The sequence below is a fragment of the Kitasatospora saccharophila genome (genome assembly GCF_039529925.1).
Taxonomy (GTDB): Bacteria; Actinomycetota; Actinomycetes; order Streptomycetales; family Streptomycetaceae; genus Kitasatospora; species Kitasatospora saccharophila.
The window spans coordinates 1-57,671 of the sequence record NZ_BAAANS010000013.1; the positions used below are offsets into that span (position 1 = coordinate 1).

The 57,671-nt window shown below is 74.1% G+C and carries 45 protein-coding genes and 1 pseudogene (1 of these 46 running past the window's edge); 17 read left to right on the forward strand and 29 right to left on the reverse strand.

All coding sequences use genetic code 11. The features are described 5' to 3' along the window. Positions 1–111 precede the first annotated feature (111 nt). From ABD345_RS11820 to ABD345_RS11830, 3 genes are all read right to left on the reverse strand, one after another. Positions 112–975, reverse strand: a complete 864-nt coding sequence (locus ABD345_RS11820; protein WP_344551954.1) for a class I SAM-dependent methyltransferase — start codon at positions 973–975, stop codon at positions 112–114. 83 nt (positions 976–1,058) lie between these two features. Then, positions 1,059–2,015 (reverse strand): YihY/virulence factor BrkB family protein, encoded by a 957-nt coding sequence (locus ABD345_RS11825; RefSeq protein ID WP_344551955.1) that lies wholly within the window; start codon positions 2,013–2,015, stop codon positions 1,059–1,061. Positions 2,016–2,138: 123 nt separating this feature from the next. Further along, positions 2,139–3,137 (reverse strand): glycosyltransferase family 2 protein, encoded by a 999-nt coding sequence (locus ABD345_RS11830; RefSeq protein ID WP_344551956.1) that lies wholly within the window; start codon positions 3,135–3,137, stop codon positions 2,139–2,141. 140 nt (positions 3,138–3,277) lie between these two features. On the opposite strand from ABD345_RS11830, the gene ABD345_RS11835 reads away from it, so the two are divergent. Beyond that, the gene (locus tag ABD345_RS11835) at positions 3,278–6,880 is read left to right on the forward strand and encodes a bifunctional glycosyltransferase/CDP-glycerol:glycerophosphate glycerophosphotransferase (protein WP_344551957.1); all 3,603 of its coding nucleotides are present in this window, start codon (positions 3,278–3,280) and stop codon (positions 6,878–6,880) included. Between the two features lie 99 nt (positions 6,881–6,979). Further along, positions 6,980–9,397 (forward strand): CDP-glycerol glycerophosphotransferase family protein, encoded by a 2,418-nt coding sequence (locus tag ABD345_RS11840; protein ID WP_344551958.1) that lies wholly within the window; start codon positions 6,980–6,982, stop codon positions 9,395–9,397. Between the two features lie 33 nt (positions 9,398–9,430). On the opposite strand, the pseudogene ABD345_RS11845 reads toward ABD345_RS11840, so the two are convergent. The 7 genes and pseudogenes from ABD345_RS11845 to ABD345_RS11875 form a co-directional block, all read right to left on the reverse strand. Then, positions 9,431–11,164 (reverse strand): annotated as a pseudogene (locus ABD345_RS11845) (stealth family protein); the annotation flags it as partial. A gap of 110 nt (positions 11,165–11,274) precedes the next feature. After that, positions 11,275–11,832, reverse strand: a complete 558-nt coding sequence (locus tag ABD345_RS11850; RefSeq protein ID WP_344551959.1) for a 2'-5' RNA ligase family protein — start codon at positions 11,830–11,832, stop codon at positions 11,275–11,277. Continuing rightward, positions 11,832–12,869, reverse strand: a complete 1,038-nt coding sequence (trpS, locus tag ABD345_RS11855) for a tryptophan--tRNA ligase (protein WP_344551960.1) — start codon at positions 12,867–12,869, stop codon at positions 11,832–11,834. Before trpS ends, ABD345_RS11850 begins: the two co-directional genes overlap by 1 nt. A 29-nt stretch (positions 12,870–12,898) precedes the next feature. Next, positions 12,899–14,212: a hemolysin family protein gene (locus ABD345_RS11860; protein WP_344551961.1), complete on the reverse strand. Its 1,314-nt coding sequence runs from the start codon at positions 14,210–14,212 to the stop codon at positions 12,899–12,901. Between the two features lie 84 nt (positions 14,213–14,296). Then, positions 14,297–15,289: a malate dehydrogenase gene (locus tag ABD345_RS11865; protein WP_344551962.1), complete on the reverse strand. Its 993-nt coding sequence runs from the start codon at positions 15,287–15,289 to the stop codon at positions 14,297–14,299. A gap of 168 nt (positions 15,290–15,457) precedes the next feature. Then, a complete protein-coding gene (locus ABD345_RS11870; protein ID WP_344551963.1) occupies positions 15,458–15,814 on the reverse strand; it encodes a DUF3017 domain-containing protein in 357 nt (118 codons plus the stop codon). A 62-nt stretch (positions 15,815–15,876) separates the two neighbouring features. Continuing rightward, positions 15,877–16,731, reverse strand: a complete 855-nt coding sequence (locus ABD345_RS11875) for a bifunctional methylenetetrahydrofolate dehydrogenase/methenyltetrahydrofolate cyclohydrolase (RefSeq protein ID WP_344551964.1) — start codon at positions 16,729–16,731, stop codon at positions 15,877–15,879. A gap of 346 nt (positions 16,732–17,077) precedes the next feature. Between ABD345_RS11875 and ABD345_RS11880 the strand changes: the two genes are divergently transcribed. Together ABD345_RS11880 and ABD345_RS11885 are read left to right on the forward strand one after the other, a co-directional pair. Beyond that, positions 17,078–17,509, forward strand: coding sequence for a DUF2752 domain-containing protein (locus tag ABD345_RS11880; RefSeq protein ID WP_344551965.1), 432 nt, complete (start codon positions 17,078–17,080; stop codon positions 17,507–17,509). Between the two features lie 133 nt (positions 17,510–17,642). Further along, positions 17,643–18,395 (forward strand): RDD family protein, encoded by a 753-nt coding sequence (locus ABD345_RS11885; RefSeq protein WP_344551966.1) that lies wholly within the window; start codon positions 17,643–17,645, stop codon positions 18,393–18,395. 89 nt (positions 18,396–18,484) lie between these two features. Here ABD345_RS11885 and purH read toward each other — a convergent pair whose 3' ends face one another. Together purH and purN are read right to left on the reverse strand one after the other, a co-directional pair. Continuing rightward, a complete protein-coding gene (gene purH / locus ABD345_RS11890) occupies positions 18,485–20,068 on the reverse strand; it encodes a bifunctional phosphoribosylaminoimidazolecarboxamide formyltransferase/IMP cyclohydrolase (RefSeq protein WP_344551967.1) in 1,584 nt (527 codons plus the stop codon). Beyond that, a complete protein-coding gene (gene purN, locus ABD345_RS11895; protein WP_344551968.1) occupies positions 20,065–20,724 on the reverse strand; it encodes a phosphoribosylglycinamide formyltransferase in 660 nt (219 codons plus the stop codon). The genes purH and purN overlap by 4 nt, the downstream gene beginning before the upstream one ends. 364 nt (positions 20,725–21,088) lie before the next feature. Between purN and ABD345_RS11900 the strand changes: the two genes are divergently transcribed. Then, on the forward strand, positions 21,089–21,712 hold the full coding sequence (locus tag ABD345_RS11900; RefSeq protein ID WP_344551969.1) for a DUF4153 domain-containing protein: 624 nt from the start codon (positions 21,089–21,091) through the stop codon (positions 21,710–21,712). A 52-nt stretch (positions 21,713–21,764) separates the two neighbouring features. On the opposite strand, the gene ABD345_RS11905 is transcribed toward ABD345_RS11900, so the two are convergent. Beyond that, positions 21,765–22,811, reverse strand: coding sequence for a Scr1 family TA system antitoxin-like transcriptional regulator (locus ABD345_RS11905; protein ID WP_344551970.1), 1,047 nt, complete (start codon positions 22,809–22,811; stop codon positions 21,765–21,767). 407 nt (positions 22,812–23,218) lie between these two features. On the opposite strand from ABD345_RS11905, the gene ABD345_RS11910 reads away from it, so the two are divergent. Both ABD345_RS11910 and ABD345_RS11915 read left to right on the forward strand, forming a co-directional pair. After that, positions 23,219–23,530 (forward strand): hypothetical protein, encoded by a 312-nt coding sequence (locus ABD345_RS11910; RefSeq protein ID WP_344551971.1) that lies wholly within the window; start codon positions 23,219–23,221, stop codon positions 23,528–23,530. Further along, the gene (locus ABD345_RS11915) at positions 23,527–23,919 is read left to right on the forward strand and encodes a hypothetical protein (RefSeq protein WP_344551972.1); all 393 of its coding nucleotides are present in this window, start codon (positions 23,527–23,529) and stop codon (positions 23,917–23,919) included. Before ABD345_RS11910 ends, ABD345_RS11915 begins: the two co-directional genes overlap by 4 nt. 159 nt (positions 23,920–24,078) lie before the next feature. Here ABD345_RS11915 and ABD345_RS11920 read toward each other — a convergent pair whose 3' ends face one another. Beyond that, a complete protein-coding gene (locus tag ABD345_RS11920) occupies positions 24,079–25,350 on the reverse strand; it encodes a cell division protein PerM (protein ID WP_344551973.1) in 1,272 nt (423 codons plus the stop codon). A gap of 117 nt (positions 25,351–25,467) precedes the next feature. Here ABD345_RS11920 and ABD345_RS11925 point away from each other — a divergent pair, with 117 nt between their 5' ends. Continuing rightward, positions 25,468–26,997, forward strand: a complete 1,530-nt coding sequence (locus tag ABD345_RS11925; protein WP_344551974.1) for a LuxR C-terminal-related transcriptional regulator — start codon at positions 25,468–25,470, stop codon at positions 26,995–26,997. 122 nt (positions 26,998–27,119) lie between these two features. Here the strand turns inward: ABD345_RS11925 and sucD are convergent, their stop codons facing one another. From sucD to ABD345_RS11955, 6 genes are all read right to left on the reverse strand, one after another. After that, positions 27,120–28,010 (reverse strand): succinate--CoA ligase subunit alpha, encoded by an 891-nt coding sequence (sucD, locus tag ABD345_RS11930; protein ID WP_344551975.1) that lies wholly within the window; start codon positions 28,008–28,010, stop codon positions 27,120–27,122. Positions 28,011–28,027: 17 nt separating this feature from the next. Then, complete coding sequence (sucC, locus tag ABD345_RS11935) at positions 28,028–29,200, reverse strand: ADP-forming succinate--CoA ligase subunit beta (RefSeq protein WP_176188436.1); 1,173 nt, start codon at positions 29,198–29,200, stop codon at positions 28,028–28,030. 344 nt (positions 29,201–29,544) lie between these two features. Then, a complete protein-coding gene (locus tag ABD345_RS11940) occupies positions 29,545–30,678 on the reverse strand; it encodes a VWA domain-containing protein (protein WP_344551976.1) in 1,134 nt (377 codons plus the stop codon). A gap of 163 nt (positions 30,679–30,841) precedes the next feature. Next, a complete protein-coding gene (locus ABD345_RS11945) occupies positions 30,842–33,265 on the reverse strand; it encodes a DUF5682 family protein (protein ID WP_344551977.1) in 2,424 nt (807 codons plus the stop codon). Next, positions 33,262–34,359, reverse strand: a complete 1,098-nt coding sequence (locus ABD345_RS11950; protein ID WP_344551978.1) for an ATP-binding protein — start codon at positions 34,357–34,359, stop codon at positions 33,262–33,264. The genes ABD345_RS11945 and ABD345_RS11950 overlap by 4 nt, the downstream gene beginning before the upstream one ends. Before the next feature lie 157 nt (positions 34,360–34,516). Beyond that, positions 34,517–34,930, reverse strand: a complete 414-nt coding sequence (locus ABD345_RS11955) for a hypothetical protein (protein WP_344551979.1) — start codon at positions 34,928–34,930, stop codon at positions 34,517–34,519. A gap of 103 nt (positions 34,931–35,033) precedes the next feature. Here ABD345_RS11955 and ABD345_RS11960 point away from each other — a divergent pair, with 103 nt between their 5' ends. The 4 genes from ABD345_RS11960 (at position 35,034) to ABD345_RS11975 (ending at position 38,801) form a co-directional block, all read left to right on the forward strand. Continuing rightward, positions 35,034–35,387 (forward strand): MerR family transcriptional regulator, encoded by a 354-nt coding sequence (locus tag ABD345_RS11960; RefSeq protein ID WP_344551980.1) that lies wholly within the window; start codon positions 35,034–35,036, stop codon positions 35,385–35,387. Positions 35,388–35,598: 211 nt separating this feature from the next. Continuing rightward, a complete protein-coding gene (locus ABD345_RS11965; RefSeq protein ID WP_344551981.1) occupies positions 35,599–36,912 on the forward strand; it encodes an SWIM zinc finger family protein in 1,314 nt (437 codons plus the stop codon). A 171-nt stretch (positions 36,913–37,083) separates the two neighbouring features. Continuing rightward, positions 37,084–37,227 carry a hypothetical protein gene (locus tag ABD345_RS11970; RefSeq protein ID WP_344551982.1) on the forward strand — a complete coding sequence of 48 codons (144 nt, stop codon included), beginning with the start codon at positions 37,084–37,086 and terminating at the stop codon, positions 37,225–37,227. After that, positions 37,224–38,801, forward strand: a complete 1,578-nt coding sequence (locus ABD345_RS11975) for a DUF5691 domain-containing protein (protein WP_344551983.1) — start codon at positions 37,224–37,226, stop codon at positions 38,799–38,801. The genes ABD345_RS11970 and ABD345_RS11975 overlap by 4 nt, the downstream gene beginning before the upstream one ends. A gap of 174 nt (positions 38,802–38,975) precedes the next feature. Here the strand turns inward: ABD345_RS11975 and icmB are convergent, their stop codons facing one another. The 3 genes from icmB to ABD345_RS11990 all read right to left on the reverse strand — a co-directional run bounded on the left by icmB (position 38,976) and on the right by ABD345_RS11990 (position 43,407). Then, positions 38,976–39,380, reverse strand: a complete 405-nt coding sequence (gene icmB / locus ABD345_RS11980; protein ID WP_344552062.1) for a coenzyme B12-dependent isobutyryl CoA mutase small subunit — start codon at positions 39,378–39,380, stop codon at positions 38,976–38,978. Positions 39,381–39,548: 168 nt separating this feature from the next. After that, on the reverse strand, positions 39,549–42,152 hold the full coding sequence (gene pcrA, locus ABD345_RS11985) for a DNA helicase PcrA (protein ID WP_344551984.1): 2,604 nt from the start codon (positions 42,150–42,152) through the stop codon (positions 39,549–39,551). Positions 42,153–42,198: 46 nt separating this feature from the next. Beyond that, the gene (locus ABD345_RS11990; RefSeq protein WP_344551985.1) at positions 42,199–43,407 is read right to left on the reverse strand and encodes a glycosyltransferase family 39 protein; all 1,209 of its coding nucleotides are present in this window, start codon (positions 43,405–43,407) and stop codon (positions 42,199–42,201) included. A 236-nt stretch (positions 43,408–43,643) separates the two neighbouring features. On the opposite strand from ABD345_RS11990, the gene ABD345_RS11995 reads away from it, so the two are divergent. The 3 genes from ABD345_RS11995 to ABD345_RS12005 all read left to right on the forward strand — a co-directional run bounded on the left by ABD345_RS11995 (position 43,644) and on the right by ABD345_RS12005 (position 47,909). Then, positions 43,644–44,864: a glycosyltransferase 87 family protein gene (locus ABD345_RS11995; RefSeq protein WP_344551986.1), complete on the forward strand. Its 1,221-nt coding sequence runs from the start codon at positions 43,644–43,646 to the stop codon at positions 44,862–44,864. A gap of 126 nt (positions 44,865–44,990) precedes the next feature. Further along, positions 44,991–46,655: a hypothetical protein gene (locus tag ABD345_RS12000; RefSeq protein WP_344551987.1), complete on the forward strand. Its 1,665-nt coding sequence runs from the start codon at positions 44,991–44,993 to the stop codon at positions 46,653–46,655. A 66-nt stretch (positions 46,656–46,721) separates the two neighbouring features. Then, complete coding sequence (locus ABD345_RS12005) at positions 46,722–47,909, forward strand: acyltransferase family protein (RefSeq protein ID WP_344551988.1); 1,188 nt, start codon at positions 46,722–46,724, stop codon at positions 47,907–47,909. 108 nt (positions 47,910–48,017) lie between these two features. Here the strand turns inward: ABD345_RS12005 and ABD345_RS12010 are convergent, their stop codons facing one another. From ABD345_RS12010 to ABD345_RS12020, 3 genes are all read right to left on the reverse strand, one after another. Beyond that, the gene (locus ABD345_RS12010; protein ID WP_344551989.1) at positions 48,018–49,529 is read right to left on the reverse strand and encodes a glycosyltransferase family 39 protein; all 1,512 of its coding nucleotides are present in this window, start codon (positions 49,527–49,529) and stop codon (positions 48,018–48,020) included. A gap of 162 nt (positions 49,530–49,691) precedes the next feature. Continuing rightward, the gene (locus ABD345_RS12015; RefSeq protein ID WP_344551990.1) at positions 49,692–50,372 is read right to left on the reverse strand and encodes a LuxR C-terminal-related transcriptional regulator; all 681 of its coding nucleotides are present in this window, start codon (positions 50,370–50,372) and stop codon (positions 49,692–49,694) included. After that, on the reverse strand, positions 50,365–51,753 hold the full coding sequence (locus tag ABD345_RS12020) for a PspC domain-containing protein (RefSeq protein WP_344551991.1): 1,389 nt from the start codon (positions 51,751–51,753) through the stop codon (positions 50,365–50,367). Before ABD345_RS12020 ends, ABD345_RS12015 begins: the two co-directional genes overlap by 8 nt. 134 nt (positions 51,754–51,887) lie before the next feature. On the opposite strand from ABD345_RS12020, the gene ABD345_RS12025 reads away from it, so the two are divergent. Then, positions 51,888–53,444 carry a PspC domain-containing protein gene (locus tag ABD345_RS12025; protein WP_344551992.1) on the forward strand — a complete coding sequence of 519 codons (1,557 nt, stop codon included), beginning with the start codon at positions 51,888–51,890 and terminating at the stop codon, positions 53,442–53,444. Further along, complete coding sequence (locus tag ABD345_RS12030; RefSeq protein ID WP_344551993.1) at positions 53,444–53,671, forward strand: hypothetical protein; 228 nt, start codon at positions 53,444–53,446, stop codon at positions 53,669–53,671. The genes ABD345_RS12025 and ABD345_RS12030 overlap by 1 nt, the downstream gene beginning before the upstream one ends. A 3-nt stretch (positions 53,672–53,674) precedes the next feature. On the opposite strand, the gene ABD345_RS12035 is transcribed toward ABD345_RS12030, so the two are convergent. The 3 genes from ABD345_RS12035 to ABD345_RS12045 form a co-directional block, all read right to left on the reverse strand. Further along, positions 53,675–54,679: a Rieske 2Fe-2S domain-containing protein gene (locus tag ABD345_RS12035; protein WP_344551994.1), complete on the reverse strand. Its 1,005-nt coding sequence runs from the start codon at positions 54,677–54,679 to the stop codon at positions 53,675–53,677. Between the two features lie 151 nt (positions 54,680–54,830). Further along, positions 54,831–56,417, reverse strand: coding sequence for a glutamine-hydrolyzing GMP synthase (gene guaA / locus ABD345_RS12040; protein WP_344551995.1), 1,587 nt, complete (start codon positions 56,415–56,417; stop codon positions 54,831–54,833). Positions 56,418–57,215: 798 nt separating this feature from the next. Next, positions 57,216–57,671, reverse strand: partial view of a hypothetical protein gene (locus tag ABD345_RS12045; RefSeq protein WP_344551996.1) — the end only. 1,119 nt of this gene lie beyond the right edge of the window; 456 of the gene's 1,575 nt are visible here — the last part of the coding sequence; its start codon lies off the right edge, out of view; its stop codon occupies positions 57,216–57,218.

The window sequence follows — 57,671 nt, forward strand, 5'->3', positions numbered from 1 at the left end:
GGTCGCTGGTGGGGGTGTGCGCGGTGGCCGTCGTGGCGGGCCTGCTGCCGCTGCGGGTGCTGCGCCGCCCGGCCGCCCGGTCGAGGGGCTGACCGGGCGGCGGGCGGTGCGTCAGGCGGCCGCGCGCACGGTGCGCAGGGCGCGGCGCACCGCCCGGGTGGCGAACGGCGGCAGGACGTCGAGGGCGATCCGGCGCGGCAGCGAGCGGGGCCGGGCGGCCGGGCGGCGGGGCGCCGGCGGCTCGTCCCAGGCCAGTCGGTGGCAGAGCTGCCCGGCGAGGTGCTCCTCGTCGAGCCGGAAGCCCTCGGCCCGCCAGTCCCGGTCGAGCAGGTCGGCCCGGACGGCGTCGGGGTCGCCCCAGGTGCCGTAGAACTTCTCGGGGGTGAGCAGCACCGGCCGCAGTCCGAGGACGAAGACGGCCTCCCAGACGGCGGCGGCCACGCCGGGGGTGTGCGGGGCCCGGTAGTCGTCGAGGGCGACCACGCCGTTCCCGGCGAGCGCCTCGCGGGCGACCAGGATGTCGCCGGTGACGTGCTCGTACAGGTGGGAGGCGTCGACGTGGACGAAGCGGCAGCTGCCGGGGGCGATCCGGCCGTCGGCGAGCACCGAGGTGGGGGCCTGGACGATCACCGGGAGTTCGGGGTGGAAGGCCCGGTAGTTGGTCTCGAAGGCGCGCCGGGTGAGCGTCCTGCGGTAGGACATGTCCATCTCGGCGGAGTTGTCGTCGTCGGGCGCGTCGAGGTCGAACAGGTCGCAGACGGTGAAGGTCTCGCCGGGCTGCAGGTGACCGCCGAGCAGGACCGCCGAGCGGCCCAGGTAGGCGCCCATCTCCAGCAGGTCGCCGGTGGTGCCGGCGGCGCTCTGCCGGGAGAGCAGTTGGGTGAAGGCTTCCCGGTCGGCGCGGAAGAACCAGCCGGGGACGTCCTCGGGGGTGGCCGGGACGGTGGGAGCGGCAGTGGTGTCGAGTGCGGACACACGGTCTCCAGGGAGTGGGCCGGGGCGCGGGGCGCGGCGGCGTACGGTCAGCGGGGGACTGACTGATGTGAGCGGGATCATAGTCATTCGTCCGGATCTGAGACAGTGTCAGGACCGGGTTTCCCCGTGCTGGATCCGAGCGCCTCGCCGAGCGCCGTTTCGGCCTGTCGGACGGCCCGCAGCCGGGCCTCCTCCGGGTCGGCGAGCGCGGTCCAGGCCGCGCAGTACATCAGCAGCCGGGCGACGAAGTCGATCCACAGCAGCAGGGCCACCGGCACGCCGAACGCCCCGTACAGGCTGCGGCCGGCCACCGAGCCCAGGTAGGAGGAGAGCAGCAGTTTCAGCACCTCGAAGCCGACCGCGCCGATCAGCGCGCCCTCCAGCAGGGCGCGGCGGTGCTGGCCGCGGATCCGCGGGAACGGGCCGAGCAGGTAGGCGAACAGCAGCAGGTCGGCGCAGACCGCGATCAGGAAGCCCAGCGCGGACAGCAGCCAGCGGGCGGCCCCGCCGTGCAGGCCGAGGCCGTCGGCGAGCCGGTGGGCGAGGGTGGTGGCGAGCGCGGAGGCGGCCAGCGAGAGCAGGCAGACCAGGCCGAGGCCGAGCAGCACCACGCAGTCGCGGGCCTTGACCAGGACCGGGTTGCCGCGCTCGTCGGGCAGCCGCCACACGGTGCGCACGGCGCCGCGCATGGTGTCCACCCAGCCCAGGCCGGAGACCAGCAGCAGGACGCCGGAGACCAGGCCGACGGTGCCGGCGTTGGCGACCATGGCGTTCAGGTCGAGCGAGTCGGAGAGGCCGGGCAGCTGCTCGGTGACCTTGTCCTGGAGCTGGCGCACCCGGGAGTCGGAGAGGGTGGCCAGGGCGATCGCCAGGGCCACGGTGAGCAGCGGGAACAGGGCCAGGAAGCCGAAGAAGGTGACCGCCCCGGCCAGCCGGTTGCCCTGGACCCCGTCGAACAGCAGGTACACCCGGTAGGGGCGGCTGCGCAGCAGGCGGGCGGCCGGCGGGCCGATCAGGGGCAGCTTGGTGAGGAAGTCCACCCTTGGCTGTATACCGCCGCCCGGGCCCCGGGGGCGGGAGCGAAACCCCGGGAGCGGCGGGAACCCCGGGAGCGGCCGGCGGCGGCCGGGTCCGGCGGAGCGGCCGGGTCCGGCCGAGCCGGCCTAGCGGCGGACGGCGCGGCGGGCCCGGGCGAGCATCCGCAGGCCCTGGAAGCCGAGGTAGTTGCCGCGGCCGAGCAGTTCGCCGCGCAGCCCCTCGCGGCCGGGGGCGGGCCGGTAGCCGGCCGGGCGGTGCCGGGCGCAGTGCTCGGCGGCCCGGCGGAAGAACTCGCGGCGGTCGCCGGCCGGGACCCGGCCGGGCTTGGAGACCACGGTGGCGAGGTGGCCGAGCATCATCCGGTAGACGGTGGGGCGCCAGCGGTCCAGGTCGGGGCGGGCGTCGAGGAAGGCGAAGACCCGGTCGTACTGGGCGAAGACGTCGAAGTGCTTGCGGGAGGCGGTGGCGAGGATGTTGCCGCCCTCGCGGCGCTGCCGGTAGTGGACGCCGACGGTGTCGAGCAGGGTGATCCGCTCGGCGGCGAGCAGCGCCGGGTAGGTGAACGGGGTGTCCTCGTAGTAGCCGGGCGGGAAGGACAGGCCGTTGTCCGCCAGGAAGCCGCGGCGGTACGCCTTGTTCCAGGCGACCTGCAGCAGGTCGAGCAGGTCGCGGCGCTCGTCCAGGGCGAACGCCTCGGGGCCGGGCCGGGCGAAGACGGGCGCGGAGGCGGAGCGGGTGACGCGGCCGTCCCAGTAGCTGCGGGCGTAGTCGAACACCAGCAGGTCGGGGTCGCCGGTGGCGCGCAGCCGGGCGTCGACGGCGGCGAGCAGGCCGGGGGTGAGGGTGTCGTCGCTGTCCAGGAAGAGCACGTAGTCGCCGGTGGCGAGTTCGGTGCCGGCGTCGCGGGCCGGGCCGAGGCCGACGTTCTCGGGCAGGTGGCGGACGGTGACCCGGGGGTCGCGGGCGGCCGCGGCGTCCAGCAGGGCCCCGCAGCCGTCGGGCGAGCGGTCGTCCACCGCGATCAGTTCGAAATCGGCGAAGGACTGGCCGAGGACCGAGTCCAGGCACGCGGGCAGGTACTGCTCGACGGCGTGCACCGGCACGACCACACTGAACCGCGGCATCTCTTCACTCTCCCGACCTGGCCTGGCCTGGCGCAGACTAGCAAGCCCCGAGAGGTAGGATCGCCGCCGGTGCCGGTCCGCTCTGCGTGCGTTGCGCGGGCCCGCCGGTCGCACTCCCGAGGAAAGGCTCTGCGCTCCCGATGGCCCCCCGCCTGTCCGTCGTCGTCCCGATCTACAACGTCGAACGCTACCTGGAGGAGTGTCTCGACTCGATCGCCGCCCAGACCTTCGCCGACTTCGAGTGCGTCATGGTCGATGACGGCTCCAAGGACTCCAGCGCCGAGATCGCCCGGGCGTACGCCGCCAAGGACTCCCGCTTCCGGCTCGTCCAGCAGGTCAACAAGGGCCTGGGAGCGGCCCGCAACACCGGCTACCGGAACGTCTCCGAGGGAAGCGAGTTCCTGGCGTTCGTCGACAGCGACGACACCATGCCGCCGTCCGCGTACGAGCTGATGATCGGCACCCTGGACGAGACCGGCTCGGACTTCTGCACCGGCAACGTGCTGCGCTTCCGCGCCGTGGGCCACTACCAGTCCGGCGGTCACCGCAAGCCGTTCGCGGCGACCCGGCTGCGCACCCACATCACCGAGATCCCGGCGCTGATCACCGACCGCACCGCCTGGAACAAGGTCTACCGCCGCTCGTTCTTCGACGGGGCGGGGGTGCTGTACCCCGAGGGCATCCTGTACGAGGACGCGCCGGTCAGCGTGCCGCACCACTTCCTGGCCCGCCGGGTCGACGTGCTCGCCGAGCCGATCTACCACTGGCGCGAGCGGGAGGTCGGCGAGATGTCGATCACCCAGATGAAGACCAACCCGAAGGGCGTCATCGACCGGGTCAAGTCGATGGAGCTGGTCCGGGACTGGCTGTCGGCGCAGGGCGACCCGAAGTTCCGCAAGTACCTGCGCACCTACGACGAGAACAACCTCGTCGAGGAGATCCCGATGTTCTTCGGGTCGGTGCTGGAGGGCGACGCGGAGTACAACGCGGCCTACCTGGAGTCGGTCGGCCGGCTGCTGCGCGCCATCGGGCCCGAGCCGGTCCGCAAGCTGCGCGCGCCGCTGCGGCTGAAGTACCACCTGACCCTGCAGGGCCGGCTGGAGGAGCTGATCGAGCAGCTCCGCTTCGAGCGCGAGAGCAACGGCGCGGCCCCGGCCCGCGGCCTGCTGCGCCCGTACGCCGACTACCCGTTCCTGCGCGGCGGCCGCAAGAGCGTGCCCGCCGACGTGCTGCGGCTGAAGAACGCCCTGGTGATGCGCTCGCGGGTGTACGACGCGCACTGGGAGGACGGTCGGCTCAAGGTCACCGGCCACGCGTTCCCCGAGCACTTGGGCGCCGCCAACAAGCACGACATGGTCAAGGCGCTGATCCTGCGCGAGGCCAAGGGCCGCGGCGTGGTGGCCGTGCAGACCAAGGCGCAGTTCAGCCCGGAGGCCACCTCCAGCTCCCCGCACGACCTGTACAGCTGCGACTGGGCGGGCTTCGCCGCGTCCATCGACCCGCAGCGGCTCAAGTCCCGCGGCAGCTGGAAGGAGGGCTCCTGGCGGGTGCTGGTGGCCGGGGTCGGCAAGGGCGGCGTGTACAAGGGCCGGGTGTCGGTCGGCTGGCACGACCGCAGCGAGTACCCGCCGGCGCACTGGATCGAGGACGACGTCCGGATCGTGCCCTGGTCGCGCGACGGCCACCTGCTGCTGCGGGTGGAGCGGGTGCGCGCCCGCGCGGTCGCGGCCTCGGCGCGGGACGGCGTCCTGGAGCTGAACGGCCTGATCCGCTCCGGCCCGGACCTGGCCGGCGCCGAGCTGAGGCTCAAGCACGTCGAGTCCGACCGCGAGCTGTTCTCCGAGCTGGAGCTGGGCACCCCGGTCGGGCGCGAGCTGCCGTTCACCACCCGGGTGCGGATCGCCGACCTGACCGCCGTCCGCGAGTCCTGGGACGCGCTGGACCCGACCGCCGAGGAGCGCACCCGGGACCGCTGGGACCTGGAGCTCAAGCTCGCCGACGGCAGCGCGCTGTCGCTGGTGCTGGACGACCGGGCCGCCCCGGTCGAGCTGCACCTGCCGCTCGGCGACGGCGGGCGGGCGCTGTACGCCAAGCCCTCCCCGTCCGGCTACCTGCAGCTGTGCGACCAGGTGCTGCAGCCGGTGATCGAGGAGGTGCTCGCCGCTCCCGACGGCGAGGGCTTCGTGGTCAGCGGTTCCTTCCCGCTGCCCGGCGTCCACCGCTACGAGCTGGTGATCCGGCACCCCAAGCGCCAGGAGGAGCACGCCTACCCGGTGGAGATCGCCGACGGCCGCTTCCGGGCCGCGCTGCCCGCCGTGCCGACCGCGTCCTTCGCCGGGCGGGTGCCGCTGCACAAGGGCACCTGGGCGGTGCTGTTCCGCCCGGTCGGCGCCCCGGTCGACAGCCTGTGGCCGTCCGCCGCGCTGGACGTCCGGACCTTCGAGGCGCTGCCGCTGGAGCTGGAGGCCCGCGGCAAGCGGGTCGCCCTGGAGCGCCGCGGCTTCGACAGCCTGGCGCTGGAGTCGCACGACTCGCTGGCGCCCGAGGAGCGCAGCGGCCACCGGCAGCGCCTGCTGCGGCTCGCCTACACCGAGCAGGAGTTCGGCCCGCTGACCGACACCGTGCTGTACCACACCGTCCGGGAGGACTGGTGGGCCGCCGACGGCGGGCTGTACGGCGACTCGCCGCGCGCGGTGCACGAGGAGCTGGTGCGCCGCGGCCTGCCGCTGCGCCACCTGTGGACCTCGGTCGACCTGCAGGCCGAGCTGCCGCAGACCGCCGAGTGCGTGCGGCACCGCTCCCCCGAGTGGTTCCGGGCGCTGTCCACCGCGAAGTACATCGTCACCTCCACCCACCTGCCCACGTACTTCCGCCGCCGTCCGGGCCAGGTCGTCCTGCAGACCTGGCAGGGCGTGCCGCTGAAGCGGATCGGCACCGACTTCGAGAAGGTCTGGTTCACCGACTCCGGGTACCTGAAGCACCTCAAGGAGGAGGTGCCGCAGTGGAGCCTGCTGACGGCGGGCAACCGCTGGTCGGCGCCGGTGCTGCGGCGGGCCTTCGGCTTCGAGGGCGAGGTGCTGGAGAGCGGCTCGCCGCGCAACGACCTGCTGTTCGCCGCCGACCGGGAGAAGACCGCCGAGCGGGTGCGCGAGCAGCTGGGCCTGCCCGAGGGCAAGAAGGTCGTGCTGTACGCGCCGACCTTCCGGGAGGACCGCCGGCTGCCCGACGGCGGCTACCAGCTCAACCTGCAGCTCGACCTGGAGGCGGCCCGGGCCGCCCTGGGCGAGGACCAGGTGCTGCTGGTGCGCGGCCACGAGGTGGTGCGCGGGCAGATCGCCGAGGCCGGCAACGGCTACGTGTGGGACGTCAGCACCTACCCGGACGCGGCCGAGCTGCTGCTGGTCGCCGACGTGCTGGTGACCGACTACTCGGCGTCGGTGTTCGACTTCATGAACACCGGCCGCCCGGTGCTGTTCTTCACCTACGACCTGGAGCACTACCGCGACAACCTGCGCGGCTTCAGCTTCGACTTCGAGGCCCAGGCGCCCGGCCCGCTGCTGCGCACCTCCGCCGAGGTGGTCGCCGCGCTCGGCGACCTGCCCCGGGTGAGCGCCGAGTACGCCGACAAGTACGCGGCGTTCCGCGAGGCGTACGGCGACCTGGACGACGGCCGGGCCGCGGCCCGGGTGGTGGACGCGCTGCTCGCCGAGGGCGAGAAGGGCTCCGCCGGGTCGGCCCGGTAAAACCCCCCAATAATTCCGATAAAAGCATTTCAATTCCCTCCACTTCTCCGAAGTGGAGGGAATTGACATTGGCCGGGCCGTTGCGCTGGGATATCGCAAATGCCCTCCCCCGTACGGCACCGCCCCCCCGCCGACCGCACCCGGCGGTCCGACGCCCCCACCGCCGTCGCCGCGCTGCGCCACGCCGCCTGGGACGGCGGCCTCCTGGTGCTGCACGGCGAGGGCCGGCTCGTCGGCCACCCCGGGGAGCACCCCGGCCAGACCCGGGTCGTCCTGGAACTGCGCCCCCTCGACGGCTCCCGGCGCACCGTCCGGCTGCGCACCGTCCCCCGCTACCTGCCCGAGGCCACCGACGACAGCGCGCAGGCCCGGCACGGCCTCGACTGGACCGGCTTCACGGCCGGGCTCGACCCCGCCGCGCTGCGCCCCCGCCCCGGCCGGGCGGACGCCACCTGGCGGGTCGAGGCCGTGGTCAGCCGCGGCCGGCTGCTGGCCCGCGCCCCGCTCGCCCCGCACTGGTGCGGCGGCGGCGAGTACCCCCCGGCCGGCTGGGGCGACGACGGCGTCCACCTGGCGGCCGCCGCCGACGACGGGGTCCTGCGGCTGACCGCGAGCCGCCCGGCCGTCCGGCTCACCTCCTGCCTGGCCCGGCCCGACGGCTTCGAGCTGCGCGGCCGGGTCGCCGGCCCCGGCCGCGGGCCGCTGGTCCTGCGGCACCGCGACACCGGCGAACTGCTGCAGACCGAGGCCGACTGGCGGGGCGGCGAGTTCACCGCACTGGTCGGCACCGTCCCGCGCCCCGCGCCCGGACACTGGGACGCCGCCCTGGCACTGCCCGACGGCCCGGCCCCGCTGCGGCTGGACCGACCGCCGCAGGGCCGCTGCCAACTCCCGCTGCCCGGCGGCGGACTGACCCTCCAGGCCAGGCAGCTCGCCGACGACCGGCTGCAGTTCCAGGTCCGGCCGGCCGAACCCCGAATCGACCGGATCTCCCCCGCCGACGGCGCCTTCGAGCTGTCCGGCGAGTTCCCCGGGGCCGCGGACCTCCCGCTGGAGCTGGTCCTGCGGCACACCGGCGACGGCCGCGAGCGCCGCTCCCCCGTCCGCACCGCCCCGGACGGCCGGTTCACCGCCCGGCTGCCGCTCGCCCCGCCCGGACCGGACGGCGTGCCCCGCCCGCTCGCCAAGGGCGTCTGGGAGGCCCTGCTGCGGCCGCCCGGCCCCGGCGGGGAGGGGCGGCCGGTGCGGCTGCACCCCTCGGTGCTGCCGCTGCTGCCCGCCCGGGCCGCGGCCGGCGGCAAGTCCTTCCTGCTGCAGCGCCGCTGGCACGACACCCTGATCGTGGACAGCCTCCCGGTCCTGTCCGCCGTCGAGCGCAGCGCCCACCGCCAGCACCGGCTGCGCACCGACGCCTACCCGGCCGCCCGGCGGCGCCCGCTGCGCGAGGCGGTGCTGTACGACGTGTTCGGCGGCCGCGGCTACGCCTGCAACCCGCGCGCCGTGCACGCCGAACTCGCCCGCCGCGGCGGCCCCCTGGAGCACCTGTGGGTGGTCGAGGACGGGCAGGAGCGGCCCCCGGCGGGCGTGCGCGCGGTCCGCCAGTGGAGCCCCGAGTGGTACGAGGCCCTGGCCACCTGCCGCTACCTGGTCGGCAACACGCACTTCCCGGAGTTCCTGCGCCGCCGCGACGGCCAGGTGGTGGTGCAGCTGTGGCACGGCACCCCGCTGAAGCGGATCGCGCACCGGCTGCCGCCCGGCTGGGCCGCCGACGACGGCTACCTGCGGCGGCTGGAGCACGAGGTGCGGCAGTGGAGCCTGCTGGTGTCGCCGAGCCCGTTCGCCACCCCGGAGCTGCGCGACTCCTTCCGGTACCGGGGCGAGGTGCTGGAGGCCGGCTACCCGCGCAACGACCGGCTGGCCCGCCCGGACCCGGCCGAGGCCGCCGCGATCCGCCGCCGGCTCGGCCTGCCCCCCGGCCGCCGGGTGGTGCTGTACGCCCCGACCTGGCGCGACGACCGGCCGGGGCCGGGCGGCCGGCACGCCCTGGACCTGCGGCTCGACCTGGCCGCCGCCCGGGCCGCGCTGGGCCGCGACCACGTGCTGCTGCTGCGCCCGCACGTGCACGTCGGCGGGGCGCTGCCGGACGACGGCTTCGTCCGCGACGTCGCCGACTACCCGGACGTGCAGGACCTGCTGCTGGTCGCGGACGTGCTGGTCACCGACTACTCCTCGGTGATGTTCGACTTCGCGCTGACCGACCGTCCGATGCTGTTCTTCACCTACGACCTGGCGCACTACCGGGACGCCCTGCGCGGCTTCACCTTCGACTTCGAACGCCGGGCGCCCGGCCCGCTGCTGTCCCGCTCCGAGCAGGTGGTGGCGGCGCTACGGGACCTCGACCCCGCGCTGCACCGGGATGCCCGACGCCGGTTCCGGGAGCGCTTCTGCCCCCTGGACGACGGCGGGGCCGCCGCCCGCGTGGTCGACCGGACGCTCGCGCTCGGCGGCGGGGGCTGAGGCCGGGCCGGGCAGCTCGACCGGGTCGGGCAGCTCGAACGGTCCGGGCACCGGGAAGTAGGCGGCCAGGAACTCGGCCATCGCCCGCCCCTGCTCCTCCACCGGGGTGCCGTCGCCGGCCCCGTCGGCCAGGCAGAACGCGTCCACGTCGCGCTCCGCGAGCAGCCGGGCCAGCCGGTCGCGGTCCGCGACGCAGTCCACCGCCTTGTACTCGTGGGCGAGCCGCCCGTCAACGGCGCGGCCGCCGAGCTGGGCGTGGAAGAGCGCCAGGGTCACCGGGGCGACGTCGTCGGCCGACCGGAAGGCCGAGCGGCCGGTGGCGGCCAGCTCCTCCGGCCAGCGCCGTTCGGCCTCCTCCAGCAGGCTGCGCCGCAGCGGGTACGGGACGTGGGCGAGCACCCGGGAGTAGACCCGGTGGTGCTCGGCCTCCAGCAGGGCCCGGGTGTTCTGCTGGCCCGCGACGTACACGTCGGGGTCGGGGGTGCCGGTGCTCGGCGGGATCATCCGGCTGTCCCGGAACACCCGGGGCAGGCCGCTGCCGAGGAAGAAGTCCTCGGGGCGGACCGGGCGGCCCAGGAACATGTCGTCGTTGAAGTAGAGGAAGTGCTCGGCCAGGCCGGGGATCCGGTGCAGGCCGGTCTCGATCGCGCGCGAGTTGAACACCGGGCCGCCGGGCAGGATCTCCCGGTGCGGGACGACGGTCAGGCCGGGCACCTCGTCGTTCAGCCAGGACGGCACCTGGTCGGCGGTGACCAGGAAGATCCGCCGGATCCACGGGGCGTACATGGCCAGCGAGCGCAGGCTGTAGCGCAGCTCGTCGTGGTTGCGGTAGCGGTGGTCGCCGTCGTCGTGGGCGGCGTGCACCTGCTCGGGGGCCGGTCCGCCGAACAGCTCGGCCCGGGCCGCGGCGCGGCGGCGCTGCCAGGCCGGGTCGCCGTCGTCGACCCAGGTGTACACCGCGTCCACCGGGAAGCGGACGTCCTCGGGCAGGTCGTGCAGGAACGCCTCCGCGACGGGGTAGTCGCGCTCGCCGACCCGGACGGTGCCGGCCGCCTCTATCGAGGGCAGCCACCACCCGTACGGGGTCTCGTCGATCGAGGCGACGCCTCCGGTGGGGGTGTCGGCGGCGTCCCAGAACTCCAGGTCGCAGCCGTGCTCCTCGCCGTAGTACAGGGTGCGCCCGCCGGTCACGACCGGCTGGTACAGGCGCACGCCCTTGACCGCCTCCGGGGGCTCCGGCGCCGGGGGCGGCTCCTCTCCCTCGGGGACCTCCGGCGGCGGCGGGGGCGTCTCGTGCTCAGCCACGGCGTCCGGCAGGGACTCGGCCAGGACGGTGCCGTGCACCCGGCCGTGGCCGAGCATCGCGGCGTACCGGGGGGTGCCGCGGAACGCCTCGGCGACGGCGGCCAGCGCGGCCGCCCGGCCGCCCGGCAGCACGCCCAGGCGGTAGCGGGCGCCGCGGTCGGGGATCAGCAGGTAGCGGACGCCCGCGGCGTCCAGCGCCTCGGCGACGGCGGCCAGGTTGGCCTGCCGGGCCTGCGGGTCGAGCAGGTCGTCGCGGACCTCGGCCAGCCGGCCGCGGTGGCGCACCAGCCCGGGGCGGGCGGCGGCCAGTTCGTCCTCGCGCAGCCGCTGCGGGTCGACCGGGGCGGGCGGCGGCGGGGGCGGGGGCGGCGGCGGGGGTACCGGGGGGAGCAGTCCGTACCGGCGCATGGCGCGGCCGACCACCCGTCGGACCGACGGGGGAACTGCCTGTTTGGTTGCCATCGCCACTCCTGAGCCCGCCGTAACCACGGCGACGGTAACAACGGTGCAACCTCAAACAAAGTAAAGGCAAACGATTCCCAGAGAACTGTCAGAAATCACGGGCCGGACGGTCAGGCGCCGCCGAAGCGGAACGCCGACCAGGGGCGCCAGACCGCGTCCGCCCCGAACCGTGAGAGCACGAACTCCGTGACCTCGAAGACCGCCCGGAAGCCCTTGGTCCGCTCGTAGGCGGTGTCCAGGACGGGTTCGGGCAGGCCGTGGGCGACGGTGACGTGCGGGTGGTAGGGGAAGGCCAGCTCGCGGGCCAGCGGGCCGGAGCGGACCTCGGCCTCCAGCACCCGGCACTCCTGGGCGCCCTCCTCGACCCGGACGAACACCACCGGGGAGACCGGGCGGAAGGTGCCGCTGCCCTGCAGCAGCATCCGGAACGGGCGCTGGGCGGCGGCCACCGCCCGCAGGTGGCGCTCTATCCCGGGCAGGAACCCGGTGCGGGTCTCGGTCGGCGGCAGCAGGGTGACGTGGGTCGGTATCGACCGGGCCTGCGGGTCGCCGTACCCGGCCCGGGCGTCCTGCACCCGGCTGCCGTAGGGCTCCGGGACGTGTATGGAGACGCCGATGGTGACGGCCTCGTCGAGGCCGGCACCTTCGGGGACGGCAGCCGTCGGCATCAGCGCTTCGGCGCCAGGAAGCCGACCCGGTCGTAGACCTCGGCGAGCGTCTCGGACGCCACCGCGCGGGCCTTCTCGGCACCCAGCGCGAGGACCCGGTCCAGCTCGGCCGGGTCGTCCAGGTACTGCTGGGTGCGGGCCTGGAACGGGGTGACCCACTCGGTGAACAGGTCGGCCAGCTCGGTCTTCAGGGCGCCGTACATCTTGCCCTCGAAGTGCGCGACCAGCTCGTCGACGCTCAGGCCGCTGAGCGCGGAGTGGATCCGCAGCAGGTTGGAGACGCCGGGCTTGGCCGCCTCGTCGTAGGTCACGACGGTGTCGGTGTCGGTGACCGCGCTCTTGAACTTCTTGGCGCTGGCCTTCGCCGGGTCGAGCAGGTTGATCAGGCCCTTGTCGGTGGCCGCGGACTTGCTCATCTTCGCGGCCGGGTCCTGGAGGTCCTGGATCTTGGCGGTGGCCTTGAGGATGTACGGCTCGGGGACGGTGAAGGTCTGCCCGTAGCGGGTGTTGAAGCGGTCCGCGAGGTCCCGGGTGAGCTCCAGGTGCTGGCGCTGGTCCTCGCCGACCGGCACCGCGTCGGCCTGGTAGAGCAGCACGTCGGCGACCATCAGCACCGGGTAGGTGAACAGGCCGACCGTGGTGCGGTCGCTGCCCTGCTTGGCGGACTTGTCCTTGAACTGGGTCATTCGGGACGCCTCGCCGAAGCCGGTGAGGCAGTTCATCACCCAGGCCAGCTGCGCGTGCTCGGGCACCTGGGACTGCACGAACAGGGTGCAGCGCTCCGGGTCCAGGCCGGCGCCGAGCAGCTGGGCGGCGGAGATCCGGGTGTTCTGCCGCAGCACCGCCGGGTCCTGCTCGACGGTGATCGCGTGCAGGTCGACGACCATGTAGAAGGCGTCGTTGGCCTCCTGCAGGTCGACCCACTGGCGCACCGCGCCGAGGTAGTTGCCCAGGTGGAAGGAGCCCGAGGTGGGCTGGATGCCGGAGAGCACCCGGGGGCGGTCCTTCACGGGACCGGTGACCGCTGCGTTGACCATGAGGCCATTGTTCCAGTTCCCCCGGCCGGTCAGGAAACCTCCGGGCCCACCGGATCCGCCGGTGTGACGGTGCTCACCCGCAGCCGCTCGATCCGCCGCCCGTCCAGGCGGGCCACGGTCAGCCGGGCCCCGGTGTCGGTGACCACCTGGTCGCCCTTGCGGGGCAGCCGGCCCAGCTCGCGCACCACGAACCCGGCGACCGTCTCGTACGGGCCCTCGGGCAGGACCAGGCCGGTCTCCCCGGTGAAGTCGGCGAGGTTGAGCAGGCCGTCCAGTTCGACGCCGCCGCCGGCCAGCCGCCGGGTCGCGGTGGTGTCCTGGGCGTCGTACTCGTCGCGGATCTCGCCGATCACCTCCTCGACCAGGTCCTCCAGGGTGACGATGCCCGCGGTGCCGCCGTACTCGTCGACCACGATCGCCAGGTGGTGGCCCTCCCGGCGCATCTCGCTCATCGCCTCCAGCACCCGCTTGGTGGCGGGCAGCAGCTTCACCGGGCGGGCCAGCTCGGCGACCCGGACGGCCCGCTCGCCGCGCGCCCCGTACAGGTCGCGGACGTGCACGAAGCCGGTCACCGCGTCGTAGGAGCCCTCCACCACCGGGTAGCGGGAGTGCGGCGCGGAGTCGGTCTCGTTGCGGACCTCGGCCACCGGCCGGTCGCCGTCCAGGAAGGTCACCTCGGTGCGCGGCACCATCACCTCGCGCAGCTGGCGCTCCCCCGCCGCGAACACCTCGTTGATCAACTCGCGTTCGTCCGAGCCGAGTTCGGTGTTGGCGGCGACCAGGCCGCGCAGTTCCTCGGGGCTCATCACGCCGCGCCCGGCGGTCGGGTCGCCGCCCAGCAGCCGCACCATCAGGTTGGTCGAGTGGCCCAGCAGCCAGATCACCGGCCGCAGCACCACCGACATCACGTCCACCACCGGCGCGGCCAGCAGCGCGATCGACTCGGCCCGCTGCAGGCCGATCCGCTTGGGCGTCAACTCGCCCAGCACCAGCGAGGCGTAGGAGATCACCAGGGTCAGGCCGACCAGCGCGACCGCGTCCGCGACGCCCTCGGACAGGCCCGCCCGGACGAACACCGGCGCCAGTTTGCCCGCCAGGGTGTCCGCGCCGAACGCCGCCGACAGGAAGCCCATGCAGGTCACCCCGACCTGCACCGCCGCCAGGAACCGGTTCGGGTCCGCCGCCAGGTGCGCGGCCCGCGCGGCCCGCCGCGAACCCGCCGCCTCCAGGGTGCGAATCTGCCCCTCGCGCAGCGAGATCAGCGCGATCTCGGCGACGTTGAACAGCCCGCCCAACATGATGAACACCAGGACGAGCGCGGCGTCCTGCAGGGTTTCGCTCACGGCCCGAGTGTAGGGCGGCCGCCCGCAGGAGAACGGCCGGGCACCCGACGGGTGCCCGGCCGTTCAGCCGCGGTGGGGAGGCGCTCAGATGAGGCCGAGCTCCTGCACCGCGTCGCGCTCCTCGGCGAGCTCGCCGACCGAGGCGTCGATCCGCTTGCGGTCGAACTCCGAGATGTCCAGGCCCTGGACGATCTCGAACTTGCCGTCCTTGGTGGTGACCGGGAAGGAGGAGATCAGGCCCTCCGGCACACCGTACGAGCCGTCGGAGACGATGCCCATCGAGGTCCAGTCGCCCGCCGGGGTGCCGTTGACCCAGGTGTACACGTGGTCGATGGCGGCGTTCGCGGCCGAGGCGGCCGAGGAGGCGCCGCGGACCTCGATGATCTCGGCGCCGCGCTTGGCGACCTTCGGGATGAAGAAGTTCTCGACCCACTCCTGGTCGGCGCCCACGGCGTCGAAGGCGGCCTTGCCGGAGACCTCGGCGTGGAACAGGTCCGGGTACTGGGTGGCCGAGTGGTTGCCCCAGATGGTGACCTTCTTGACGTCCTCGACCGTCACGCCGGCCTTCTTGGCCAGCTGGGCGACGGCCCGGTTGTGGTCCAGGCGGGTCATCGCGGTGAAGCGCTCGGCCGGCACGTCCGGGGCGTTGCGCTGGGCGATCAGGGCGTTGGTGTTGGCCGGGTTGCCGACCACCAGGACCTTGATGTCGTCCGCGGCGTTGGCGTTGATCGCCTTGCCCTGCGGGCCGAAGATGCCGCCGTTGGCGGAGAGCAGGTCGCCGCGCTCCATGCCCGCGGTGCGCGGACGGGCGCCGACCAGCAGCGCGACGTTGGCGCCGTCGAACGCGACGTTCGCCTGGTCGGTGATGGTGATGTCGCGCAGCAGCGGGAACGCGCAGTCGTCCAGTTCCATGGCGACGCCCTCGGCCGCCTTGAGGCCCTGCGGGATCTCCAGCAGGCGCAGGTTCACCGGAACGTCGGCACCCAGCAGGTGACCCGAGGCGATGCGGAAGAGCAGCGCGTAGCCGATCTGGCCGGCGGCTCCGGTGACGGTGACATTGACGGGGGTGCGAGTCATTTCAGCCTTCTCCTGCGATCGCCAGGTGCCCCAGGCACACCGGCGCGCTGGAGCCGAGGATGATCTCTCGATATCGAGAGACCTGGGCAAGGCTATCGCAAGGCCGTGACCGCCACCGACCGGGGCACGGCGACCGATGCGCCGCGCCCCGGGCTCCGCGCGCCCCGCCTACCGCATCGGGTGCCCGATCAGCCGTCCGATGTTCTCCAGCACCGGCACCCGCAGCCACGGGTCGGGCTGGGCCACCAGCGTGAGCAGGACGATCACGCCGCCGAGCACGAACATCAGGGTGACGTCGGTGAACCGGCTGCGGACGGCGAGCATGCCGACGTCGGGCAGGCCGAGCCGGAGCAGCGCGCCGAGCAGGGGCGCGGCGCCGACCGCGAGCAGGCCGAGCCGGAAGTGGCCCTGCCAGGTGATCAGCAGGCCCGCCGCGGCGACCAGCAGGACCAGCGTTATCGGCCACTGCCGCAGCGGCAGCACGTGGCCGCGGCCGAGCGCGGCCGCGGCCCCCTCGGGGGGCACGGTGCCCTGGGTGGTGACGGGGGGGCGGCGACGGCCGCGCCGCGTGACGCCGGGCACCGGTGTCAGACGCCGGCGCGGCGCTCGGCCGCCTCGACGATGTTGTTGAGGAGCATGGCGCGGGTCATCGGGCCGACGCCGCCGGGGTTGGGGGAGATCCAGCCGGCCACCTCGGCGGCACCGGGGTGCACGTCGCCGACGATCTTGCCCTCGCTGCGGGAGACGCCGACGTCGAGGATCGCGGCGCCGGGCTTGACGTCCTCGGGCTTGACCAGGTGCGGGACGCCCGCGGCGGCGACGATGATGTCGGCGTTCTTGAGGTGCGAGGCGAGGTCGCGGGTGCCGGTGTGGCAGAGCGTCACGGTGGCGTTCTCGCTGCGGCGGGTGAGCAGCAGGCCGATCGAGCGGCCGACGGTGATGCCGCGGCCGACCACGACGACCTCGGCGCCGTCGATGGCGACGTCGTGGCGGCGGAGCAGCTCGACGATGCCGAGCGGGGTGCAGGGCAGCGGGCCGTCGATGCCGAGGACGAGGCGGCCGAGCGAGGTCGGGTGGAGGCCGTCGGCGTCCTTGTCCGGGTCCATGAGTTCGAGCACGCGGTTGGCGTCCAGGCCCTTGGGGAGCGGGAGTTGGACGATGTAGCCGGTGCAGGACGGGTCGGCGTTGAGCTCGCGGACGACGTTCTCGACGTCCTCCTGGGTGGCGGTGGCGGGCAGTTCGCGCTGGATGGAGGCGATGCCGATCTCCGCGCAGTCCCGGTGCTTGCCGTTGACGTACCACCGGCTGCCCGGGTCGTCGCCGACCAGGACGGTGCCGAGGCCGGGGACGATGCCCCGTTCCTTGAGGGCCGCCACGCGGACGGCGAGTTCGGACTTGATCGCGGCCGCGGTGGCCTTGCCATCGAGAATCTGGGCAGTCATGCCCCCCATTCTCCCGGATCGGGGGTGCGGGCCGCGCCGCCGGGCCGCCTGCCGGACCTGGCGCACCGCGCGGGCCGCCGCCGGCGGGTGCGGGAGCACGGAGCGTACCGGTCCCGTCGCGGTTGGGCCACGGTCCGGTCCGGGTTCCGGCCGACGCTGGACAGCGCGGTGTGGTACGGACGACGATGGCCCGACAATCCCCGCCGTACCGGGTCCTGGTGACGGGCTGTCGCCGGTGGGGGCACGACACCGGGGGAAGAACGATCATGAGCGGACCGAGCAGACCGGCGCCGTGCGGCGTCCGCGGCGCGGGCACCGCCGGGTCGTCGCGCGCCCCCGTGCGGCCGTGAGCGCCCCCGGGGCCGCCGGGGCGGCGTGGGCGGCCCGCTGGCGGCGGTCGGCCGGGACGGTGCCGGGGTCGGTGCTGCGGGTGGCGCTGCGGGCCTCGCTGGTCGCCGGTGCGGCGGCCGCGGTGGCGGTGGCGCACGACGCGCACGATCCGGGGGTGCTGTGCCCGCTGCGGCTGCTGACCGGCGTGCCGTGTCCGCTGTGCGGCAGCACCACGGTGTTCGTCGAGGCGGGCCACGGCCGGTGGGGTGCCGCGCTGCTGGCGAACCCGGTGACGGCGCTGACCGCGGTGGCGCTGGTGTGCGGGCCGTTCGGTCCGGGGCGCCGCTGGCGGTCGCTGTCGTACGCGGGCCGCAACGTGCTGGTGGGGGCGGCCCTGGTGGTGGCCTGGGTCTGGGAGTTGGCCCGGCTCGGCCTGCTGCGGTCATGAACGGCCGACCGGTCCGCGGCCGTCGCCCGGGGCCCGTCGGAGCCGTCCGCTAATCTGCCCCGCGGTCGGTGTCCACAGCCCGTCCCCAAGGTTTTTCCCGTCCGTCCCCGTTCCTTCCTGCCCGGAGGCACCGATGAGTTACCCGCCCGACCCGAACAACCCGTACGGCCAGCAGCCCCCGCCGCCCGGCTACGGCTACCCGCAGCAGGCCCCGCCGCCGCCCGGCTACGGCTACCCGCAGCAGGGCCAGCCGCAGCAGCCGTACGGCTACGCGCAGCAGGTGCCGCCGCAGCCCGGCTACGGCTACCCGCAGCCGCCCGGCACGATCCAGGCCAACAACGGCTACATCAGCATCGCGAACCTCGGCACCGTCCGGATCGCCACCATGGGGCAGCGCTTCCTGGCCCGCCTGCTGGACTACATCGTCACCTCGGTGATCGTCGGCATCGCGATGGCCGCCGGCCTGGCGGGCGCGGTCGGCCTGAGCGACAAGGCCACCAAGGACTGCACCGTCTACGACGCCGGCTCCACGGCCTGGAACGACTGCCTCGACAGCAACACGCAGGCCGGCACCAACATCGTCCTGGCGTTCTTCGGCCTGCTCGCCGTCATCGCCGTGTTCGGCCTGCTGTACGAGTGGCTGCTGGTCGGCCTGGCCGGCGCGACGATCGGCAAGATGGCGCTGGGCCTGCGGGTGGTGCGCGAGCACGACGGCCAGCACCCGGGCGTGGGCGGCGGCTTCATCCGCTTCATCATCCCGATGGTGGGCAACCTGCTGTGCGGCGTCGGCACCCTGCTGGTCTACCTGTCGCCGTTCTTCGACAACTCCGGCAAGCTGCAGGGCTGGCACGACCGCGCGGCGAGCACCGTCGTGATCAAGAAGTAGCGGCACCGCGCGAACGCCCGAGGGCCCCGCACCCCAGCTCGGCTGGGGTGCGGGGCCCTCGGCGTCACCGGCCCGACGGCCGGCGGCGGTCAGTGGAAGAAGTGCCGGGTCCCGGTGAGGTACATGGTCACGCCGGCCTTCTCGGCGGCCGCGATCACCTCTTCGTCGCGGATCGAACCGCCGGGCTGCACCACGGCCTTGACGCCCGCGGCGAGCAGGATCTCCAGGCCGTCGGCGAACGGGAAGAACGCGTCGGAGGCGGCGTAGGAGCCGACCGCGCGCTCGCCGGCCCGCTCGACGGCGAGCTTGCAGGAGTCGACCCGGTTGACCTGGCCCATGCCGACGCCGACCGAGGCGCCGTCCTTGGCGAGCAGGATCGCGTTGGACTTGACGGCCCGGCAGGCCCGCCAGGCGAAGGACAGCTCGGCCAGCTCGTCGGCGGACAGCGCCGCGCCGGTGGCCAGCGTCCAGGTGGCCGGGTCGTCGCCGGCCGCGTCGACCCGGTCGACCTGCTGGAGCAGCAGGCCGCCGGAGATCCGGCGGGACTCCACCGCGTCGGCGGGGGCCTCGGGGGCGCGCAGCACCCGCAGGTTCTTCTTCTTGGCCAGCACCTCCAGGGCGCCGTCCTCGTAGCCGGGGGCGACGACGACCTCGGTGAAGATCGGGGCGATCTGCTCGGCCAGCTCGACGGTGACCGGGCGGTTGACGGCGATCACGCCGCCGTACGCGGAGACCGGGTCGCAGGCGTGCGCCTTGCGGTGCGCCTCGGCGACGTCCGCGCCGGTGCCGATGCCGCACGGGTTGGCGTGCTTGATGATGGCGACGGCCGGGCCCGCGTGGTCGTACGCGGCGCGGCGGGCCGCGTCGGTGTCCACGTAGTTGTTGTAGGACATCTCCTTGCCCTGCAGCTGCTCGGCGCCCGCCAGGCCGCCCGTCCCGTCGGTGTACAGGGCGGCCTGCTGGTGCGGGTTCTCGCCGTAGCGCAGGACGTTGCCGAGCTCCCAGGTGTCGCCGAGGAAGGTCGGGAACGCGGCCTCGGACCCGGTGTAGCCCGACTCCTCGAACCAGCTCGCCACCGCGACGTCGTACGCGGCGGTGTGCGCGAACGCGGCGGCGGCCAGGCGCTTGCGGGTCAGCAGGTCGAAGCCGCCGCCCTGCACGGCGGTCAGCACGTCCGCGTAGCGGGCCGGGTCGACCACGACGGCCACCGAGGGGTGGTTCTTCGCGGCGGCGCGGACCATGGACGGGCCGCCGATGTCGATCTGCTCGACGCACTCGTCGGGGGTGGCGCCGGAGGCGACGGTGGCGGTGAACGGGTACAGGTTCACCACGACCAGGTCGAACGGCTCGACGCCCAGCTCGGCGAGCTGCGCGCGGTGCGACTCCAGGCGCAGGTCGGCCAGCACGCCGGCGTGCACCCGCGGGTGCAGGGTCTTGACCCGGCCGTCCAGGCACTCGGGGAAGCCGGTCAGCTCGGAGACCTCGGTGACCGGGACGCCCGCGGCGGCGATCTTCCCGGCGGTGGAGCCGGTGGAGACGATGGCGACCCCGGCGGCGTGCAGCCCCTGGGCCAGCTCCTCCAGCCCGGTCTTGTCGTAGACGCTGATCAGCGCGCGCCGGATCGGGCGCACGTTCTCGGAGACGGGCTTGTTGGCGGAGGAAGCGGCGCTCATGCCGGAATCCATACCTTTCGGTCTTCGATGCGGTGTCCTTCGCGGGCCAGCCGGCCCACGACCTCGACGAGCAGCTTGCGCTCGACAGTCTTGATGCGCTCGTGCAGCGCCTCGCCGCCGTCGGCGTGGTCGGCGTCCTCGACCTCCACCACGCCCTGGGCGATGATCGGCCCGGTGTCGACCCCGCCGTCCACCAGGTGCACGGTGCAGCCGGTGACCTTCACCCCGTACGCCAGCGCGTCGGGCACGCCGTGCGCCCCCGGGAAGGCGGGCAGCAGCGCGGGGTGGGTGTTGACGGTGCGCCCGGCGAAGGCGCCGACGAAGGCGGGGCCGAGGATCTTCATGAACCCGGCGGTGACCACCAGGTCCGGTGCGTGGGCGGCGACGGCGGCGGTCAGCGCGGCGTCCCAGGCGGCCCGGTCGGCGTGGTCCTTGATCCGCTGGACGAAGACCGGGATGCCGGCCTTCTCGGCCCGCTCGATGCCGGCGATGCCGTCGCGGTCGGCGCCCACCGCGACGATCTCGGCGCCGTAGCCGGGGTCGGCGGCGGCGTCGATCAGCGCCTGGAGGTTGGTGCCGGAGCCGGAGACCAGTACCACCAGCCGGGCCGGTCCGGGGGTCCGGGGCGGGAACACTTGGGCGTCAGCGGCAGCCACGGCGCGATTCTCCGTACGTCGGGGTGTCGCCCGCTGGTACGTCCACCGTCGGTGGGGCCACTACGGGCGGCGGCAGGTCGGGAGCGACGGCGGCGGGTCGCCGGGCGGCCGCGGCGCTGCGGCCCCGGGAACCGTCGGATGCTGCCGACCGTCACCACGATAACGGCTGGTGGGAGGCCGCCCGTAACCAGCAGGCAACGCTACGCGCGTAGTTGAGACGGGGATCTCGCGCCCGGCCCCGGCCGCCCGGACCGATCCGGCAGGGTGCCGTACGGCCGGGAACCGGCTGGGGGATCATTGTTCCGGGCCGCCCACTCCCCCACCGACGGGGCGGGCCATCCGACGAGCAGAAACGGCCGACACCATGAGCAGCGGCGAGGACAGCGGCGAGCGCAACCCCTTCGCGCCCCCACCGCCCGGCGCGCCCGACCAGCCCTGGCGCCCCCGTACCCCGCAGCCGCCGGCGTCCGGCCCGCAACCGTCCGGTCAGCGGCCGGACGGGCAGCCCGAGGAGGACCGCCCGCAGCCCCCGCCGTGGGGCCACCGCCCCGAGCAGCCGGGCCCGCAGCAGCCCGCCCCGCCCAAGCTCGACCCGGCCGACCCGGCCCACCGCACCGCCCGCAACGCCCTGCTCTCCGGCTTCGCCGCCCTGCTCGCGGTGCTGTTCGGCCTGTACTGGCTGGCCTTCCCGCTCTCCCTGCTCGCCGTCTGGTACGCCGTCACCGTCCTGCGCACCCCGGCCGAACCCGCCGCCGACCCGTTCTCCCCCCGCCCGGTCCGCCCCCAGGTCCCCGCCGCGCTGAGCGCCCTGCTGACCGGCGGCCTCGCCCTGGTGGTCTCGCTCGGCGTCTTCGGCATCCAGTTCGCCTACCGCGACTACCTGGACTGCCGGGACAGCGCCGTCACCCAGGAGTCCGCCCACAGCTGCGCCCAGGAGTACGACGTCCCCGCCTGGCTGAGCAACCTGTACGACGTCGCCGACGAATAAACGAGAACCCCCGGCCGGAACGGCCGGGGGTTCTCTGCTGTCTGCCAGGACTTCAGAGAGCGGCGAAGGCTCCGCTGCCGGCCGCGTCCGCGAAGGCGCGCCAGGAGGCGGCGGGGAGGGTGAGGTACGAGCCCTCGGGGTTCTTGCTGTCACGGACCAGCACCACGCCGTGGGACTGCGCGTGGGAGGTGCTGATCTCCACGCACGCACCACCGCCGCCGGAATAGTTGGACTTGAACCAAGCGGCATTGACCGCGTCAACGGGGATCATGTTGCACAGATCCTTCCGAGCCTTGCTGATCAGCACGAGGGAGTCAGCCGGGGGGAGAGCTTCGATCTGCAGGCGATGATACTCGTCCAACCAGCCCATCACGCTTTCGCGTTCATGTTCGACGTAGCCCCGCTGATGCGTCTCCGTATAGCCGACCAACGCACCATCAGCCATCGTCAGGAGGATGGTCATGTGCGTGAAGGGGCGCTTCGCACCACGGGCGAACGGCACGACCTGGAGGACGACGTTGGGGCGCGCCGCCAGTTCGATCAGCCAGTCCAACTGCCGCATCGTTACTTCGGGTGAACCGATCACAGTACGGATGCAGCTCTCGTCGAGCGCCAAGTGCAATTCCGGCGGATTCGGCAGGTACAACGGGGCCTGCCTGCCGAGCAGGACGCCAACCCGCTCCGCGGCTTGCTCGGGCGTGACCGACCCCCGTTCCACGTAGCCGGCCTCCAACGCCCGCGCGTACTCCTCGGTCTGTGCGATGCCGGGCACAATTCCGGCTTCCCACACTTGAATTCGGCGGGCAGTCGACTCAAGCCCCACGTACTCCGGGAACCCGCCGTGAAAAGCGGTGTGGCCGATCATCCACCATGTTCCCTCCAGCGCGCCCGCCGCGCCGAGCGCCCGGTCCGCGGCGCGGATGAACTCGACCGGCGGGCGGCGCTTCCCGTTCTCGATCATCGAGACGTACGCGCCGGTGTAGTTCACCAGCGCCCCCAACTCGTCCTGGGTGAGCCGCTGTTGCTGCCGCCGCTCGCGCAACTGCCAACCCAGGGCTGCCAGCGGAGATGACGAGGGATCAAGTTCGTTGATGCGCAAGCGCGTTCTCCTCAGTCGAAACCGCCAGGTGTTTACTCCAAACACTTTCGATCGTAGCCGCGGATGCCGATGCTGGTCACACACTGCCGAAGGATCGGAGCGCAGAGTGAGCGCACAGGACGTACCCGTGGGGCCTCATGTGCTTCCGCACGCTCCCTTCCGGCCTTCGGTGGTCGGCCAACTGGTGGTTGACCTCAAGTCCAACCGGCTCGTCCGGTACATGGGTGAGTGGTGCGGGCTGATGTGGGTCCGGCCGCTCGGGGGCGGGACGGAGGTACCCGTGCACCCGGGTGGTCTCGCGCCCGCGCCTGCACCCGCGGTGGATGGGACGAATCCGAGCTGATGGCCAAATCAATCGATCAGGCAGCTGAGTCCGACAAGGGCCGGCGTTGAAAGGGAGCGGGAGCATGCTGGCACAGCAACAGGTCGACGGCGCCGGAACGGGTGGCGCCGCCGCCCGGGCCCGGTGGATCGGGGACAGGCTGAGCGAGTTGGCGGGGCGCCGGCCGCTGGTGGAGGAGTCCGGGGACGGCGGGTTCCGGATCACCCTCCGACTGGTGGAGCAGCCGGGGCACCACCTCGCGGAGGAGGTGCTGCGGGTGCTGCACACGGGTGACCGGTTCGGGCACGTCTCGGGGGACCGCTGGGAGCGGCTGTGGGTCGAGGTGGACGGGCCCGAGGTGGAGCCGACCATCCCGCCGCTGGAGGTGGGGCGGTGATCCCGGTCGAGTACTACCCGGAGGGGCATCCGGGGCTGGACTGGCACGCGGTCGGCGACGACCTGGACGGGGCGGTGCTGGCGAGTTCGGCGCGCGGGGTGGCGATCGCCCGGGCCACCGATCCGCGCACCGTGCTGTACCTGAACCCGGACGAGTGGGCCGACCTGCGGGACGCGATCAAGCAGGGGCACTGCGACCACCTGCTCGGCGACCGCACGCTGTGCGCCGATCCGACGCCCCGGGACCTGCGACTGCCGGACGAGCGGGTGTACGTCGTCCTGGTCGAGCGCACCGGTGCGGAGTCGACCGACCCGGACGACTTCGCGGCCCGGCTCGCCGACCTGCTGCGCCGGGGCGCGTACCAGGCCCTCCCCGCCCTTCCGCACTGAGCACCCGCGCGCAGCACCTCGCGTGCCGCCGGTCCGGGGCGCGGGGAACTGCGCGAGCCACCGGGCACCCGCCGCGAGATCGCGAGGTGACATCGACTCACCGCCCAGCTCGCAGGCGTTCACCTCCCGACGCGCGCGGTCCCCCGCGCCCCGCCGCGCCTACGCGGCGAGTCGGCACACCAGCCGGTACGCCCCCACCCGGGCGCGGAGCACCGGCCCCGCGCCGTCGCCCCGGCGGCCGAGCCACCAGCGCCGCAGCAGCGCCCCCGGCAGCGCGAGGGCGAGTAGCCAGGCGGTCTGGGCCAGCGCGAACTGCCAGGGCACGGGCCCGAGTTCGGACATCCGCCCGGGGGCGAGGGCGCCGCCCGCGAGGTGCCCGACCAGCAGCGCGGGCGGCCCGGCGGCGAGGGCGGTCGCGGTGGCGACGGCCGCGGTCTGGGCGGCGGTCCAGCGGGTGGCGGCGCGGCCGGTGAGCAGGGCGGCGGTGATCGCCGCGGCGGCGGCCGCCGCGCAGGCCAGCAGGTGCCAGTCGGGGCCGCGGTCGGCGGGCAGCAGGCCGAGCAGCGGGAAGTCCGGGGCGGGGCCGAGCCGGGTACCCAGTGGTCCGGCGTGACTGCCGGTGCCGACCGCGAAGCCCACGCCGAGGGCGTAACTCGCGGACCAGACCAGCGCGTTGGGCACCAGGCTCAGGCAGGCGAGCAGCATCCCGAGCCAACCGGCCGCGCCGCCGCCGAGCCGCTGCGCCTGCTGCCCGGCGGAGCCGAGCAGCACCGCGACGGCGAGCACCGCCCCGCCGGCGGCGGTCAGCGCGAGCAGCCATCCGGCCAGGGCCCGTCCGGTGGCGGCCGCGGCGCCGTCCGGCCAGAGCGCGGGCGGCAGCGGCAGCCGGGGCAGGCGGGCGGGGCGGCCGAGTCCGCTCCACAGGCCGTGGCCGAGCGCGGCGGCGGCGAGCAGTGCGACGGCGGCGAGGTCGGCGACGGCCCGGGAGCGCAGCATCGCCTGCGGGTCGGCGCACTGGGCGACGGCGACGGCCGCGACCAGCAGGTACCCGGCGTACACGGTGAGCGGGGAGCGCCAGCGGATCCATCCGCGCCCCCGGGTGCGCCGGGCCTGGCGGTGTCCGGCGCGGGAGAGCAGCACGACGGTGACGGCGGTGAGCAGCAGCGGCACGACGGTCACCGGCGCGGCGCCCGGGCCGCGGGCGAGCGGGGCGCCGTGGCCGAGCAGCCAGAGTCCGAAGACCGCCCGGGCCGCGTCCTGGGCGGTGTCGTCGCCGTACGGGGCGAGCACCCACAGGCCGAACACCGGGACGGCGATCACGGACAGGGTGAGCAGCGCGGTGCGGACGCCGGCGAGCAGGTCGGAGAGGGTGGAGCGGCCGTCCAAGTCGCTCGGCAGTCCCAGGATCGGACGGCCCATCAGCTGCGTCATGGCCCTCATGCTGCCAAGGCCACCCGTTGAGGGGTGTCAACGGGCGAACCTTCGCCGTGTCCCGGATTATCAGTACATGTGCCTTTTTCCGGGACGGACCTGCCACGGAGGAGATCGGTGACCTCGCCCTCGACCGCCGAGCCGGAACGGACCACCGGCACCTCGCCCCGGGCCCGTGCGGACGCCGAACTCCTGCTCCGCCGCCTCGCCCCGCAGGAGGCCCGGGCGCTCGCCCGACTGGCCGCCGGGGACGACCTGCGCGCCGTGGCCCGACACCTGGGCGTCGCCCCCGGCACCGCCCGCAGACACCTCGACCGGGCGGTCCGCAAGCTCGGCGTCCGCGACCGCGAGGAGGCCGTGGCCCTGGTCGCCACGCTCGCCCCCGCGACGCCGGAAGCGGCCCCGGAAGCGGCCCCGGAAACGGCCCCGGCAACGGCCCCGGCAACGGCCCCGGAAGCGGCCCCGCAGGCCCCGACGCCGGCACCGGCCCCGGCGCCGGCCGTCCACCCCGCGCCCGCGCCCGCGCCCACGCCCGCCCCCGTCGAGTTCGTCGGCCCCCCGCGACCCGTACCGCAACCCGCGCCCGACACCGACGCCCCCGCCGGCTTCGGGGAGTTCGCCGCCCTGGTGCACGCCCGGCTGGTGCAGCAGACCTTCCTGCTGACCGGCCACCGCCACCGCGCCGCGCACTGCGTGCAGCTGGCGCTGGGGTCGGCCGCCCGCCGCTGGGAGGAGGTCGCGGCCGACCCGGACCCGGAGGGGCGGGTCCGCGGGGAGGCGTTCGACCTGGCGCTGTCGCCGTGGCACCGGGGCGGCCCGCGGCGGGCGCACCTGCTGCGGTGGCCGCGGCGGCGGATCGTGGTCGACGCGGCGGGCGCGCCGGAACCGCCCGAGCCGCCGCAGCGGCTGACCCCGCAGGACCGGGCGCTGGTGAAGGCGCTGCTGCGGCTGTCGCGGCCGCGGCGGCGGGCGCTGGTGCTGCACGACACGCTGGGCCTGCCGGTGGAGCGGGTCGCGGTGGAGGTGGAGTCGAGCACGGCCGCGGCCGAGAGCCGGGTGCGCTCGGCCCGGGCCGAGCTGGCCCGGGAGGTGCCCGCGCTGGTCGGGGCGGACCCGGAGGACCCGGAGTTCGCGGAGCGGCTGTCGGCCCTGCTGCACCGGGCGGCGGTGCACGGCTGCCCGGGTCCGCGGCTGCCGTCCACGGCCCGGCTGGTCGCGGACAGCCGGGTGCACACGGGGCTGGTGACGGGCGCGGCGGCGGCGCTGACCGTGCTGGTGGGCGGGGCGGTGGTGGCCACCCTGCTGGGGGTGGGCCCGTCGGAGTCGGCCCCGGCGGGGCCGGTGCGCGAGAGGGCCTGCACCTCGACCGGTTCGGGCAGCGCGGGCCCGGCGTCCCCGTACGGCGCGCCGGGGCTGCGGACGCCGTGGTGCGGCCCGACCCCGGGCGTCCCGGCCCGGCTGGCGGGCCCGCCGGGGCCGGTGCCGCCACCGCTGGACCGGCCCGCCCCGGCCGCGCCGAGCGGCGGCGCGACGCTCTCCGGCCCGTTCGCGGCCGGGCGGCGGCCGTTCGCCCCGCCCCCGCCGCCGGAGCGCCACCCGCTGCCGCCGCCGGCGGCCCCGTGCGGGCCGGTCTGCGCGCCGCGGTAGGACGCGCCCGGGTACGCCGGGGTGCGCCCGGGTACGCCGAAGGCGCCGCACCCCGTCCGGAACGGACCGGACGGTGCGCGGCGCCTTCGGCGTACTGACCGTGCTGCGGGCTCGACGCTCGCTTACTTCGCGGCGGCGAACAGCTCGCGGGCCAGGCGGGCGGTCTCGGACGGCGTCTTGCCGACCTTGACGCCGGCGGCCTCCAGGGCCTCCTTCTTCGCCTGGGCGGTGCCGGAGGAGCCGGAGACGATGGCGCCGGCGTGGCCCATGGTCTTGCCCTCGGGCGCGGTGAAGCCCGCGACGTAGCCGACGACCGGCTTGGTGACGTGCTCGGCGATGTAGGCCGCGGCCCGCTCCTCGGCGTCGCCGCCGATCTCGCCGATCATGACGATCAGCTCGGTGTCCGGGTCCTCCTGGAACGCCTTGAGGGCGTCGATGTGGGTGGTGCCGATGACGGGGTCGCCACCGATGCCCACCGCGGAGGAGAAGCCGAGGTCACGGAGCTCGTACATGAGCTGGTAGGTCAGGGTGCCGGACTTCGACACCAGACCGATCTTGCCCGAGCCGGTGATGTTGGCCGGGATGATGCCCGCGTTGGACTGTCCGGGGCTGATCAGGCCGGGGCAGTTCGGGCCGATGATGCGGGTCTTGTTGCCCTTGGCGCCGGCGTGCGCCCAGAACGCGGCGGTGTCGTGCACCGGCACGCCCTCGGTGATGACCACGGCGAGGCCGATCTCGGCGTCGATCGCCTCGATCACGGCGGACTTGGTGAACGCCGGCGGCACGAAGATGACGGTGACGTCGGCACCGGTCTTCTCGATCGCCTCGACCACGGTGCCGAACACCGGGACCTCGGTGCCGTCGACGTCGACGGTGGTGCCCGCCTTGCGCGGGTTCACGCCGCCGACGATCTGGGTGCCGGAGGCGAGCATGCGGCGGGTGTGCTTCATGCCCTCGGAGCCGGTCATGCCCTGGACGATGACCTTGCTGTCCTTGGTAAGGAAGATAGCCATGGTGTTGAGTCCCTTCCTTACTTGTTGGCCAGCTCGGCGGCGCGGTCAGCGGCGCCGTCCATGGTGTCCACCTGCTCGACCAGCGGGTGGTTGGCGTCGGTCAGGATCTGGCGACCGAGCTCCGCGTTGTTGCCGTCCAGACGGACGACCAGCGGCTTGGTGACGGCCTCGCCCTTGCTCTCCAGGAGCGCGAGGGCCTGCACGATGCCGTTGGCGACCGCGTCACAGGCGGTGATGCCGCCGAAGACGTTGACGAAGACCGACTTGACGTCGGCGTCGCCCAGGATGATCTCCAGGCCGTTCGCCATCACCTCGGCGGACGCGCCGCCGCCGATGTCGAGGAAGTTGGCCGGCTTCACGCCGCCGTGGTTCTCACCGGCGTACGCGACGACGTCCAGGGTGCTCATGACGAGGCCCGCGCCGTTGCCGATGATGCCGACCTGGCCGTCGAGCTTGACGTAGTTCAGGCCCTTGGCCTTCGCCGCCGCCTCCAGCGGGTTGGCGGCGGCCTTGTCCTCGAGCGCCTCGTGCTCGGGCTGGCGGAACTCGGCGTTCTCGTCCAGGGAGACCTTGCCGTCGAGCGCGATGATCTTGCCCTCGCCGGACTTGATCAGCGGGTTGACCTCGACCAGGAGGGCGTCCTCCTTGACGAAGACGACCCAGAGCTTCTGCAGGACGTCGGCGACCTGGTCGGCGATCTCGGCCGGGAACTTCGCCGCGGCGACGATCTCGGCGGCCTTCTCCGGGGTCACGCCCTCGTTGGCGTCGACCGGGATCTTGGCGAGCGCGTCCGGGTTCTCCTCGGCCACGACCTCGATCTCCACGCCGCCCTCGACGCTGGCCATGGCCAGGAAGGTGCGGTTGGTGCGGTCGAGCAGGAAGGAGACGTAGTACTCCTCCTTGATGTCCGCGGTCTGGGCCAGCATGACCTTGTGGACGGTGTGGCCCTTGATGTCCATGCCGAGGATCGCCTCGGCCTTGGCCACGGCGTCCTGCGGGTCGGACGCGAGCTTCACGCCACCGGCCTTGCCCCGGCCACCCACCTTCACCTGAGCCTTGACGACGGCTCGGCCGCCGAAGCGCTCCGCGATGGCGGCAGCGTCTGCGGCGGTCTCGATGACATCGCCGTCAAGCACGGGTACACCGTGCTTGGCGAAGAGGTCCCTCGCCTGGTACTCGAACAGGTCCACGTGTTTGTCCTTGTTCGTGGTCGCGGAATGTGTCTCTACGAGCGTGCCACGGCAGGATCTTCGCTGCGGGTCGTCGACACTGAGCGGGTACGCAGATGTACGGCCTTGCGGCCCACGCAGTTGCCGGGCGCATCGTCAATCAACACGCGCGTCACGTCCGCATGGCAGGTTATCCCCGGACGACCGGCCTGTTTCGCCCGGGGCCCGGTCCGCCTTGGTGAGAACCGTCACAACGCGCCCGGTCCGGGCCCCTCACCAGCGGGGGCGCGCAGCGGTGAGGCCCGCCACCGCTTCACCCGGACGGGTGGCCACCGCTCCCCTTGACGGCCCGCGGACCGCTCGACTCAGCCGCGCTCCGGCACCGGCAGCGGCCGCTTCTCGATCGCCGCCGCCATGATCTCCGGGAAGGCGTCCGGCGTGCAGGCGAACGCCGGGGCCCCCAGCTCCGCCAGCGCCTGCGCGTGCGCGTGGTCGTACGCCGGGGCGCCCTCGTCGGACAGCGCCAGCAGCGCGATGAACTGCACCCCCGCGGCCTTCATCGCCGCCACCCGCTTGAGCATCTCGTTGCGGATCCCGCCCTCGTACAGGTCGCTGATCAGCACCACGATCGTCTCCGACGGCCGGCTGATCCTCGACTGGCAGTACGCCAGCGCCCGGTTGATGTCGGTGCCGCCGCCCAGCTGCGTCGCGAACAGCACGTCCACCGGGTCGCTCAGCTGCTCGGTCAGGTCGACCACCGAGGTGTCGAACACCACCAGCCGGGTGTCCAGGCTCGGCATCGACGCCAGCACCGCGCCGAACACCGCCGAGTGCACCACCGACGGCGCCATCGACCCCGACTGGTCGATGCAGAGGATCACCTCCTTCTTCACCGCCCGCTGCGCCCGCGCGTAGCCGACCAGCCGCTCCGGGACGACCGTGCGGTACTCCGGCAGGTACTTCGACAGGTTGGCCCGGATGGTGCGGTCCCAGTCGATGTCCCGGTGCCGGGGACGGTTCACCCGGGCGCTGCGGTCCAGCGCCCCGCCGACCGTCGAACGGGTCTTGTCGGCGAGCCGGCGCTCCAGGTCCGCCACCACCTTGCCGACCACCGCCCGGGCGGTCTCCCGGGTGGTCTCCGGCAGCGCGTGCTTCAGCGACAGCAGCGTCCCCACCAGGTGCACGTCCGGCTCGACGGCGGCCAGCATCTCCGGCTCCAGCAGCAGCCGGTCCAGGCCCAGGCGGGAGATCGCGTCCTGCTGCATCAGCCGCACCACGCTGGTCGGGAAGTACTCCCGGATGTCCCCCAGCCAGCGCGCCACCTTCGGCGCCGACCCGCCGAGCCCCGCCGACCGCTTCCCGTCCTCCCGGTACAGCGCCCCCAGCGCCCCGTCCATCGCCGCGTCCCGCCCGGTCAGCCGCACCCCGGTGCCGTCCGCGTCACCGCCCAGCACCAGCCGCCAGCGCCGCATCCGCTCGTCGTCCTGACGGTCCGTCATCTTCTTTCACTCCTTGGCTTGCCCATCGGGCCGGTCGAAGACCGCCCTGCCCAACCCCCGCGCCCCGCCAGGGGCGCGGGGAACTGCGCGGAGCGGAAGGGAACGGGGGAAGGTCCGGGCGGCGCCGCGGCGAATCCCACCGGCCGCCCGGGTCCGCGGCGTCTCAGGCGGTGGCCCTGCGGTCCACCTGGCGCGGGATCCGCGGCTGCGGGATCGACACCCCCAGCAGCAGCGCCAGCACCTCCGTGGCCGCCTCGGCGCGCTCCTCGTCCAGCGGGGCGCTCGGGGCGGAGCCCTGCGCGGGGGCGCCGAGCGGGCCGGCCGCGACCCGGGAGCCGATGGTGTGGCGCACGCCCGTCTCCAGCGAGGAGAAGGTCCGGCGCAGCACCGGCAGCAGGTCGGTGAAGACCTCCGGGGAGACCCCGCACAGCCAGCCGTCGAGCAGGCCGAGCAGCGTCGGGTCGTGCAGCAGCAGCGCGCCGCCGCCGGAGACGAAGCCCTCGACCCAGCCGCCCGCGTCGGCGGGTTCGGAGGCGGTGGACAGCACCAGGCCGAGCCGCCGCCCGGCCTCCGCCGCGTCGAGCCGCCCGTCGTCCAGCAGCAGCCGCACCGCGCGGCCGCGCAGCAGTCCGGGGACGCCGGTCGCGGGGCCGCCGTGCGGTTCGCGGGCGGCGAGCGCGGCCAGCGTGCCGGCCCAGCGTTCGGCGGTGTCGCCCCCGAGCAGGGCGATCGCCTGGTGGACGGCGTCGAGTTCGGCGCGGCGGGCGTTCGCGCCGTCCGCGTCGAGGCCGGTGCAGGCGGCGGGCAGGGCGACGCAGAGCCGCTCGGCCAGGCCGTGCGCGACGGCGGTGAGCGAGCTGGTGTCGGTGGAGCGGACGTCGCCGTAGCGCAGCGTGCGGACCAGCGCGGGGAGCGCGGCGGCCAGGTGCCCGGCGTCGGTGTCGAGCGCGGCGCGGTCGGCGAGCAGCCGCATCACCTCGGGCAGCGCGTCGGGCAGGTCGGCCAGCAGGCAGTGCTCGGCGAGCGCGGTGAGGGCGGTGAGTTCGGCGTCCTGCGCGTCGGCGACCGCCTTGTTGGTGGCGGCGGAGCGCACCGTGGTGCCCCACTGGCCGGCCTCGACCAGGCGGACCGAGAACTCGGGCTCCCAGCCGAGCTGCCAGGTCTCCCGGAAGGTGCCGGTGGAGTTGACGCCGTCCCGGGAGGGGCGGCCCCAGTGCAGGCCGAGCAGCCGCAGCCGGTGCAGCAGCCGGGAGCGCTCCACGCCCAGGTTCTCGCGCAGGTCGAGGGCGAGCTCCCGGACGGCGGCCTCCGGCTTGAGCCGCAGGGTGCGCTGCAGGCGGGTCAGGTCGCGCTGCAGCGGCACGGCGGGCACCGAGTCGGGGACCTCGCCGAGCGCGTCGCCGACCACCAGCCGCTCGCGGACCAGGGCGAGCGCGACGTCCGAGCCGTCGCACATGACGGCGCGCACCGCGTCCAGCGTCTCGGTGAGGCCGGGCAGCGGGCGGCCGCGCACCGCGGCGAGGGTCTCGGCGAGCCGGACCGCCTCGATGACGTGCGCGGAGGAGACCGGGTGGTCCTCGGCCCGGAGCAGTTCGGCGACCTTGGTCATCCAGCGGGCGACCGGCTGCCCGGGGGCGGTGAACAGGTGGTGGTACCAGCCGGGCGAGTCGATGCCCGCGCCGTAGCCGGTGTGCTGGGACAGCCGGCGGTGCGTCCACGGCACCCAGGTCAGTTCGACCTTGAGCTTCCTGGGCAGTTCGGCGAGCAGCGCCCGGTCGTGCGCGACGGTCGGCAGCACGGCCAGCGCCGGGACGTGCCAGGCGCCGCAGACCACCGCGATCCGCCGGTGCCCGGCCTTGCGGGCGGCCCGGATCCGCTGGCGCATCGCGGCCTCGCGGACCAGGTCGCGCCGCTCGGCCGGGTGGTGCTCGCGCAGCGCGGCCATCGCCTCGGCGAGGGCCGCGAACGGGGCCAGCGGGTCGCCGTCGGGGGTGCGGTGCTCGACCGCGTCCTCCCACCAGGCTTCCGGGTCGGTGTGGCCGGCGGCGGCGGCGAGTTCGGCGATCGGGTCGACGGGCGCGGGCCCGGAAGTGCCCCCCGGCACTTCCGACCCCTCCCCCTCTTCCGACGCTCCGTCACGGCCGGAGGTGTCACCCCCGCCGGTAACGGTTTCGTCGCCGTCCGCGGGCGGGCCGTCGTCGCGGGCGCCGCGCGGGCCGAGCGCGAGGCTCTGCGCGGCGGGCAGGTCGATGAAGTGGACCGGCACCCCGGCGTCCAGCCCGTGCCGCAGCGCCACCCACTCGGGCGAGAACTCGGCGAGCGGCCAGAACGCGGCCCGCGCCGGGTCGTCGGCGACGTGCGCGAGCAGCGCGACCGGCGGCACCATCTCCTTCTCGGCGGCGGCCGCGACCAGGTCGTCGGCCTCCGGCGGGCCCTCGATCAGCACCGCGTCCGGCCGCAGGGCGGCCAGCGCGGCGGCCACCGCGCGGGCCGAGCCGGGGCCGTGGTGGCGCACCCCGAGCAGCGTCACCTCCGCGCCCGCCGTCCCGGCCCCCGGGGCGGCGGCGCCCCTCGCCTCGGCACTCACGCGGAGACCTCCCGGGCGGCCCGGTAGAAGTCCTTCCAGCCGTCGCGGTCGCGGACCACGCCCTCCACGTACTCGCGCCACACCTGCCGGTCGGCGACCGGGTCGCGGACCACCGCGCCGAGGATGCCGTCCGCGACGTCCCCCGCGCGCAGCACGCCGTCGCCGAAGTGGGTGGCCAGCGCGAGGCCGTTGGTGACCACCGAGATCGCCTCGGCGGTGGAGAGCGTGCCGCTGGGGGTCTTCACCTTCGTCCGCCCGTCGGCCGTCAGGCCGGAGCGCAGCTCGCGGAAGACCGTCACCACCCGGCGGATCTCCTCGGCGCCGCCCGGGAGTTCGGGCAGGTCGAGGGAGCGGCCGAGCTGGCCGACCCGGCGGGTGACGATCTCCACCTCCTCCTCCAGCGTGGCCGGCAGCGGCAGCACCACGGTGTTGAAGCGGCGGCGCAGCGCGGAGGAGAGTTCGTTGACGCCGCGGTCGCGGTCGTTGGCGGTGGCGATGACGTTGAACCCGCGCACCGCCTGCACCTCGGAGCCCAGCTCCGGGACGGGCAGGGTCTTCTCGGAGAGGATGGTGATCAGGCTGTCCTGGACGTCCGCCGGGATGCGGGTGAGCTCCTCGACCCGGGCGATCTGCCCGTCGCGCATGGCGCGCATCAGCGGGGACGGCACCAGCGCGTCCTCGCTCGGGCCGTGGGCGAGCAGTTGGGCGTAGTTCCAGCCGTAGCGGACGGCCTCCTCGGGGGTGCCCGCGGTGCCCTGCACCAGCAGCGTGGAGTCTCCGGAGATCGCCGCCGCCAGGTGCTCGGACACCCAGGTCTTGGCGGTGCCGGGCACGCCGAGCAGCAGCAGCGCCCGGTCGGTGGCCAGCGTGGTCACGGCGACCTCGATCACCCGGCGCGGGCCGATGTACTTCGGCGTGATCACCGTGCCGTCGGCGAGCTCGCCGCCCAGCAGGTAGGTGGCGACCGCCCACGGCGACAGCCGCCAGCGCTCCGGCCGGTCCCGGTCGTCGTGCCGGGCGAGGGCGGCCAGCTCCTCGGCGAACGCGTCCTCGGCGTGCTGCCGCAGGACCTCGCTGGTCGTCTCGGTGGTCATCGACTGCTCCGATCTCACGGGGATCTCACGGGTCGTCAGAACGCTGCGCGAAGAGGGCGCGAAGGACGAACGGCACGGCGCTGACCTGGGAGGGAGAACCCCCGTTCGCCCCGTGCACCCACCACTGTGCCGCCCGCCACTGACAACCGACCCGGCGTCAGCCCGCCGCCGGGGCGGGCCGGTCGGCCGCCCGCCGCCGGGGCCACAGCTGGGCCGCGCCGAACGCCGCCTCCACCACCAGGAAGCCCCACAGCAGCCCGGTCGCGCCCTGCCCCAGCGCCCAGCCCTGCCAGCAGGCGAACAGCACCCGGGCCACCCCGTCGAACAGCCCGTGCACCGGCTGCGGGCGCAGCAGCCGCAGCAGCGCCCAGACCAGCACCACCGACCCCATCAGGTTGGCGAACAGCGTCTGCATCGGTTCCGGCGGCGGCAGTTCGCCCAGCCCCAGCGCGCCGGACGCCGCGGACAGCGCCCGGTGCGCGAGGGCGTACGTCCAGGGGGTGGCGAACGGGGCGGTGACCAGCAGGTCGTACCAGGCGCTGGCGCGGACCAGGCGGGCGTAGCGGTGCATCGGTCGTCACTCCTCGATCGGCTCGTGCGGGAACGGGCCCATGCTGGACGGTGGAGTACTGTCCAGGGTCAAGTCACCGACGGGAACGGGCGGGAGCGGGGACGTGCGCATCGGGGAACTCGCCGAACGGACCGGGCTGAGCCGCGACACGCTGCGCTTCTACGAGCGCACCGGGCTGCTGGTCTCCCGCCGACTGCCCAACGGCTACCGCGACTTCCCGCCCGAGGCCGAGCCCTGGCTGCGGTACGTCCGCACCGCGCAGGCGCTCGGCTTCTCGCTCGCCGAGATCGCCCGCACCGGCGCCGAGTTGAGCGCCGCGCCGGACGCCGCCGAGCGGCTCTCCGAGCTGTTCCGGGAGAAGATCGCGCTGATCGACGCCCGGACGGCGGAGCTCGCCGCCCTGCGCGCCGACCTCGCCGGCCGGGTCGGCACGGGATGTCCGCTGGCCCCGGCCTGACGGCCCCTCGGCTGTCGTCGCCTCCCCGCCTCGACCGGGCCGCGCCCCCGGCGTGCTCTCCCGACCCCCGGCCCCCGGCCCCCGGGCGGAAGGGCCCCGCCCCGGGGGCGTCCCGCCCTCCGTCCGGCGCGGCGAGCGGTTTCCGCCGCCCGACGGCCGACGGGTCCTGACGGACCCTCGACTGTCAGTGGCCCCTCCTAGCGTCATCGGCATGGAGGAACGCTGGAGCACCGAACACGTCCTTTCGCTGGCGCCCGATCCGGCTTCCCTGAAGGCGGCGGGCAAGCTCTCCGGCCCGGCCCCCTGGTCGGCGACCGGCACCGGCGGGGGCGCGCTGTGGGGCCTGTGCAAGGGCAGCGGCAGCACCCCGTACCGGACGGCGGTCGAGCTGGGCACGCCCGCGTACAAGTGCAGTTGCCCGAGCCGGAAGTTCCCGTGCAAGCACGCCCTCGGGCTGCTGCTGCTCTGGGCCTCCGGGCCGGAGGCCGTCGCCGACGGGGCCGCCCCGCCGGACTGGGTGGCGCAGTGGCTGGACGGCCGCGGCCGGGCCGCCGCCGACAAGGCCGCCAAGCAGTCGGCGAAGGCCGCCGAGGCGGACCCGGCGGCCGCCCGCAAGCGGGCCGAGAAGCGTTCCGCCCGGGTCGCGGGCGGCGCCCGCGAGCTGCGGCTGCGGCTGGCCGACGGCGTCCGCCGCGGCCTGGCCGACCCGCACCCGGCCGGTGCGTGGGAGGAGGTGGCCGCCCGGATGGTCGACGCCCAGGCGTCCGGTCTGGCGTCCCGGGTCCGGGTGCTCGCCGAGGCGCCGCCGGACGAACTGCTGGAGGAGTACGCGATGCTGCACCTGCTGGCCGGCGCCTACGGCCGGATCGACACCCTGCCCGAGGCCCTGGCCGCGACCGTCCGGACCAGGGTCGGCTTCACCACCGAGGCCGCCGAACTGCTGGCCGGCCCGACCGTCCGGGACCGCTGGCACGTCCTGGGCAGCCGGGACACCGCCGACGAGCGGCTGACCACCCGCCGGGTGTGGCTGCGCGGCGCGAAGACCGGCCGGCCCGCCCTGCTGCTCGCCTTCGGCCGCCCCGGCCAGGCGCCGGACCTCGCCCTGCCCACCGGCCGCCTGCTGGAGGCCGACCTGGCCTACCACCCGGGCGCCCGCCCGCTGCGGGCCGTCCTCGGCACCCGCTACGGCGCCCCCGAGCCGGCCCCGGCCGCCGCCCCCGCGGGCCTGACGCCCGCCGCGGCGCTCGCCGAGTACGGCGCCGCCGTCGCCGAGGACCCGTGGCTGGACGGCTGGCCGACCGTCCTGGCCGACGTGGTGCCGGTCCGCACCCCGGACGGCTGGCGGCTCACCGACGGCGCGCACAGCCTGCCGGTGCGCCGCGGCGCCCTGCCCGAACCGGCCCTGTGGCGGCTCGCCGCGGTCTCCGCCGGGCACCCCGTCACCCTGTTCGGCGAGTGCGGCCACCGCGGCTTCGCGCCCGTCACCGCCTGGGACGCCGACCACCGGCCCGTCCCGCTCGGCTGACCCGCCAGCCGACCCGGCGCGTCCGACCCGGCGTCGACCCCGTGCGGCGCCGGGCACCGCACCGTCCGCCGCACCGCTCTCGTTGACACCCGCCGCACCCGCCGTCCGCACCACCCGACGGAACGGGACGCTCCCCGGCGCCCCTGACGAACCGTCGACCGGAGGAAACCGATGACCCGCACCCGCAGCACCCGGCAGCGCGCCGCCGTCCGGCGCATCACCCTGCACCACGCCGCCCGCCGGGCCGCCCTCGCCAGCGGCTGGGGCCGCCGCCACCGCACCGCCGCCCAGCGGCCGATCGGAGACCGGGCATGACCGCGCCCACGCTCGCCCAGGCCGACGACCGGGCCGACGACTGGGCCGACCTGCAGGGCGTCGCCCTGCTCGGCACCGACCGCCGCCCGCTGCCGGCGGCCCGCACCCCGCTGGCCGCCGCCGTCGACCGTGCCGACCCGGCCGGCGCGCTGCTCGACCTGGCCGCCGTCGCGGCCGTCCGCCGCCGGGCCGGCGCGCTGCCCGCCCCCGCCGTGGAGACCCCCGCGCCCGCCCCGGCGGACCCCCGGCCCGCGCTGCCCGAGTCCGCCGCCCGCCGGCTGGCCGTCCTGCTCGGCACCCGCAGCGGCCACGGCAGCACGGCCAACCTGGCCGAACTGCTCCCGCAGTGGCTGGCCGCCGCCCGCGCCCGCGGCTACCGGCTGCCGCCCGCCCTGGTCCCGCCCCTGCTGGACACCGCCCGGGCCCGCTCCGAACTGCGCACCGACGCCGTCGCCCTGGCCGGCCCGCTCGGCCGCTGGCTGGCCCCGCACAACCCGGACTGGAAGTACGTCACCCGCACCGCGGGCGAACCGGACGCCCTCGACCAGCCCGGTGAACTCCTTTGGCAGGAGGGCCTGTTCGCCGAACGCGTCACCCACCTGACCCGGCTGCGGCGCACCGACCCGGCCGCCGGGCTCGCCCTGCTAGCCTCCACCTGGAGCACCGAACGGGCCGAGGACCGGGTGCTGTTCCTCGACTCCCTGCAGGACGGGCTATCCGCCGCCGACGAGGACTTCCTGGAGGCCGCGCTCTCCGACCGTTCCAAGAACGTCCGGGCCACCGCCGCGGAACTCCTCGCCACCCTCCCCGGCTCCGCCCTCGCCGCCCGGATGGCCGACCGCGCCCGCGCCGCCGTCCGGCACGAGGGCGACCGGCTGCACGTCACCCCGCCCACCGCCTGCGACGCCGCGATGCAGCGCGACGGCATACCGGTCAAGTCGCCCACCGGACGCGGCGAACGCGCCTGGTGGTTCGGCGAGGTCGTCGCCGGGGCGCCGCTGTCCCTGTGGACGGCCGGGACCGGCCTCACCCCCGAACAGCTGCTCGCGCTGCCCACCGTCGACTCGCCCGACGGCGGCGGCGCCGAATGGGCCGAGGACCTGCGCGAGGCGTGGGCCCGCGCCGCCGTCCGCCAGCAGGACGCCGCCTGGGCCCGCGCCCTGCTCGGCACCCCGCCGCGCCCGGGCCGCGACACCCGCACCCCCGGCGCCCCGGCCAAGCTGCTGGCCGTCCTGCCGCCCGCCGAACGGGCCTCCTGGACGGCCGCGTTCGTCCAGACCCACGGCCTCGGCGACGCCTTCCAACTGCTCGGCGCCTGCGCCACCCCCTGGACGCCCCCGCTCTCCACCGCCGTCGTCGCCGCGCTCAAGCGCGCCGCGGAGCTCGGCTCCTACCCCTGGAGCCACAGCGGCGTCCTCGGCATGACCGAGCGCGCCCTGGCCCCCGGGACCGCCCCCGCCGTCGAGGCCCTCTGCACCGACACCTCCCCGGACACCGCCTGGTCCGACACCTTCACCCGCCTCGCGGGCACGCTGCGCTTCCGCCAGGCGATGCTCGCCGAGCTGGAGGGCTAGGCAGGAACGGCGGGACGCGAAAACAGGGGCTCGGGAGAGCACCGACAGGGGCTCGGGGAACGGCGAGCCCCGGTCTGCTCACGGTTCACTGCCGGGGCGCGCATCGGCTTCCGGTTCCGTTACCACACGCAGCAGCACGGACCCCGCCGGTCCCCGAGCCCCCGGCGGGGCCTCTCAGCCGGCCCGCAGGTTGGACCGCACCCAGCTGACCACGTCCTGGGTGGAGGTGCCCGGGGTGAAGATGTCGGCGACGCCGAGGGCCTTGAGTTCGGTGATGTCCGCGTCGGGGATGATCCCGCCGCAGAAGACCTTGATGTCGGCGGCGTCCCGCTCCTTGAGGAGTTCGATCACCTTCGCGCAGAGGGTCATGTGCGCGCCGGAGAGGATGGACAGGCCGATGCCGTCCGCGTCCTCCTGGATCGCCGTGTCGACGATCTGCTCGGGGGTCTGGTGGAGGCCGGTGTAGATGACCTCCATGCCGGCGTCGCGCAGCGCCCGCGCGATGACCTTGGCTCCCCGGTCGTGCCCGTCGAGTCCGGGTTTGGCGACCACGACTCGGATCGGCCCCGACACCACCATGACTGCCTCCTGGACCACGTTGTCCACCACCCGGCCGCTCTCGGCCGCGGGCTCGGTGTTAACCACTTTTAACAGACCTGAGGGGAGGTTAGCGGCCCGTGGGGCCGCCGTCCTTCCCCACCAGCCGAGAGGAGGGCAAAATCACAGCGTGCGGGGCCGACCGGCCGCTCAGAGCTTCTCGACGGGGGCGTACCGCAGCAGCAGTTCCTTGCGTCCGGCGGTGCCGAAGTCGACCGTGGCGCGGGCCTTGTCCCCGACGCCCTGGGTGGCGACGACGGTGCCGAGGCCGAAGCTGTCGTGGCTGACCCGGTCGCCGACGGCGAGCCCGACGACCTCCCGGTCGGTGACCGTCCGCGCGGACTTGCCCCAGCCGGCCTTCGGGGCGGCGGCGGAGAACCCGGAGCCGCGCGAGGAGCCTGAGCCGGACGAGCCGGAGGACGAGTAGCCGCGCGAGGGCGGCACCGCGGCCGCGCCGGTGCGCTTCCACTCGATCAGCTTGTCGGGGATCTCCTCCAGGAAGCGCGAGGCCGGGTTGTAGGAGGGCTGGCCCCAGGCGCTGCGCAGCACCGAGCGGGTCAGGTAGAGCCGCTGCCGGGCCCGGGTGAGGCCGACGTAGGCGAGGCGGCGCTCCTCCTCCAGTTCCTTGACCTGGTTGAGGGCCCGCATGTGCGGGAAGATCCCGTCCTCCATGCCGGTGAGGAAGACGACGGGGAACTCCAGGCCCTTGGCGGTGTGCAGGGTCATCATCGTGATGACGCCCGCGCCGTCCTCCTCATCGGGGATCTGGTCGGAGTCGGCGACCAGCGCGACCCGCTCCAGGAAGTCGGCGAGCGAGCCGACCGGCGGGCCCTCGTCGCCCTCGGGGCGCTCCCCCGGGTCCTTCTCGTACTCCAGGGCGACCGAGGCGAGTTCCTGGAGGTTCTCCACCCGGGTCTCGTCCTGCGGGTCGGTGGAGGACTGGAGCTCGGCGAGGTAGCCGGTCTCCTCCAGCACGGCCTCCAGGACGGCGGCCGGTCCGGCGCCGGACTCGACGACCTGGCGAAGCCCGGCCAGCAGTTCGTTGAACTTCTTCACCGCGTTGGCGGAGCGCGCGGCCATCCCGTACGCCTCGTCGACCCGGCGCAGCGCGGCGGCGAAGGAGATCCGCTCGCGGGAGGCGAGGGCGTCGATCATCGCCTCGGCGCGCTCGCCGATGCCGCGCTTGGGGACGTTGAGGATCCGGCGCAGCGGGACGGTGTCCTCGGGGTTGGAGAGCACCCGCAGGTAGGCCAGGACGTCCTTGACCTCCTTGCGCTCGTAGAAGCGGACGCCGCCGACGACCTTGTACGGCAGGCCGACCCGGATGAACACCTCTTCGAAGACCCGGGACTGGGCGTTGGTGCGGTAGAAGATCGCCACGTCGCCGGGGCGGGCGGCGCCCGCGTCGGTGAGCCGGTCGATCTCCTCGGCGATGAACTGGGCCTCGCCGTGCTCGTCGTCGGCGACGTAGCCGACGACCTGCTCGCCCTGGTCGCCGGCCGTCCAGAGGTTCTTCTTGCGGCGGTTGGTGTTGCGTTCGATGACCGAGTTGGCGGCGGTGAGGATGGTCTGGGTGGAGCGGTAGTTCTGCTCCAGCAGGATCGTCGTCGCGTTCGGGTAGTCCTCCTCGAACTGGAGGATGTTGCGGATGGTCGCGCCGCGGAAGGCGTAGATCGACTGGTCGGCGTCGCCGACCACGCACAGCTCGGCGGGCGGGATCTGGGCGAGCTGGGCGTCGGCGGGGTTCACGTGGTCGCCGTCGGCGGTCATCCGGGGGGCCTGCCCGGCGGAGCCGCCGGAGAGCTCGCGCACCAGCGTGTACTGGGCGTGGTTGGTGTCCTGGTACTCGTCGACCAGGATGTGCCGGAACCGGCGCCGGTAGTGCTCGGCGACGGCGGGGAACGCCTGCAGCAGGTTGACGGTGGACATGATGATGTCGTCGAAGTCGAGGGCGTTGGCCTCGCGCAGCCGCCGCTGGTAGAGGAAGTACGCCTCGGCGAGCTTCTTCTCCATCGGGTTGGCGGCCCGGTCGGCGTACGTCTCCTCGTCGATCAGCTCGTTCTTGAGGTTGCTGACCTTGGCGGTGAAGGACTTCGGCGGGAACTGCTTCGGGTCGAGGTCCAGGTCCCGGCAGACCAGGGCCATCAGGCGCTGCGAGTCCGCCGAGTCGTAGATCGAGAAGCTGGAGTTCATGCCCAGCTGCTTGGCCTCGCGGCGCAGGATCCGCACGCACGCGCTGTGGAAGGTGGAGACCCACATCGCCTTGGCGCGCGGGCCGACCAGCGCCTCGACGCGCTCGCGCATCTCGCCGGCGGCCTTGTTGGTGAAGGTGATCGCCAGGATCTCGCCGGGCTGCACGCCGCGGGCGGCCAGCAGGTGGGCGATCCGGTGGGTGAGCACCCGGGTCTTGCCGGAGCCCGCGCCGGCCACGATCAGCAGCGGCGACCCAGCGTGCAGCACGGCCTCGCGCTGCGGGTCGTTCATGCCCTCCAGCAGCTGCGCCGGGTCGACCACGGTGCGGGCGGCGCCGTTGCGGTGCCAGGCGTCGCGCTCGGCCTCGGCGGCGTGGTCGGTGGCGAACAGCCCGTCGGGGATGGCCTCCTCGCCGTACCCGGGGTCGTACCCCCCGTCGTCGTACGGTTCGTCCGGCGGCGCCTCCTCCTCGGACCACTGCCGGTCTGCGGGGCGGGGGCTCGACCCGACGGCGGGGCGCTCGAAGCCGGGGAGCGGGAGGTCATCGAAGAGGCTACTCATGGCCCTTCGAGTCTATGGCCCGCCGCCGACATCCCGCCCCGGAGAATCAGGGCGAGTACGGGTACACGAGCAGCACGTGCGCCCCGTAGACGGCCGAGCAGAGCGCTCCGGCACCGAGCACCATCACCAGCACGCCGGTGGTGCGCACCCGGGCGAGACCGGACGCGAGCGGGAACAGCAGCCCCACCGCGGGCAGCAGGAAGCGCGCCCGGGAACTGAAGTACGCGGCGTCGCCGAGGGCGAGGAACAGTACCGCGGCACTGAACAGGAGCAGCGGCAGCGCCTGGCGCTCGCGCACCGATACCGCGAACAGCAGCACGCCGGCGACCAGGGTGACCAGGACGACCAGGTCGGTCAGCCACACCGGCTCGGCGTGCGTCAGCAGGTTCCGCACGGTTTCCCAGGTCGAGAGCCCGAAGTCCAGGTGCGACTGCCACGCCTCCTGCACCCGGAAGTAGCCGTCCCAGCGGCCCTCACGCGCGCCGACCCAGGCCAGGTAGCCGAAGAAGCCCAGCGGGGCGAGCAGCATCGCGGTCACCGGCCGCCACCGGCCGCCACCGGCCGTCGGCCCGCCCCGGACCGCCGCGCACAACGCCGCGACGCCGATCGCACCCACCAGCGCGATCCCGGTCGGCCGGGTGAGGCCGGCGAGCGCGCAGAGCGTCCCGGCCCACAGCCAGCGACGGGTGACCGTCGCGTACAGCGCCCAGACCGCGAGGGCCGTGAACAGCGACTCGGAGTACGCCATGCTCTCGATCACCGCGTACGGGACGACGCCCCAGAGCACCGCCGCCACCACCCCGGCCCGCCGCCCGTACAGTCGGCCCGCGAGCGCGAAGACGCCCCAGGCCGCAGCCAGCCCGGCGGCCCAGGCCACCAGCAGCGCGGCCGTGTGGACGGACACCGGCAGCACCCACCGGACGGCGGCCACGGCCTTCGGGTAGAGGGGGAAGAAGGCGTACGGCTGGTAGGCCCCGTACGGCCCGGGCACCGCCGGGGTGCCCGCGTAGCCGTGCGCGGCGATGTCCGTGTACCAGCGGGCGTCCCACATGACGGCCAGCCGGCGCAGGCCGTGGCGGGTGCCCCGTCCGTCGCAGAGGACCAGCGCCGCGATGCCGAGGGCCCGCACCGCCGCGTAGCCGAGCAGCGCGGAGGCGGCGGCGCGCAGGGCGGCCCGGGTGCGGGCGAGCGCTCCGGTTCCGCTCTCCGCGGACGCCTCCGACGGTTCCCTGGCTTTGCGGTCCGTGGTGGTCATCCGGTCCTCCCGCCGATGTGCCGCCGCTCGCCCGACGGCCGCCCTGACCTGCACAGTAACCGGGTCGGCCGGGCGGGACGGGGCGGCACGCGGCGGACCCGCAGGGCTGGCCACGAGGCGACCGCGTCCGGCCAGTACTCTTAGCCGGATCCACCAGACGACGAACCACTGCGGGGGAACGCGTGCCCAGCGCCGACACGAAGACTCGGTCCGATCAGGAGGACCGCGGGACGGCGGTGCCGTTCGACTGGCGTCGGTCCGGTACCTGGCCGCGGGAACTGCTCAACCCCGCGGGGGCCTGGTTCCTCAGCCGGATGCTGATCCTGGCCGTGGTGTACAGCAAGGCGTTCGGCGTCGACGGTGAGGTCAACGGCCTCTACCCGGGCTGGGCGCACCAGCTGGCCCACTGGACGTACCCGCAGGGCGACGTGACCTGGCAGTACCCGCCGGGTGCCGCGGTGGTCTTCCTCGCGCCGAAGCTGTTCGGCTTCGTCTCCTACGGCTCGGCGTTCGGCGTGGTGATCACCCTGGTGGACGCCGCGGTCACCGCGGCGCTGATCCTCGGCGCCCGCAGGGCCGGCCGTTCGATCAGCGGCGCCTGGGTGTGGATCCTGGGCCTGCCGCTGATGCTGCACGTGTCGTACGTCCGCTTCGACGTCATAGTCACCGCGCTCGCCGTCTTCTCGCTGCTGTCGATCGCCCGCCACCCGTGGTGGAGCGGCACGCTGGCCGCGGCCGGCGCCCTGATCAAGGGGTGGCCGGTGCTCACGGTGCTGGGCGCCCCGCGCGGGCGGAGCACCCGGGCGGCGTGGCTGTCGGTGATGGTCTCCGCCGCGGCGATGACGGGCGTGCTCGCCCTCGTGTTCGACAACACCTTCGGCTTCCTGGACAACCAGGAGGAACGCGGCATCGAGATGGGTTCGCTCGGCGGCAGCGTGTTCCTGTGGTGGCGGATGCACGGCTACACCGGCCACCTGAACTACCAGTACGGCGCGATGGAGTTCGTCGGACCGTACGTCCACCTGGTGGCCCGGGCCTCGCTGGTGCTGACCGCGGCGGGCTTCCTGTGGCTGCTGCTGTGGCGCTTCAAGGCCAAGCGCTGGACGGCGGCGACCCCCGCCGACGCGACCATGGCCGCCCTGCTGGTCTTCGTCACCACGAGCCGGGTGATCAGCCCGCAGTACTTCATCTGGTTGCTCGGCCTGGCCGCGGCCTGCCTGGCGTTCTCCCGGACCACCCAGCGTCCGGTGGCGGCGCTGGTGCTGCTGGCCACCACCCTGACCACCATCGACTACCCGCTGTTCCTGGGGCAGCTGGGCGGCGGCCAGCCGTTCGGCATCTACGTCCTGCTGCTTCGCAACGCGATCCTGGTGGTGGCGACCGTGCTGTCCTGCTACCTGCTGTGGCGCGAGACCGTCTCCCGGGCCGACTCCGCCGAGCCCACCCCCGCCGCCTGACGGGAGGCCGCACCGCCCGGTGATCGGCGCACGGAGCAACCGCTCCGCCGCCGATCCCGGGCGGCCCCCTCCCGGTGGGAGGGACGGTTCCGGAAGCCGGTTGGGCATGCCCTATCTTGTTGACCCATGACTGCCGAATCACCCGATCGAACCGCCGCGACGGCACTCGCCGACGGCACTGCCGTTGGTGGCGGACCGAAGGACGGAGCGACCGTGGTCGGCAGCACGCCGATCGCGGGCAGTTCCGAATCCTTCGGCCGCAGGCTGCGCAGATACGCGCGCCCCACCCCGTACAAGATCGCGGGCCTGATCTTCCTCCTGTTCATGCTGCCGATCTGCGCCCGGCTCCCGTGGTCCGGTGACATCGGCCAGCACGCGTCGACCATATGGCGCCTGCGCGAGAACCTGGGCCACCCGCGCAGTCCGATGATCGACGTGCCGGGTGACGGGAGTCCGTACTTCTCCCCGTACCAGGTGCTGGGCGCGCTGGTCTCGCTGGCCACCGGCCTGGTGCCGCTGAAGGTCCTGCACCTGCTCGCGCTCAGCAACATGGTCGTCCTGGTGATCGGCATCGGCGCGTTCGTCCGCAGCCTGACCACGAACCGCTGGGCGCCCGTGCTGGCGCTCGCCTGCTACGTGTTCCTGTGGGGCGTGGACGTCCAGGTCTGGAGCGGCTACGAGTCGCTGCTCTCGCTCAGCCTCGGCGTGTCCTACCCGAGCGCCTTCGCCGCCGGCCTGATGTTCCTGGTGTGGGCCTGGACCCTGCGGCTGCTGGGCCGGGTCCCGGAGGGCTCCCGGGTCTCCGCCTCGCCGGCCAAGCGGATCCCCGCGCACCTGGCGATCGGCCTGCTGGTCTTCGTGATCGTGCTCTCGCACCCGTTCACCGGCATCCCCACCTGCCTCGGCATCGTGGCGATCTTCGCCGCCTCGCTGCGCACCCTGAAGCTCCGCGACTGGCTGTTGTGGGTGCTGAGCGGCGCCGTGCTGCTGGTGGGCATGCTGGCCTGGCCGTACTGGAGCGCGTTCGACCTGAAGCAGTCTGCGGCGCTCGACGCGATGCACAAGGGCCTGTACAACCACCCGCTGAACTGGTTCGGCTTCGCCCTGGTCCTCGGCATTCCGGCACTGATCACCCGGTTCCGCCGTGACCGCCTCGACCCCCTGGTGCTGCTGTTCGCGCTGACCGCCGCCACCGTCGGCTACGGCTACCTGAGCGGTCACTACAGCTGGGGCCGGGTCTACCCGTCGCTTGTGCTGTCGCTGCAGTTCGCCACCGCGCTGGAGCTCTCCCGGATCCCGGGCAAGCAGTGGTTCCGCCAGCAGTTCTCGCTCGTGGCCACCGTCACGCTGGTGCTCGGCGCCTGGGTGCAGTCCGGCGCGCTGTTCTACATCGAGCCGAAGGAGCACTGGCCCAAGCCGGTCGTCGACGTGGTCCAGGCCTGGAACCCGTGGCCCGGCTTCCAGTGGACCACCAAGTACCTGAAGTACGGCGACGTGGTGATGACCCGGGGCGAGCGCCCGTCGGTGATGCTCCCGGCCTACGGCTACTACACCGTCGCCGCCGGCTACCCCGACCCGGCGGTATCCGAGAAGGAACTTCAGCAGCGTTCGTGGGACTCCTGGAAGTTCTTCAACACGGACACCGACAACGCGCTGCGGCTGGAACTGCTCAAGAAGTACCACGCCCACTGGGTGCTGATCCGACCCCAGGACGGCGCGGTCCCCGAGGGACCGGAGTTCGAGGTGGTCGCCCGCAGCCCGCAGGGCGAGTACCTGATCCACGTGAAGTAACCCCGCTCTGCCTCGTCCCCCGCACATCCGCCCGGCCCCCGGCCCGTTCACGAAAGCCACCAGCCGATGCCCACTCCCCTGTCCCTGCTGAACCGGCGCCCCGGTTCCCGGGGCCCCGGCCAGGCCGGCGCGGAGGCTCCGGCCCCCGCCGACCCGGCCGCCAAGCCGGCCCGGCGACCCCGGCTCTACGCCCTGGACGGGATGCGCCTGCTCGCCGCCCTCGGCGTGGTGATGTTCCACTACTCCGGCAAGCAGTTGCAGCCGGACATCTACGGCACCGGCACTCCGCGCGAGGTCATCCCGGGGATCCACCGCTTCGGTGTCTACTCCTGGCTCGGCGTCGAACTGTTCTTCCTGATCAGCGGCTTCGTGATATGCATGTCCTGCTGGGGCAAGCGGCCGAAGGACTTCCTGACTTCCCGGGTGGTCCGGCTCTACCCCGCCTACTGGTTCGGCGTCCTGCTGACCGGCGCGGTGGTACTGGCAGCGGCCGAGCCCTGGGGCAGCTACCACGACCTGACGCTGCGCGCCGCGCTGACCAACCTGACCATGCTCCAGTGGCCGCTGGGCTCCCCCGCGGTGGACCCGGTGTACTGGACGCTCTGGGTCGAGATGCGCTTCTACGTGATCTTCGCGATCGTGGTCGGCTTCGGTCTGACCTACCGCAGGGTCGTGCTGTTCTGCCTGATCTGGACCTTCGCCGCGACCTTTGCGCCGATGGCCAACTTCGGCCTGCTGACCGAGCTGGCCCAGCCGGTGTACGCGCCGTTCTTCATCAGCGGCATCGTGATGTACCTGATGTACCGGTTCAAGCCGAACTTCCTGCTCTGGGGCATGCTCGGCTTCACCTGGCTGATGGCGCAGAACAACCTGCCGAAGATCATGCAGGACTACGAGAGCGAGTCCCAGCAGAAGCTGTCCTGGAGCGTCTGCGCGGCCGTCATGACGCTCTGCTACCTGGCGGTGCTGCTGGCGGCGCTCGGCAAGCTGAACTGGCTCAACTGGAAGTGGCTGGCCACCGCGGGCGCGCTGACCTACCCGCTGTACCTGATGCACCAGGAGATCGGCTGGATCGCGCTCGACAAGCTGCATCGCTGGCTGTCGCCGGTACCGCTGCTACTGACCGTGCTGGTCGGCATGTTGGTGCTCTCCTACCTGGTGCACCGGCTGGTCGAACGGCCGCTGTCCGGCCTCCTGAAGAAGGGCATGGACTCCTCCTTCAAGAAGATCCTGGAGGAACCCGCGCAGCGGTAGTCCCACCCACGCGTGCAGAACGGCGATGGCCTCGCCGCCCTCCCGGGCGGCGAGGCCATCGCCGTTCTGCTTCTGCTGGCTCCGTGCTCCGGGCCGACCGCCGTACGGTCAGTTCCGCTCCATCAGGGTGACCCAGACGTTGTACACCCGGGTCGTCTTCACCACGTGGTAGCGCGAGTTCAGCGCGTCCTGCTGGGCCTTGTCGAGGTTCTGCTGGGCGTACGGCTCCTTGGCGCCCTGCGGCAGGTCGCCGCCCAAGGTGACCAGCCAGATCCGCTGCTCCTCGCCCAGGCAGGCCACCGGGTCCGGGCAGTTCCTGGTCACCAGGTCCGAGGCCTCGGCCGGGGAGGCAGCCTGGAAGACATCGCGCGGGCGAACGTCGTCGGGCAGGTAGAACTTGATCGAGGCGTCGAAGATCGTCCGGTCGTGCGGCACCACGAGCCCGTCGCCCGGCCGGTAACCGGCGGCAACCACGGCCGCCGCCGCCCGCTCGTCGTAGTTCACCCGGTCCGTGGGCTGCCGGATCCCCTGCTGGGCGCTGATCGAAGCCACGCCGAGCAGTCCGATCGCCACGAAGCCCAGGAATCGGGGCCGTACCGCGGCCAGCGCCGCACCGGCGAGCACCGTCCACGCGATGAGCGTGAACATCAGGTACCGGGCGATGAAGTACGAGGTGCCGCCGAGCGAGACCAGGTACACCGCGAAGACCGGAACGACACCGATCAGCAGGACCTGCACCACCCGGCGGCGGTTGCTGGGCCAGCCGAGGGTCATCGCGGCCAGCACCAGAACTGGCAGAGCCACCAGCGCGGGGCCGTACATGGCGTCCCACAGCGCGGGGATGGAATCCGGAGTCGGACGGGAGATCCAGGAGATCTGCTTGCCGACCTGCCGACGGCCCAGCAGCACCAGCGGCAGCACCGGCAGCACCGCCACCCCGGCGGTGAGCGCGAACTCCAGCACCCGCCGGCCCGGACGGACACGCGGGTACTGCAGCAGGATCACCAACAGGTGCGGCAGCAGCACCGTCAGCGCCACCAGTTGGAACCAGCCGACGAACGTCACCGACACGCCGTACCCGAACCAGCGCCACACCCCGGGGCGCTCCAGGGCGCGCAGCAGCAGCCAGGTGCTGGCGGCGACCGCGCACATCACCAGCGCGTACGCCCGCACCTCCTGCGAGTACCGGGAGACCGCCGGGATGACCGCGAACACCAGGCCCGCCAGCAGGCCGGCCCGGCCGGAGAACTGCTTGCGGCCGGTGAGCGCGATGAACGCGGCCGCACCGGCCATCGCCAGCGCCGAGGGCAGTCGGAGGCTGACCGCCGAATCGCCGAACAGGCCGATCCAGAAGTGCAGGAAGAGGTAGTAGACGCCGTACACTCCGTCGATGTGCCGCAGCATCGCCACCAGCTGCGGCACGCTCCGGTCGGCCGCCACCCAGCTAGCCAACTCGTCACCCCACATGGGGGGCCGGTTGCTGCCCAGCACGCCGAGGACGAGGGTCAGCAGCGCGGGCGGGGCCCAGCACAGGTAGAGCGGCAGCGAGCGGCGGCCGATTCTCCTGCCGACTCTCGTGGATCCGTCAGCAACGTCGATGCCCATGGCCGTCTGCGCCACCTGTTACTCATCCCCAGTCTCGGAAACAGACCGCGCTGCCCCCGGGCGCGGACGGAGAGGGGAGGGCGTCCCCACCGCATAGGTTGTACACCTCGCCCCCCTCAGCCGCTCGCACGCTACACGAGGTCCGTACAGCGTCCCAAACCGCCCCGCCCGCCCCTCTCAGACCAGCCGGCGGGCGGTGGCCCAGCGGGTCAGCTCGTGCCGGTTGGAGAGCTGCAGCTTGCGCAGCACCGCCGAGACGTGGCTCTCCACCGTCTTGACCGAGATGAACAGCTGCTTGGCGATCTCCTTGTAGGCGTAGCCGCGGGCGATCAGCCGCAGCACCTCGCGCTCGCGCTGGGTGAGCCGGTCGAGGTCCTCGTCGACCGGCGGGGTGTCGGTGGCGGCGAAGGCGTCCAGGACGAAGCCGGCCAGCCGGGGCGAGAACACCGCGTCGCCGTCGGCGATCCGGAAGACCGCGTTGACCAGGTCAGTGCCGGTGATGGTCTTGGTGACGTAGCCGCGGGCGCCGCCGCGGATCACCCCGATCACGTCCTCGGCGGCGTCCGAGACGGACAGCGCCAGGAAGCGCACCCCCTCCACCCCGGCCGAGCGGCGCAGCACCTCGACGCCGCCGCCGCCGGGCAGGTGGACGTCGAGCAGCACCACGTCGGGCCGGGTCTCGGCGACCACCCGGACCGCGGACTCCACGTCGTCGGCCTCGCCGACCACGTCGATGCCGGTCTCGTCGGTGCGTCCGATCTCGGCGCGCACGCCGGTGCGGAACATCCGGTGGTCGTCGACCAGGACCACCCGGGCCCGCCTGCCGGGTGCCGCCTCCTGCGCCGCTGCGTCAGTCATCTGCCGCCCTCTCCATCTCCAGCTCGACCTCGGTCCCGCCGTCCGGCGCGGGCCGCACCCGCGCGGTGCCCCCGTTGCGCCGCATCCGGCCGATGATCGATTCGCGTACGCCCATGCGGTCCTCGGGGAGGTCGTCGGGGTCGAAGCCGGGGCCGTGGTCGCGGACGAACACCGACACCGTCCTCCCCTCCACCTCCGCGTAGACCTGGACCGGTCCACCGCCACCGTACTTGGCGGCGTTCACCATGGCTTCCCTGGCGGCCCTCATCTGCGAGGCGATCTTCTCGTCCATCGGGCAGTCGCCGACGCAGACCAGCTCCAGGGGCACGCCGTGCCGGTCCTCGACCTCGGCGACGATCTCCCGCAGGTGCTCGGCGAGGGTGTCGGGGGCCTGCTCGGCGGCGGCCTCCGGGCGGTACAGCCACAGCCGCAGCTCGCGCTCCTGGGCGCGGGCCAGGCGCAGCACCTCCTTGGGGTCCTCGGCCCGGCGCTGGATCAGGGTGAGGGTGTGCAGCACCGAGTCGTGGACGTGCGCGGCGATCTCGGCCCGCTCCTGGGCCCGGATCCGGGCGGTGCGCTCGGCGCCGAGGTCCTGCCACATCCGCAGCATGGACGGGCCGCCGAGCACCAGCACGCCCGCGACCACGGCCAGCGAGGACTCGACGACCAGCGCGACCGGCGAGTCCACGCCCTGGGTGACGAAGTAGCCGATGATGCCGGCCACCACCAGCAGCACCCCGGACAGCACCCGCAGGTAGGCGCCCTTGCGGCTGCCCGGCTCCAGGCCGAACCAGCTCTGCCAGCGCGAGTCGTCGGCCTGCCGCCACACCAGGGCGACGCCGATGCCGACCGCGAGCAGCGGCCACACGTACGGCTTGGCGGTCTGGACGCCCAGCGCGGACAGCAGCGCCATCACGCCGATCACCAGCGCGACCAGGGCGAACAGCTGGCCCATGCTGCCGGCCCGGCCGCGGGCCTCCACCGGGGCCGGGCCGTCGCCGGCCCCGGGGGCGCCCTGGTCGCCGTGGAAGGTGCGCTCCAGCAGTTCGCGCAGCCGCCCGAAGCGGCCGGCGGCCCCGGCCGGGCGGCGGACGGCGGCGGCGCCGGGGGCGGCCTGGTTGATGCCCAGCGGCACCACCACCCAGAACGCGGCGTACAGCAGGGCGCCGATGCCCTCGGAGAAGAACAGCACGATGAACGCCAGCCGCACCCAGGTGACCGGCACGCCGAGGTGGGTGGCCAGCCCCTGGCAGACGCCGCCGAGGATCCGCCCGTGCGGGCTGCGGTAGAGCCGCCGGTACGGCGGCGCGCCGACCGGCGGATCGGTCGGCGCGGGCTCGGTGCCCCTGGGTTCGGTGCTTCTGCTCTCCGGTGCGGCCACGGCACCGATGGTGGCAGGTGCCGGCGCGGCGGCGCATCAGGGTCCGGCCCCTAGGGCCCCTCAGGGAGAGTTCAGGGTCGCCCCCGGGCCCCGGACGGTTGGGCGGGACCCGGCGGCCCGGAAGGATGGGGGACATGACGGACGACCAGATCCCTCAGGAGCCGCAGGCCGCCCCGGACGGGGGCCGCCCGGCGCTCACCCGTTCCTCCCGGCACCGGGTGGTGGCGGGCGTGTGCGGCGGCCTGGGCCGCTACCTGGACATCGACCCGGTGGTGTTCCGGGTGGTGATCGCCGTGCTCGGCCTGACCGGCGGGCTCGGCCTGTTCATCTACGGCCTGGCCTGGCTGGTGGTGCCGCGGGAGGCCGCGGACGGCGAGGGCGGCACCACCGAGCTGCACCGGGTGCTGACCGGCCGGGTCGACGGCCAGTCGGTGGGCGCGGTGCTGGTGACGGTGATCGGCACCGGGGTGTTCTTCTCCTCGATGGGCGACGGCGGCCAGCTGTTCCCGCTGCTGCTGCTCGCGGCGCTGGTGTTCCTGGCGCTGCGCTACGACCCGGAGCGGCGGCGGCGCTTCGACGGCGACGCGCCGCCCGCGGCCGGCGCCCCCGGCCCGCGCGACCGGCTGGAGGACGGCGGCCCGCTCACCGACTGGAAGACCTGGGGCGAGTCGGTCGGCCGGGACCTGCGGGTGGAGTGGCGGGCCCGCGGCGCGGAGTTCCAGGAGCGGGTGCGCGCCTGGCAGGAGGAGCGGGCGGCCGGCGGCACCGAGGAGCGGCCCGCCGACACCCCGCCGGTCGGCCCGTCCGGCTACCTGTGGGACCCGCGGCACCCGGAGCGCAACCCGTACGGCGGCCCGACCCCGCCCGGGGCGCCCGCGCAGCCGTGGTGGCAGCGCACCGACCTGCCGGCGGGCGACCCGCTGCGCAAGGAGCCCCGCCCGGAGGACCCCGGGGAGGACGACGGCACGGAGACCTACCAGGAGCGGATGGAACGCCGGATGGCGGACCACCGCGTCCGGCAGCGGGAGGCGATGGAGCGCCACCGGGCGAGCATGGAGCGCCACCGCGAGTGGAAGGCCCGGCGCCGGGCCGAGCGCGGCACCCCGGTGCTGGGCGCGTCGGCGGTGCTGGTGGCGATCGGCGCGTCCTGGGCGGTGGCGGCGAGCGACCACGGGCAGCACCGCTGGTCGACGGTGCTGGCGGTGGCGCTGCTGCCGCTGGGCCTGGCGATGGTGGTCAGCTCCCGCTGGGGCCGCACCCGCGGCCTGACCTTCCTGTCGCTGCTGCTGACGGCGGGCCTGGTGCTCGCGGCCGGCACCTCGGCGACGGTCGCGGACTCGGCGGGCGACCGCACCTGGACCGCCGCCGGGGACGACCTGCGCCCGCACTACACGCTGCTGGTCGGCGACGCGAAGCTCGACCTGTCGGCGCTGGACCCCGGCGGCGGCACCCTGGCCACCGAGCTGCGGCTCGGCGCGGGCAACGCCCGGGTGAGCGTGCCGTCCGGGACGGAGCTGCGGCTGAAGCTGCGCGACGGCGCGGGCGAGGTCCGGCTGCCGGACGGCCGGGAGTTCAACGGGCCGTTCACCAACGAGGACGTGGTGCTCGAAGTCCCGGACGGACAGCCGTCCAGGGGCGTACTGGAACTGACGGTGACCGTGGGCGCCGGGAACATCGAGGTGGTGCGGTGATGAGGAAGCATCGGTTCGACCTGTACGCGCTGATCGCGGGCGGCCTGTTCACCGCGCTGGCGGTGCTGTACCTGGTGGCCTCGCTGAACGACCGCGAGGTGAACAGCCGCTTCGTGCTGCCGCTGGCGTGCATCGTGCTCGGCGCCGGCGGACTGGCCGGCGCCCTGGTGGCGGCGTCCCGGCGCGGCCGGGGCGGGGCCCGCGACGACGACCACCGCCTGGACTGACCGTCAGGACTTCTGCGGGCCGAGCTCCAGCCGGTCGCCGTTCTTGCTGACCCCGTACGCGGGCAGCGGCTTCACGGCCGGGCCGGTGATCACCGCGCCGGTGGCGGCGTCGAACGTGGAGCCGTGGCAGGGGCAGTAGAGCTTGCCGTCCTTGGGCGGGTTGACCGCGCAGCCGGAGTGGGTGCAGACCGAGGACAGGCCGGCGTACTGCCCGGCGGCGGGCTGGACGATGTAGACGGCGTCCCCGCTGGCCGGGTCCTTGACGGTGGCGGAGCCGCCGACCGGGACCTGCGCGGCGGGCACCGAGGGGCCGGCCTGCGGGACGGGGCTGGTGGCGCCGGTCCCGGACGCGGCGGCGGGGGTCTCGTCCCGGCCGAAGCTGGCGGTGAGCGAGCCGGAGAGCAGTCCGGCGCCGCCGAGCGCGACGGCCGCGATGCCGCCGTCGAGCAGGGCGCGGCGGCGCACCGCGTCCTCGGCCAGGCCGCGGGCCCGGTCGCGGGCGGCCCGGGCGGCGAGGTAGCCGTCGACCGACAGGTAGGGGGTGCCGGCCAGCAGCAGCGGCGTCCAGGCCAGCAGGTAGGCCAGGTCGTTGCCGAGGTAGTACGGGGTGGTGTGGAAGCTGACGGTCAGCCAGAGGGTGGCGGACAGCAGCACGCCGCCGAGCCCGGCGATCCGGCCCCACAGGCCGAACAGGGTGCCCAGGCCGACGGCCAGCTCGCCGAAGGCGACCAGCAGGCCGAAGAAGGTGGGCGCGTGCAGCGCCGGGGACAGCGCCCAGCCGATCGGGCTGCTGTCCTCGGCGGCCTTGGTCTGGGCGTAGAAGGAGGCCGGGTCACCCGCCCCGGCCAGGTAGTGCGCGTCCGAGAGCTTGTCGAAGGCGGCGTAGACGAAGGTGACGCCGAGGAACAGCCGCAGCGGCAGCAGCGCGAAGCGCGACCCCGCGGCCTTCCACTCGGTGATCCTGGCGCCCGCCGTACCGCCCGCCGTGTTGCCCGTCCCCGTCGCCATCCTCGCCGCCCTCTCCCTCGCCGCCTGCCGTCCGCCGGCGCCGTCGCCGACCGGACCGGGTCCGATTGTGCCCGGTGCCCTTCCCACATGGCCGCGCCGCCACTCCCCTGGCGCGGGAAGCGGCGGCGCGGTCACACGGTTGCCGGTGGGATCACTCCCACTCGATGGTGCCCGGCGGCTTGGAGGTGACGTCCAGGACGACCCGGTTCACGTCCTTGACCTCGTTGGTGATCCGGGTGGAGATCTTCGCCAGCACCTCGTAGGGCAGCCGCGACCAGTCCGCGGTCATGGCGTCCTCGGAGGAGACCGGGCGCAGCACGATCGGGTGGCCGTAGGTGCGGCCGTCGCCCTGCACGCCGACCGAGCGGACGTCGGCCAGCAGCACCACGGGGCACTGCCAGATCTCGGTGTCCAGGCCGGCCAGGGTCAGTTCCTCGCGGGCGATGGCGTCGGCCTCGCGGAGCAGGTCCAGGCGCTCCTTGGTGACCTCGCCGACGATCCGGATGCCCAGGCCGGGGCCGGGGAACGGCTGGCGCTGGACGATCTCGGCGGGCAGGCCGAGCTCCTGGCCGACCATCCGGACCTCGTCCTTGAACAGCTTGCGCAGCGGCTCGACGAGCTGGAACTCCAGGTCCTCGGGGAGGCCGCCGACGTTGTGGTGGGACTTGATGTTGGCGGTGCCGGTGCCGCCGCCGGACTCCACCACGTCCGGGTACAGGGTGCCCTGGACCAGGAACTCCACGGCCGGGCCCTCGTCGGCGATGATGTCGGCCTGGGCCTGCTCGAAGACCCGGATGAACTCGCGGCCGATGATCTTGCGCTTCTGCTCGGGGTCCGAGACGCCCTTCAGCGCGGTCAGGAAGCGCTCCTCGGCGTCGACCACGACCAGCTTGACGCCGGTGGCCGCGACGAAGTCCTTCTCGACCTGCTCGGTCTCGCCCTTGCGCATCAGGCCGTGGTCGACGTACACGCAGGTCAGCCGGTCGCCGATGGCGCGGGCCACCAGCGCGGCGGCGACCGCGGAGTCCACGCCGCCGGACAGGCCGCAGACGGCGCGCTTGTCGCCGACCTGCTCGCGGATCAGCGCGACCTGCTCCTCGACCACGTTGGTGGTGGTCCAGTTCGGGGCGATGCCCGCGCCGCGGTACAGGAAGTGCTCCAGCACCTGCTGGCCGTGCTCGGAGTGCATCACCTCGGGGTGGTACTGCACGCCGTACAGCTTGAGGTCGTCGTTCTCGAAGGCGGCGACCGGCACCACGTCGGTGGACGCGGTGACGGTGAAGCCCTCGGGCGCGGCCGAGCAGGCGTCGCCGTGCGACATCCACACCGACTGCTGCGCCGGGGTGCCCTCGAACAGGGTGGAGCCGGGGCGGGAGACGGCCAGCGGGGTGCGGCCGTACTCGCGGGCGCCGCTGTTGTCGACGGTGCCGCCGAGGGTCTTGGCCATCAGCTGGAAGCCGTAGCACATGCCGAAGACCGGGACGCCGGCCTCGAAGAGCGCGCGGTCGAGCTGCGGGGCGCCCTCCTCGTACACCGACGACGGACCGCCGGAGAGGATGATCGCCTTCGGGTTCTTGGCGAGCATCTCGGCGACCGGCATGGTGCTCGGCACGATCTCGCTGTAGACCCGCGCCTCACGCACCCGACGGGCGATGAGCTGGGCGTACTGGGCACCGAAGTCGACGACCAGGACGGTGTCGTTCTCGGGTGCGGACTGGACGGGGGAATCAGCGGACACAGACGGCCTTCCGGCGGCGGTACAAGGGGGTGTCACACCCGAGTCTACCGGGACGCTTTCACCCGACTGCCCGCGCCGCCGCCCGTGACCGCGCGCCCCGGCGAATCGTTGCACCGGGAGACCGCGCACGACGCCGGCACCCTCCAGGTGCGGGCGGCACCGCGCGGCGGAACCACGCGTGGATCAATCTCCGGTCCACCGGGTGCGCGTGGCGGGCACGGGCCCGCCGTGGGACCGCGCCCCGGTGCAGCGGTCGGGTCAGCAGGGGACAGCGACCCCGTCCGCGACCGGGCGGACCCGGGGTGTGGCGGCCGGTACCGGTGCCGGCCGCCACACCTCAGTCAGCCGCCCGCCCCGGCGTACGCCCCGGTACGCCCCGCAAGCACTTATCACGCACGGTCACCGCCCCCGGCGGGCGGACCGGCGCCGCCCCGCGCCGCGTCCGGTTCCGGCCGTACTCCTCATTTACGCCGAATCGGTTGCACGGCAAGGCCCTCGTCCAGGACGATGCATGGAGGCGGAGGGCTCACCGTGCACCTCCCGTCCTGGAGAGCCCGTTCTCGCGGACGGCTCCCTTTCACGCTCCGTGAGGCCCATCCGGCCCCGCGCGTGCCCTGGACCGCTTTTCCGCGACGGCGCCCATCCCCCGGCGCCGTCACCCAGCACCGGCGCGGCCCTGACGCCGAGTGCTGTGACAAAGGGCCCCGTTCCCCCGCGGGGCCCTTTGCCCTTTCCGGGTCCGGGTCGGCCTGCGCCTGCCCGGGTCGGCCTGCGCCGGCCCCGGGCGAGAGGCCCGGTTCAGTCGGCCCGGGGGCGGCGGAACGCGGCGTGCGGGTCCCCGTCCCCGTCGAACGCCACGGCGGCGGTCGGCGGCTCGTCGACCACCAGCTCGACCGAGCCGTGCGCGCCCGGTTCCAGCCGGTCGGTGACGGCCTGGCCGGGCAGCACCGGGGTGCCGGGCAGCGCGCCGGGCAGCGGCGGCACCGCCGGGGCGGGCGGCAGCGGCGGGCCGAACGGGCGCGGCGGGGCCGCCGCCGGGGTGCCGCGCAGCCCGTCGAGCAGGCCGGGCACCGCGAGCGCGCCGAACGCGCCCCAGACCGCGGCGGAGATCAGCACCGAGAGCACCGACCAGCCGATCGTGTCCTCGGTCCGGACGGTGAACCCGCCGACCTCGCCGCTGGTCGGGCCGCCCATCGTGGACCACATCGAGGTGCCGAGCAGCAGCAGCACGTTGAGCAGCGCGTACACGCCCGC

Bases quoted from the DNA above. Each gene is read 5' to 3' on its own strand.
- sucD (WP_344551975.1), bottom strand. From the start codon at position 28,010: ATGGCTATCTTCCTTACCAAGGACAGCAAGGTCATCGTCCAGGGCATG.
- ABD345_RS11830 (WP_344551956.1), bottom strand. From the start codon at position 3,137: ATGCCGCGGTTCAGTGTGGTCGTGCCGGTGCACGCCGTCGAGCAGTAC.
- ABD345_RS12030 (WP_344551993.1), top strand. From the start codon at position 53,444: ATGAGGAAGCATCGGTTCGACCTGTACGCGCTGATCGCGGGCGGCCTG.
- ABD345_RS11965 (WP_344551981.1), top strand. From the start codon at position 35,599: ATGGAGGAACGCTGGAGCACCGAACACGTCCTTTCGCTGGCGCCCGAT.
- ABD345_RS11840 (WP_344551958.1), top strand. From the start codon at position 6,980: ATGCCCTCCCCCGTACGGCACCGCCCCCCCGCCGACCGCACCCGGCGG.
- icmB (WP_344552062.1), bottom strand. From the start codon at position 39,380: ATGGTGGTGTCGGGGCCGATCCGAGTCGTGGTCGCCAAACCCGGACTC.
- ABD345_RS12000 (WP_344551987.1), top strand. From the start codon at position 44,991: ATGACTGCCGAATCACCCGATCGAACCGCCGCGACGGCACTCGCCGAC.
- ABD345_RS11920 (WP_344551973.1), bottom strand. From the start codon at position 25,350: ATGACGCAGCTGATGGGCCGTCCGATCCTGGGACTGCCGAGCGACTTG.
- ABD345_RS11975 (WP_344551983.1), top strand. From the start codon at position 37,224: ATGACCGCGCCCACGCTCGCCCAGGCCGACGACCGGGCCGACGACTGG.
- ABD345_RS11900 (WP_344551969.1), top strand. From the start codon at position 21,089: ATGAGCAGCGGCGAGGACAGCGGCGAGCGCAACCCCTTCGCGCCCCCA.
- purH (WP_344551967.1), bottom strand. From the start codon at position 20,068: ATGAGCGCCGCTTCCTCCGCCAACAAGCCCGTCTCCGAGAACGTGCGC.
- ABD345_RS12035 (WP_344551994.1), bottom strand. From the start codon at position 54,679: ATGGCGACGGGGACGGGCAACACGGCGGGCGGTACGGCGGGCGCCAGG.
- ABD345_RS11990 (WP_344551985.1), bottom strand. From the start codon at position 43,407: ATGACCACCACGGACCGCAAAGCCAGGGAACCGTCGGAGGCGTCCGCG.
- ABD345_RS11910 (WP_344551971.1), top strand. From the start codon at position 23,219: ATGCTGGCACAGCAACAGGTCGACGGCGCCGGAACGGGTGGCGCCGCC.
- pcrA (WP_344551984.1), bottom strand. From the start codon at position 42,152: ATGAGTAGCCTCTTCGATGACCTCCCGCTCCCCGGCTTCGAGCGCCCC.
- ABD345_RS11950 (WP_344551978.1), bottom strand. From the start codon at position 34,359: ATGACCACCGAGACGACCAGCGAGGTCCTGCGGCAGCACGCCGAGGAC.
- ABD345_RS11850 (WP_344551959.1), bottom strand. From the start codon at position 11,832: ATGCCGACGGCTGCCGTCCCCGAAGGTGCCGGCCTCGACGAGGCCGTC.
- ABD345_RS12025 (WP_344551992.1), top strand. From the start codon at position 51,888: ATGACGGACGACCAGATCCCTCAGGAGCCGCAGGCCGCCCCGGACGGG.
- ABD345_RS11885 (WP_344551966.1), top strand. From the start codon at position 17,643: ATGAGTTACCCGCCCGACCCGAACAACCCGTACGGCCAGCAGCCCCCG.
- ABD345_RS11940 (WP_344551976.1), bottom strand. From the start codon at position 30,678: ATGACGGACCGTCAGGACGACGAGCGGATGCGGCGCTGGCGGCTGGTG.
- ABD345_RS11955 (WP_344551979.1), bottom strand. From the start codon at position 34,930: ATGCACCGCTACGCCCGCCTGGTCCGCGCCAGCGCCTGGTACGACCTG.
- ABD345_RS11970 (WP_344551982.1), top strand. From the start codon at position 37,084: ATGACCCGCACCCGCAGCACCCGGCAGCGCGCCGCCGTCCGGCGCATC.
- ABD345_RS12015 (WP_344551990.1), bottom strand. From the start codon at position 50,372: ATGACTGACGCAGCGGCGCAGGAGGCGGCACCCGGCAGGCGGGCCCGG.
- ABD345_RS11875 (WP_344551964.1), bottom strand. From the start codon at position 16,731: ATGACTGCCCAGATTCTCGATGGCAAGGCCACCGCGGCCGCGATCAAG.
- ABD345_RS11865 (WP_344551962.1), bottom strand. From the start codon at position 15,289: ATGACTCGCACCCCCGTCAATGTCACCGTCACCGGAGCCGCCGGCCAG.
- trpS (WP_344551960.1), bottom strand. From the start codon at position 12,869: ATGGTCAACGCAGCGGTCACCGGTCCCGTGAAGGACCGCCCCCGGGTG.
- ABD345_RS12005 (WP_344551988.1), top strand. From the start codon at position 46,722: ATGCCCACTCCCCTGTCCCTGCTGAACCGGCGCCCCGGTTCCCGGGGC.
- ABD345_RS11835 (WP_344551957.1), top strand. From the start codon at position 3,278: ATGGCCCCCCGCCTGTCCGTCGTCGTCCCGATCTACAACGTCGAACGC.